Below are 57,671 nucleotides of genomic sequence, written 5' to 3' on the forward strand. Positions count from 1 at the left end.
GCCGTCGCTCTGCAAGCGCGGATCCGAATTCGGCAGCGATACGCGTCCGTCGTAACGACCGATCGTCGTGCCCGGGATCAGTTCGTTACTGAACGGATTCACGTTGAAATAGCCATTGAGCGCCTGCAATGTGAGGCTCGAGGGCCAACGCCACGAATCCAGCGTTTTCTCGGGCGGAAAGACCGGCTTGCCGAGCGCGTCGGGAATGCCGAGTTGACTCAGCACCCACGATTGCGCGTATTTGCGGAAATGCTGGTACTGGCCCGTCGCAAAAATCTCCGACTGCAACGCGAAGAGGCCTTGATCGATCAATGGCGGCGAAACCAGGTTGAAGTAGGCGGCCACCTCGGCATAGCCGGGGTAATAGCCCGCGAGTGTGTCGGTATCGAGCACCAGGCCAGCCGTCGAATTCGTGATGGCCGTCGCCTCGATCGCATCGGCAAAGTAGTTCAGGATGGACGACTGAAGCACGATGCCAGTCAACTGCACGCCCGCCGCTTCGAGCGCAAGCGCAAGCATGTCGGTGCGCGGCGTGCCATACGATTCGCCGTAGAGATAGATCGGCGAACTGCTACGATTATTCACGGCCAGATAGCGCTTGATGAAATCGCGCATCACGTCCACGTCCGTATCGCAGCCCCAGAACTTCTGGTTCGTGTTCGGCAGAATGGCCTCCGAGAGCCCCGTGCCCGGTGGGTCGATGAACACCATGTCCGTCGTATCGATCAGGCTCTCCGCATTGTTGACGAGCGGAAAGTTCGGCCAGTTGGTGAGCAGCGGATCGGGCGTCGCGACACGCGTTGGCGCAAACGAGCCGAGACGCAGCCAGATCGACGAAGAACCCGGCCCGCCGTTATAGATGAACGTCACGGGCCGCGGCGAACCGTTCGTGCTCGGCGCGGTATAGGCGACATACGACATCGTCGCCTCCGGATTGCCGTTTGCGTCCGAAGCCGTCAAATGGCCCGTTGTCGTCGTGTAGTTGATGGTCGTTTTTCCCGAGGTCCACTGGTAATGCATGATCGCGGCCTTTTCGGCGACCTGCGACGCGGCAAGGCCATCGGTAGCGTTCGGCGAATAGGCGACCGGGTCGGTATAAGGCTGGTTGGCATTTGGCGAATTTGAATTTTGCACGGCGGCTTTAGCGCTTGCCGAAACCTGGTTCATGGCGCTCGCGGCCGACGAGGTCGGGCTATCGCCACCGCCGCAAGCCGCTAGCATCAACACGCCGATAGCGATTGCGCCTGCATGGCGCAGCTCGCACCAACTGCGGCTGAACTCCACACTGGGTTTACTGTCCGGATGCATTGTTATACCCCTTCGAATGATGACTTCACACTACGCGGGGGCCGCGTTCGCCGGTAATAACGCCTTGAAAAAGGCACCGAAATTCAAACACAATTACCTGCGCGAGGCGGCTGACATTTAACTTTCCATTCCTGACAAAGTCGATTCAATTTAAGCGACATCTATTTACTATGGATGCCTAAATAATCCATAAAGCATCGGGAGAAACCACTGAGTTTCGCCGACGGAATTTCGCTGGAAATATTTGGTAATGAAAGATAGCAGAGGAAAAATAGGAGGCGCCGCAGTACTTTGTCAAGGGATAGTTCTTTAACCTATGCGCGCTGATTCGTTGCGCACGCAGCAATTGCGTCGAGCACGAAACGGCCGCGTGCATGCGGGTCGGCGATGCGAGATCTCGGTGCCACGCGAGCGCGAACGAAGAGCGAAATGGATGCTCGACAATGCCCACGGATTGTATAAATGAATGCAATCCATCGCTTGCGCGCCTGTCACCCATTCAATTGGGGCCATACTTCCAGGTTAAGTGCGTGACGGTCAAGAAGCCGTCCGCTCATTTAGCTATTCTTATAAATAAAACGCCACCATGGTAAAAAATTCCGCAAGGCAATCCTTACCAGCACGCAGCCAGCACGCATATGTGCGCCGGGCAACAACGGAGATTGACGCGCTGTGCGAAATCAACCATATTTTGACCAGACGGCTGCGCTCGGTCGGGCCCCGTCGCTTTCCTGCGCATGCAGATCGTGAGTTCCGCGACGCCTTGCCGATCGCTTCAACGACGATTCTGAGCATGCCGAAATGGCATCGCCATAACGGTGGGACGACATCATGTCCGCTCAGATTGGTCGCGACCAGAATTTCCCCGCAGCGTGCAAGCATTGCGGCGGACTGCTGTACGAAAACTTCGAATTCTGCCCTTACTGCGGCACAGATCTTCCACTCGACACCGTTTCGCTCGGCACCCATCCGAAGGCCACATTGACACCGCTCGGCGCCACGGCCGCGGCGCCCCCCGCACCCGCTGCCGCGAAGCTCGCGCAGGCGCGCTTACCCGCATCCGACGGGCCGTCGCTGGAGACCGGCTACCCGCATGCCGCGCAGCACGCCTTGGCGCTTCCACACGGGTTGCGGTTTTCGCAGATGGGGCAATGGATCTTCCCCAGGGGTCTATTCGTATTCGCACTGATTCTTGCGTTCGCGTACGGCACGTATCTGCTGCTCGGTGCGAACCGCCAGCGGGAGGCCACCGCCAGCGAAGAGACCCTGCACTCATCGGGCGGATCGGTTTCGACTGATGCGTCCGGGCAACAGGCCAACGAGACGCCCCCTGCCGCCGGCACGCAGACCAGCGAGCATCCGCAATCCCCCCCGCGCAACGCGCCGCAATTCGCCGACACGGCCGAAGCTCTGCGTGCCGCGCGCAACAGCCTTGCGGAAAACAACCTGTTCGACGCGAAGACTGCGGCCAACGCCGTGCTCGCGCGCGGCGGGGACAACGAGGAGGCACGCGCGCTACAAAACGATATCGCCGCGCGCGAGCAACGGCGCGATAGCGCGTTGCAAAACGCAGACCGCTGTGTCGCGCAGCGTGCCTGGGCCTGCGTGCAACATCAGGCTTCGGAAGCGCTCGCGATCGATTCGAGCAGTCAAGTCGCGCAATCGTTGATGGAGCGCGCCATCGTATCGACCGCCTGGAAGCCACTCAGCCCACCTAATGGCGCCCCGCAAACGAACGCGGCAGCGGCGTTGCCGCACGGCGCGAACACCGTACGGCTGCCCTCGTCGCAGGACTGGAATACGGGCGCATCGCCGCCTCCGCTGCCCGGCGCGACGAACACGGCGAACGCGACGAATGCCCCGACCGCGGCGAATGTCGCGACGGCCGCCAGTCCCGCCGGCGGCAACAACAGCGTCGACGCACAGGAGCGGGCGATCCTGCAAAACGGCTGGAAGCACGCCGCGCCATCTGGCGCCGCACATTGAACAGGATTCCATAACATATCGAAGTCTGCCGTAGATCGCAAACAAGGCGGGAGAGAGAGACCATGCTGAAAACGACTCTAGCGGGAGTGGCGGCGCTGATCGCCCTGCTTTTCTCTGTGCTCGCCGTCGCCTCCGAGGTCGACGCGCACTACCGCATCGTGACCGGCCCGGAGCGCGGGACGTACATTCAGATCGGCCAGGACCTGGCGAAATGGGTCGCGCAGCCGGCGGGCATCGACCTCGAAGTGATCCCATCGAAAGGCTCGGCCGAAAACGTGCAGCGCATGCGTTTCGAGCCCGGCGTGAAGCTCGCGCTCGTGCAGTCCGACGTCTACCAGGCCTACGTCGACATGGCCAATTCCGGCAACGAAGAGGCCGGCACGCTGATACGGCCGCTGCGGCTCATCATGCCGCTCTACGACGAAGAGATTTACTTCGTGGTGCGTAACGACTCGCCGATGAAGACGATCAACGAGATCAAGGACAAGGTAATGAGCGTCGGGCTGATCGGCAGCGGCACCGCGCAGTCGGCGACGACGCTGTACCGCCTCATGTTCGGCCAGCCGATTCCGGAGCAGAACGCGCAGCACCTGAGCAACGAGGACGCACTCGCCGCGCTCATCGTCAAGAAGATCGACGTTGCGATCATCGTCGCCGGGCAACCCGCCAAGCTCTTTACCGACATGAACCCCGAACTGCTGCAGCAGATCCGCTTCCTGCGCGTCGATGCGAACGCGCCGGAAACGGCGCGCGCGAAGCAGACCTACTATCCCGCGACGATTCACGTGTCGAGCTACCCGAACTGGCTCAAGGAAGACGTGCCGACATGGACGGTCAAGGCCTTTCTCGTCACCTATGACTACAACCTGCGCGATACGGTCGGCAACCTGAAGCGCTTTGCCGATTCGCTCTGCGCGAACTTCGACAACCTGCAGGAGCACGGCCATCCGAAATGGAAGCAGGTCAAGCTCGATCTACCGGGCCTCGGCAAAGGCTGGCAATACTATCCGCCCGTTGAGCGACGCCTGAAGGCGTGTTTCGCGCATCGCGCCGCGATGCAGGCCGCCACGGGTTCGACCGCGGCGCAAGGCGCTCCCGCCGCACAAAAAGTCGACGGGCGGCCATGCCCGGATCAGGAGCGCCTGCTCCTGCTCTGCAAATAATCCCCCGACGAATCCGCCAGCCGAACGCGGCCCCCGACGCGCGTGAACAGCAAACAAGTGGACCCTTCAAACGCCAGCACGGCGTGGAAAGCGATCCCCTTGTGCCACATGCATTCTCTCCTGGTATCTGCTTTCAGGATGTCCTAATGTCCATGAGTGCCGTGATGCCGGCACGTCGAAACGGTCTTCCCGATGCAGTGCGTCCTAGCCTAACAACAAACAAGGAGACACCCATGAGAGATACCCCGTTCACAGTCCGGCGTAAAACGGCGCACCTGCGTGCCGCGATCGCCATCGCAGGTGCGGCGCTCGTTCCCGGCGCACACGCTGCCGAAAACGACGCCCATCACCCGGAATTCAACCGGCTGCCGTCGTTCGTGGTGGCGAGCAGTCTGCAAACCACGAGCTACGATGGCGTCAGCGACGATCTGTTGACCGCCGGTCTCGGCAAAACCGGCCTCGCCGGGGCGCAGCCTGCCATCGCCGACCACTTGGCGCCGACGGCAGCGGAACTGCGCCGGCTCGCGATCTGGTCGAACTATCGGGCGCTCGTCGATATGAGCGCGAACGGCGGTTATGGCCGCTTCTGGGGGCCCAATGTCGATGTGTACGGCAACGACACACTGGGCGAAGGCAAAATCGCCGGCACCGAATATCTCGCGTTTGCCGACGACGGCAGCGGCCGCCGGAACGTCAGCCTGCTCGTGCAGGTGCCGACCAGCTTCGATCCGGCGAACCCGTGCATCGTGACCGCCACGTCGTCGGGCTCGCGCGGCGTGTACGGCGCGATCTCCGCGGCCGGCGAGTGGGGACTCAAGCGAGGCTGCGCGGTCGCCTATACCGACAAGGGCACGGGCAACGGCGCAGAAGAACTGATGAGCGGCCTCGTGACGTTGATCGATGGCGTCACGGCCAACGCAGCAACGGCTGGGCGCACGAGTATTTTCACCGCGGACGTGCCGGCGGGCGCGCTCGCCGCCTACAACCAGAAGTTTCCGAGCCGTTATGCGTTCAAGCACGCGCATTCGCAGTTGAACCCCGAAGCGAACTGGGGCCGCGACACACTCGAGGCGGTCCAGTTCGCGTACTGGGTGCTCAACCAGCAGTTTGCGCCGCGCGTCGACGCATCGAATCGCGGCGTGCGCTATGCGCCCGGCGACATTACGACGATCGCGGCTTCCGTGAGCAACGGCGGCGGCGCATCGCTCGCGGCAGCCGAAGAGGACACGGGCAAGTGGATCACGGCGGTCGTGGTCGGCGAACCGCAGATCAATGTGCGCATGCCCGGTGACGCGCAAGTCAGGGAAGGTGGGCAGCGCATTGCCGCGGCCGGCAAACCGCTGGCCGACTACATGACGCTCGCGAACCTGCTGCAACCCTGCGCCGCGCTCGCGGACGCCGCCGCCGGCGCGCCCTATCTCACCGCGCTGCCCGTGGCGACCACGACAGCCATTCGCCAGGCGCGCTGCACGTCGCTCGCGGCGGCAGGCTACGTCCACGGCGGCGATACGCAGGCGCAGGCGAACGACGCGCTCCAACGCCTGCATGAAGCCGGCTATGAAGCGGACTCCGATCTGCTGCAGGCGCCGATGTGGGATTCACAGGCCGTGCCGGCTGTTGCGGTGACCTACGCCGATGCCTACACGCGCTCGAGCGTGCTCGACAACCTGTGCGGATTCAGCTTCGGCACGACGAACGCATCGACGGGTGCCGCGGGCGTTGCGCCCGCCGTCTCGCCAATGCTGACCATCTTTGGCGTGGGCAATGGCGTGCCGCCGACCAATGGCGTCAATCTCGTCTACAACGTCACGCCGCCTGGCGGCGCCGACCATCGGCTGGCCACGCCCGACGCCAGCTTCGCGGGCGCGGCATGTCTGCGCGCGTTGTGGACGAACGGTGATCCGCGCATGCGCCAGAGCGTCCAGGCGATCAGCGTACATGCGAACCTGCATGGCAAGCCCGCAATCATCGTACAAGGCCGCAGCGACGCGCTCGTGCCGATCAATCATGCGTCGCGCGCGTATCTCGCGGCAAACAGCGAACGGGAAGGTTCGCACAGCCACCTGTCGCTGTACGAGGTGACGAACGGGCAGCACTTCGATGCATTCCTCGCCGTGCCGGGCTTCGATACGCACTTCGTGCCGGTGCACTACTACAACATCGCGGCGCTCAATCTGATGTGGAATCACCTGAAGAATGGCACGCCGCTGCCGCCTTCCCAGGTCATCCGCACGATCCCGCGCGGCGGCAACCCGGGCGCCGCGCCGCCGTTGGGTCTCGCGAACCTGCCGGCCATCGTGGAGAATCCGGGCAGCAACGCGATTCGCGCGAACGACGGCGTCGTGAACGTGCCGCATTGAGTCGCGAAGCACGCCGGCGCGGCGAGCGCATCACACCAGCAGTTGCCGCGCCAGCACTTCTCTCGCTTGTGTCACGGTGTCCCCTTCGCCGGGATGCGGTGGCAGGAGCGAGAACACGGCGTCGGGCAAGGCCGGCAGCCGGTGCTTCGGGCCGAGCCGCGTGAGACCCTCCCCGATTGCCGAAGCGCACAGGCATCCCACGCCCAGACCGGCTGCCAGCATGGACTGCAGCCCGGCCACGCCCGACGCGCTGTGAACGAGCACGTACGGGATGTCGTTTTCTTCGAGCGAGCGCACCGCGACCTGGTGCATCATGCAGTCGCCCGGCAGCAGCACGAGCGGCAAGGCTTGCGGCAACTGCTCGGCGAGCGTCGGCGACGCAACCCAATAGAGCGGTTCGCGCAGCAACTCCCAGCGCGCGTCCGCGTCGGTGGCGGCGGGTCGGAACGGGCCGCGCGACAGATGCATGACCACGCCGAGATCGATTTGCCGCTTCGCATACGCGAGCTCGATATCGGCGCTCTTCATCGCGCTCACGTGCAAGCTCAGCTGCGGATAGCAGTCGCGCAGCCGCACGAGCAGACCGGCCACCTCGTTCGTGCGGAAGTACTCGGTGATCGCGACGCGCAACTCGCCCTTGATGGCCTGGCCGCGCACGTCGTCGAAAGCGGCTTCGTTGAGCGCCACGAGACGCCGCGCATGGTCGAGCAATCGTGTGCCCGCGGGCGTGAGCTCCACACCGCGCTTGCTACGCACGAAAAGCGGCATGCCCGCGCGCGCTTCGAGCTTGCGCACCTGCTCGCTGATCGTGGATTGCGAAAGGTGCAGCAACGGCGAGGCCGCCGAAAGGCTGCCCACGTTCGCCACAGCCGCGAACGTCTTCAACTGGTCGAATTCGAAGCCACGCATGACATTCAACATCCATCGAATAACTCGATGGATAGTACCACCTATTCCCGCTTTTCCGTCAGATCGAGGTGGATCAGAATGTCGACTGGACGCTCACGCCTGCGCGCGTGCTGAATAGCGCAGCCTGACGAAATCCGGCCCTTTATCGCTGAGCACACTCATGTCTGACAATACGTACGCCGCCTGTGCCGTGGCGCCTCGCGCCGCCGCAGCCGATACCAGCCACGGCCATCACGGCTGGGCGCTGGTCGTTTTGCTGGTGGGCGCGATTCTGCCGCCGCTCGACTATTTCATCGTGAACCTCGCGCTGCCCGCCATCCGCGACGGACTCGGCGCGAACGCGTCCGAACTCCAGCTGGTCGTCTCGGCCTATGCGTGCGCGAATGCCGTCATGCTGATCACGGGCGGGCGCCTCGGCGACCTGTACGGCCGCAAGCGCATCTTCATGGTGGGCATGGCGGGCTTCGTCGTCGCCTCCACATTCTGCGGCCTGGCCACCAGCGGCACGGCACTGGTCGCCGGACGCATCCTGCAAGGCCTGTTCGCCGCGACCCTCGCGCCGCAAGTGCTCGCCACGATCCGCAGCGTTTTCACGCCGCACGAACAGGTGCGCGTGATGGGGCTTTACGCGTTCGTTTTCGGCGTGGCCGCGGTGATCGGCCAGCTTGGCGGCGGCGCGCTCATCAGCCTGCATCCGTTCGGTCTGGGATGGCGCGCGATCTTTCTCGTCAACCTGCCTATCGGCGTGTTCGCGCTCATCGGCAGCTGGCGCTTCATCCCGGAAAGCCGGCCGCCGCGCGGCAAGCGCATCGATGTCCCGGGCACCCTGCTGCTGTCGCTGTTTCTGCTGATGCTCGTCTATCCGCTCACGCGCGGACGCGAGTCGGGCTGGCCGCTGTGGATGCTCGCCTGCCTCGCCGGCTCGCTGCCCATGCTCGGTCTGCTGCTGCGCGTCGAGTGGCGCAGCCTCGTCAACGGCAAGGATCCCCTGCTCGATGTGCGCCTCTTCCGCAATCCGGTCATCGCGCTCGGTCTCGTGCTGGCGTTCCTCTTCTATACGATGAGCGCGTTCTTCCTGACCTACGGTATTTATCTGCAAGGCGGCCTGCATTGGACGCCGCTCGCTTCGGGACTCGCGATCCTGCCGTTCGGCATCGGCTTTCTTTCCAGCCCGCTGCTGATGCCGCGCCTCGTGCACCGGTTCGGCGGCTATCGCGTGCTGACGCTGGGCTTCGTGATGCTCGCGGGCGGACTCGCGATTGCGGCTGCGCTCGCGGGGGCGGTACAGCCCGGCGCCGGTTTCTATCTCGGACTCGCGGCGATCGGCATCGGCCAAGGGCTCGTTTTGCCCTCCGTCGTGCGCATCGTGCTGGCCGAAGTGGAGCCCGAGCGCGCGGGCATCGCCTCGGGCATGGTCACGGCAACGCTGCAGATCGGCGCCGCCGTCGGCGCGGCCACACTAGGCGGCCTGTTCTTCTCGACGCTCGGCGCGGCGCCCGGTATGATCGACTACGCACATGCGTTCAAGACGACGATGTTCGCACTCGTCGCGATCCTGCTGCCCTGCGCGCTGCTCTCCACCGCGCTGGGACCGTTGCATCGGCGCACGCATGCAAACGGTCCCGGCACACAAACCGGCACACAAACCAATACGCAGTGATTTGCTCCGGAGTCCTCGCTATCAGAAGTCGATCTGCGCGGAGCACGGTGCGGAGCGCGCAGATCGTGAGGCAGGTGCCCTGCTGGAGCCAGTAGCAGGCGATGCAGTGAAACGCTTTCGCTTATATTGGATGTCTGATTATATTTTCTTCCTTGCAGCGGCTATTCACCCACGGGAGGAAATACATTCCAGTAACCGTCGTCGTGCTGAAAGAAGAACAGCGCGTGAAAACCCGTTGTCTGGCGCGTCTCCACGCACACATAGCGTGCCCTGCCGGAAGGGGTATGGCCAAACGCGGTGACATGCACCGGCGAAGTCGGTGCGAGCCATTTTTCGACCTGATAACGCAGTGACTGCGTCTTCGTGCGTCTCATCTGGTCCTCCCAGAGATCGGTTGGTTTTGCAGCCTTTTCGCCGGAAACCGCGAAAACGCCCTGCGCAAACCGAACGCTCTTGATGCAAGGCGCAATTCTTACCGCGTCGCATCAAGTGTTTGAGAAAGCACTTTAACTATAGCCAGAAAAGCCTTTCGCAACATCGATTTCAGCAAGATAGCAACAAAACAACAGAAACCCGGAAACCAGCGTCCGGCAGCATGGGACGACCCCGGCTGATGCGCCGCACCAGGCTGTGAAACGAATGAAAACGTATGCGATTGTGAGGCGCGCGGTCCCGGCGTATCCTGACTTCTGGCAGTTGGCCACCGGGACCTTTTGACTGGCCATTGAAACGATGAGAAACGTGTACGTTGCGATTTACATCTTGTTGTTGATAGCCGTTATCGTCGGCGTGGATGTGGTTTTCCTGAAAAATCTCTTCTGGCTACGGCTGGCCGTGAACATCGGCATCGTCTTGGTATTCGCCGCCGTCTACTACGCATTATTAAAGAATCTGTAAGTCAGGGATCGCGCGTAAAGGACGCAAACCCTGCACCGCGCCCCACACACCCGCGGCACACACGACCGCACCCACGAAAACCACAAGCCACAAATAAAGCCCGCGAGGCCGATACCGTTGAGGGAGCGCGGTGAGGCTCAGGGCGACGAGCAACCCCAACACGAGCGGCAACATCAACGTGTTGACCACTTGCGCGGCAACGTTCAGGGAAACGAGGTCGGGTGCGAGCCAGACAGCCCAGGCACTGCCTGCAACGGCTAGCGCATACGCGCCGTAGAACCAGGGCGCGCGGCCGGGACGGTCATCGAGCGAGGCCCGGTACCCGAATACATCGCCGAGCCCCCATGCCAGCGCGAGTGAACTCACGATGGCGGCCACCAGCGCCGCACCGAGCACGCCTGCGCCAAAGAGCAGGCGCCCCGCAAACGGGCCCGTTACCGCAACGAGCGCATTGCTGATTTCGCCGATACTGCCGAGGGAGCGCGGCTCGCCATGCGCCGACAACGTAGCCGCCGCAGCGACGAGCACCGCTGCCGTCAGCAATTGCGTGAGGACGGCGCCAACCGCCGTCTCGACTCTGGCCGACGTGAAGTCCTTCGCCGTGAGGCTGTCCGCGACCGCCGCCTGCTGATAGAACACCATCCACGGATTGAACGTCGCGCCAATGAGCGCCGCCGCCAGGTAGCCGGCTTCGCGGCCGCCCGCTGCCAGATGAGTCATTTGCGGGACCATGACCTGAAGTTTGTGACGCGCACTCCATGCGACGGCAAAGAACGTCAGGTCGAACGCGCCGATGGCAATCGCGATCCGGTCTACGCGCTTGTGCGAGCCCGTAACGACGATACCGGTCAACAGAATGACGGCGAGCGGCAGCGTGACGGCACGCGATACGCCATACATTTCCCCCACGCCGGCAACGCCCGTGAACTCCGTCACGAGCGACCCCAGCACGGCCACGACCAGTCCGGCCGCGGCGAGCGCGGCCCAAACCGGTCCGAAGCGCGAGCGGATGAGTTCGCCATAACCGCGCCCGGTGAAAATGCCCAGGCGCACGGTCAGCTCCTGAACCATGTAGAGCAGCGGGACCAGCGCAAGCAGCACGGGCAAGAGCCGCAGCCCCGTTTGCGCGCCGGCCTGCGCGGCCGTCACGACGTTGCCGGCGTCGCAGTCGGCCAGCATCACGAGCAGACCTGGGCCCCACAGGGCGAGCCCCCGCAGTCCACGCGAAACGGTTTGCTTGAGCGTCGGGAGACGAGTCATGCGTTCTGAAAGGATGCGCCTGTAGTATCTGTCGGGCGATTGTAGCGTGCGAGTCGGGAGCCGCCAGGCCTGACGTTTGTGCTCCGCAGCCTGTCCCGAGGGACGTCGATTTTCATTTACCTTACCCATGGCCTCTATATCCGCGCGTTCATCCAGTCAAACTACTGACGCCCCCGCCGCCCTGATTCTGGGCGCCATAGGGGTGGTTTTCGGCGACATCGGAACCAGCCCGCTCTACACACTGCGCGAATGCCTGAAAGCCGCAGGCGGAATTAGCCAGACCAACGTATTCGGGATCGTTTCGCTGATCCTCTGGTCGATCATCATTGTCGTGACGCTCAAATACGTGAGCTTCGTCATGCGGGCGGACAATGACCGCGAAGGCGGCATTCTGGCGCTCACGGCGCTGGCCGCTCGTGTGGCGCCCGTGCGCCTGCGCACCGTGCTGCTGACGCTCGGCGTATTCGGCGCCGCGATGTTTTACGGCGACTCGATGATCACGCCGGCGATTTCGGTCATCTCGGCAGTGGAAGGCGTCGAACTCGTGGATCCTCATCTGGCCGCGTGGGTCGTGCCGATCTCGCTCGTGATCCTGACCGGCCTGTTCAAGCTTCAAAAACACGGCACGGCCACGGTCGGAAAAGTCTTCGGGCCGGTCATGATCGTCTGGTTCCTGACGCTTGCCGTACTCGGCGTCGCTCATATCGCACACAACCCCGGCATTTTGCGCGGCGCATCGCCGTCTTACGCCCTGAGCTTCATCGCACATGCACCCGGCACGGCATTCGTCGTCCTCGGCTCTGTGTTCCTTGCGTTGACGGGCGGCGAAGCGCTTTACGCGGACATGGGACACTTCGGCAAGACGCCGATCCGGCTCGCGTGGCTGCTGCTCGTGCTGCCGAGCCTCATCCTCAACTACTTTGGCCAGGCCGCGCTCGTGCTGTCGAAGCCTTCGGCGCTCACGCAGCCATTCTTCTCCCAGGCGCCGGACTGGGCATTGCTTCCGCTGGTTCTGCTGGCAACGGCCGCGACGATCATCGCTTCGCAGGCCGTCATTTCCGGCGCGTTTTCCATGACGAAGCAGGCTGTCCAGCTCGGGTTGCTGCCCCGCATCCCCGTCGTCCACACTTCGACACACGAAGTCGGTCAGGTCTACGTGCCGTTCATCAACATCTCGCTCTATGCGGCAGTCGTATTCCTCGTCGTGTTCTTCCGGTCTTCCGACAATCTCGCGGCCGCTTATGGCATTGCCGTCGCCTCGACGATGCTGCTCACGACGCTGCTCATGTACTTCATCACCCACTGCCTGTGGAACTGGAAACCGGTCGCTACGCTGGCAGTGATCGGGCCGCTGGCCGTCGTGGATGCGATATTCGTCGCGAGCAATGCGAGCAAGGTCCTCGATGGCGGATGGTTCCCGCTGCTGGCGGGCGGCGCGCTGTTCACTATCATGACGACATGGCATCGCGGGCGGGAGATGGTCGTCGAGCGCGTGAAAAGCGACAACCTGCCGCTTCCGGCATTCATTCACTCCTTGTGCGATGGATCGCACCCGCCTCCCCGCGTGGGCGGTACGGCAGTGTTTCCAGGCGGCGTGCCCGGCATGACGCCGAGCGCGTTCCTGCACAATCTCAAGCATAACGGCGTGATGCACGAGACCAATATCTTTCTGGCCGGCACGACCGAGAACGTTCCGCACGTGCCCGAAAGCGAAAAAGTCTCGGTGAGCGATCTTGGGCACGGTTGCTATGCGGTCGCCGCGCGTCACGGCTTCATGGAAATGCCCAACGTGCCGGCACTGCTCCTGCTCGTGCAGAAGCAGATACCTACGTGGCAGTACGAACCCGCGGCCACGTCGTTCTTCCTGGCCCGCGACACGATCCTCGCAACGGCACAGAGCAAAGGCATGTCGCTATGGCGCGAGAAGCTGTTCGCGTTCATGGCGCGCAACGCAGCGCAGGCGGCCGAATACTACAGCCTCCCCGCGAACCGGGTTGTCGAGATGGGTGGACAGATCAACCTCTGAGGCACGATCCGGCGTATCACTCGAGAAAAACGACGCATGGTGAACGACGACCGCACCACGATAATTGCCAGACGAACGCCGGAATCCGCGGCCATGACGGCCAACCTCAAACGGGCGATGGCGATCACGGCCAGGATCAACCGGGGATTGCCACCGACGAGCGTAACGAACTGCCCCCTCAGTTTGAAAATCCGCTGTAGCAGCGCAATCGTCGTGAACGCGCTCGCGCTACTATGAATAGCTCAATTGCTTGTTTGTGGTGAGATAACCGATCGGCAAGAATGGCCCTGCCAAACTTTGGTCAGGACCACGATATGTCGAACGCGCCCAGCCTTCAGCTCGATTCCGCCACGCTCGTCGAAGAATACGACCGGCTTGGCATTCGCCAGTTTCATCACGGTCTGCAACTGCTCGACGTGCTCGGCTTGCGTGAAGGCGAACGCGTGCTCGACGTGGGTTGCGGCACGGGCCGTCTCACCGAATCGGCGGCACAGCGCGTGGGCGAACACGGCGAAGTGCTCGGGCTCGATCCGTTGCCGCTGCGCGTGCAGCGCGCGCTCGAACGCGCGCAGGGCCGCTTCGCCGCGCGCGTCGGCCGCGCCGAAGCGCTGGAAACGGTGCCCGATGCGCACTACGACGTGGTGTATTTCAACAGCGTGATTCACTGGATCCCGGATCAGGCGCAAGCGCTGCGCGAAGCGTGGCGCGTGCTCAAGCCAGGCGGCCGGATCGGCTTCACGACCATGCCCGAAGAAGCGCCACACGACCTGCATGTCGTGCTGCGCGCGCTATTTGCTGGCGAGCCCGAATGGCAGCGCGCTGGAATCGGCGCGCCGAACAAACTCACGCGCGAGCGCTCGGCAGCGCTGCTCCAGGGCGCCGGCTTCGACGTGACGCACAACGAGATCCGCACCTTCGGCGACACTTTCGACAACGTCGACGACGTGCTCGCCTTTAGCCGGTCCAGTTCGTTCGGCAATTTCCTCGCCTCGCTCACGCCCGACGACATCGCACGCGTACGCGCACGGCTCGCGGGCGCGCTCGAACCCCATCGCAACGCGCGTGGCTATGCGCTCACGCGGCGCATGATCATCGCCACGGCGCACAAGCCGCTCGCGCATTGAATCTGCCTTCCATTCCGTAGCGAACGCCAACCACAATCGAGGAGCACACATGAGCGCAGCACCGCGACGCGCGGGACAATTGAGCCTCGGCGCCTTCCTGATGGAGACGGGCCACCATATCGCCGCGTGGCGTCACCCCGATGCACATGCAGCCGGCGGCCTCGACTTCGCGCACTACGCCGAGCTGGCGCAAACGGCCGAGCGCGCCAAATTCGACGCCGTCTTTTTCGCCGATAGCGTGAGCGTGCGCGACACCCATGTGCCTTCGCTCTCGCGCACCGCGCGCGCCGATCATTTCGAGCCGATCACGCTGCTCTCCGCACTATCGGTGGTCACGAAGCACATCGGGCTCATCGCCACGGTGTCGACCTCGTTCAACGAGCCCTATAACGTAGCCCGCAAATTCGCTTCGCTCGATTATCTGAGCGGCGGCCGCTCGGGCTGGAATCTCGTGACGTCGAGCACCGAAACCGAAGCGCACAACTTCAGCCTCGACAAGCATCTCGATCACGCCTTGCGCTACGAGCGCGCGAAAGAGTTCTACGACGTGGTTTCCGGGCTTTGGGACAGCTGGGAAGACGACGCCTTCATTCGCGACAAGGCAAGCGGCCTCTACTTCGACCCGCAGAAGCTGCACACGCTGGACTATCGCGGCAAGCACTTCAAGGTGCGCGGCCCGCTCAACGTGGCGCGTTCGCCGCAAGGCTGGCCCGTCGTGGTGCAGGCGGGCGCCTCGGAAGCCGGCAGGGAACTCGCGGCGCAAACCGCCGAAGTGATTTTCGTCGCGCATCAAACGCTCGATGAAGCCAGGCAGTTCTATCGCGACGTGAAAGGGCGGCTCGCGCGTTACGGCCGCCGCCCCGAGCATCTCAAGATCATGCCGGGCATTTTCCCCGTGATCGGCCGCACGCAGGAAGAAGCGCAGGAGAAGTTCGACGCGTTGCAGGCGCTGATCCATCCGAGCGTGGGACTGCAGCTGCTCGCGAACATGTCGGGCGGCCTCGACCTCTCGCAATATCCCGTGGATGGCCCCGTGCCCGACCTGCCGGAAACCAACGGCGGCAAGAGCCGGCAACGCTTGCTGCTCGATCTCGCGCGGCGCGACAACCTCACCATACGCGATCTCTATCTGCGAATTGCGGGCGCGCGCGGGCATCAACAGGTGATCGGCACGCCGCAAAGCATTGCCGACCAGCTTCAGCAATGGTACGAGGAGGAAGGCGCCGACGGCTTCAATATCATGTCGCCCTGGCTGCCTGGCGGCCTCGACGAGTTCGTGCAGTACGTGGTGCCCGAATTGCAGCGTCGCGGACTTTTTCGCACGGAATATACGGGGCGCACATTGCGCGAGCATCTTGGCCTGCCTCGTCCCGCGAACCGCTACGCCACGCAGCGCGAAGACGCATTGCGCGTCGCTTCCTGATTCCGTTCATCGACAATCCACATTTCACCCCAGGCCGAAATATTCGCACCGAAGATGCCCGCATACTGTCGATACGCGCTCTATCCCTGGAGCGTGGCCCGTAATCTCACCGCGTCCGCGTGAAATCGACCGCCCAGCATGCAAACATCGACCGCGAGCAAATCGGCCGGACTCGACCTGCTTTTGCTCCTCGCACTTTCCACGCTGTGGGGCGCGTCCTATACGTTCATTCGAGTCGGCGTGACGACCATCCCGCCGTTGACGCTCATCGCCGCGAGAACGTCGATTGCCGGAACGCTCCTTCTGTTCTGGATGCTGTGGCAGCGCATTCCGGTACCGCGAGACCCGGCCGTGTGGCGTCGCTTCGCCGTGCAGGCGCTGCTCAATAGCGTGATTCCCTTTACCTTGATCGCATGGGCCGAGCGTTCGGTGGAAGCCGGTCTGGCGACCATCCTCAACTCGACCTCGCCTGTCATGGCGTTCCTCGGCACGTGGCTGATTACCCGCCACGAAGAGGTCAACGCGCGCAAGCTGTTCGGCGTCGCCGCGGGTCTCGCTGGCATATGCCTCGTGGTCGGCGTGAGTGCATTCGAAGGACTCGGCCAGCAACTCGTTGCGCAGCTGGCGATCGTCGCCGCGACGGTTTGCTACGCCGGCGCGGCGATCTACGGCCGTTCGTTCAAGGGGCTCTCGCCGGTCGCACCCGCTGCGGGGTCTCTCATCGTCGGTGCGATACTGCTGGTCCCCGTGAGCCTGGCCTTAGACCGCCCGTGGACGCTTCATCCGTCGTTGCAATCGATCGCAGCGCTGATCGCACTCGCCGTCTTTTCCACGGCGATCGCGTTCGTCATCTACTTCCGGCTCGTCCAGACGCTCGGCTCGGTCGGCACGACGGCGCAGGCCTATTTGCGCGTGCCGATCGGCGTGGCGATAGGCATTGCGTGGCTCGGTGAATCGCTTTCGACCTCGGCGTGGCTGGGGCTCGGGTGCGTCGTTGCCGGAGTCATCGCGATGACGCTGCCATCGGCCAGCCAATCCCGCGCGAGCGGCCACAGGCTGCGCTCGAATCGTGAGTGAAAAAACGCGAAATGTCCGATGCTGCGCTCGCCAATTGACGCGGGCGCGATGCGTACATGCGTCGATAGGCTCTGTGTGAAATAACACAGCGCGCGTTCGATCGCGCGAATCGTGCCGAACGGATCGTCGTGGAAGCTCACGGCGAGAATCGGCGCACGCATGTTGCCGAAACGAGCGACGATGTCCGTGCGCTGCTCGGGCGTGCGTGCGAGCACTCCGTCGCCGAGCGTGTCTTCAAAGCGGGCGCGGCCCCGGCTCCATATCCCCGCGACGCCGCGCGGCGTGTCCTCCATCCATCCGAACCACGATGCGGGGAAATAGCCCATCAGGCCGGTCAAAACCGGCATCACGACATGCCATTTCCAGAGCATGAGCGGCATGCTGCGCGGCGCGTAGTCTCGCCAATACGCGTATTGCGTGCCGACGGTGAAGACGCGTCGAATGAGATGATTCGACGGCGCGAGCCCGATCAGGAAGCCGCCAATGCTATGCCCCACGACATCGATCGGCTGCCCAGGGAACAGGCTTCTTGCGTAGCGCAGCACCGCTTCGAAATCGCGCTCTCCCCATTCCAGCCAGCTCGCATCGAGCGTGGCGAGCGCGACGGGCTGCGAGCCGCCAATGCCACGGTAGTCGTAGACCAGCACGTCGAAACCCTGCTGGTGCAGCCATGCGCCGAAGCGGAAATAGTAGTGGCAGCGCACCGACGTCGCCGAATTGACGATGACCACCGGACGCGACGCGTCCGCGTTCGGCAGCGCGTGACGACGCCACACATATGCGCGAAGCGTAAAGCCATCGGCAGCAGTGATGGCGACAGCGATGGGACGTGCCTCGGCTGGATCGGCTGAATGCATGAGCGTGCTCCCTGAAGAATCCGGAGTATCGATTTCACTTGACCTTGCCCGCTGCATCAATCAATCTTTGCGCAGCTTTCGCATGAGGAAAACGCATGTCAGTGCCGCTCGTGAAACTCCCTCCCCTCGACCTCATTCGCGGTTTCGTCGCGGTGGGCCGGCGCATGAGCATCACGCTCGCAGCCGACGACCTGTGCGTGACGCAATCCGCCGTGAGCCGCCAGATCGCCGCGCTCGAAGAAGCGCTAGGCGTGCGCCTCTTTAGCCGCGGCTATCGTTCGATCGCGCTCACAGCGGAGGGCGAGCGCCTGCTGCGCATTGCGGATGGCGCGGTGCAGCAGATGCAGGAAATCGTCGGCGCGCTGGCCGCGCCCCAAACGCGTCAGCCGGTGACGATCACCGCCAGCATCGGCATTGCAGGACTGTGGCTGCTGCCGCGCATCGGCGAGTTGCAACGCCAGCTTCCCGATATCGATCTGCGCCTTGCGACCTCAGAGAAGGTGCTCGATCTGCGCGCAGAAGGCATCGATCTCGCCCTGCGCTACGCGCCGGCCCGCATCGCGCCGGAGGCAGCCAATCGCGCTGTGCATCTGTACGACGAATACGTATTGCCGGTCGCGCATCCTTCGTTGAACGTGAAGAAGCTCGACGCGGCCACGCTCGCGCGCCACGTGCTGCTCGAATTCGAGGGCGTGCGCCGCCCGATGCTGCGCTGGGCGGATCATCTGGGCGCGCGCGGCCTTGACGGCGCTCCGCTTCGCGGCGTGCTGCGTTTTAACCAGTACGACCAGGTCATTCAGGCCGCCACCGCCGGCCGCGGTATCGCGCTCGGGCGCCTTGCCCTCGTGCAACCGCTGCTTGCCGACGGCAGGCTCGCCGCCATCGGCAATGCGCGCGCCGAGGGTCCGACTGGCTATGCCTACTGGCTGCATCAGGCCGACGAAGCGCCGCGCGACGACGTGCGCGCCGTCATCGACTGGATCGTCGATCAGGCTCGCCAAAACCATGTCGCATGAGCTGTACACATGCGAAGCGTGCCGAAAACTCACTTGAGCCAGCCCGCTTTCCCGCGCTCTACTAGGCACCACGCTGCGCAACAGCGAAGCGCCCAGTGCGAGGAGGCGAACGATGACCGGGATGGACGATGCATGGCGCCGCCGCTGGCTGCTCGTGATCGCAGGTGGCGTCGTGATGGGTGCGGCGCTCGGCGTGCGCAACGTGCAAGGGCTTTTTCTGTTGCCTGTCACGCTCGAGCGCGGCTGGTCGCGCGAGACGTTCGGCCTCGCGCTTGCGTTGCAAAACCTGCTGTGGGGCGTTGCACAGCCGCTCACGGGCATGATCTCCGACCGCTTCGGCTCCGCACGTGTGATCTTCGCGGGCGCCCTGCTCTACGCGCTCGGCCTCGCGATGATGGCATTGAGCGCGACGCCTGGCGTCTACACGTTTGGCGTCGGCGTGGTGCTCGGCGTGGCATTGTCCGGAACGGCTTTCGGCGCCGTCTACGGCGCGCTCTCGCGGCTCTTTGCAGCCGACCAGCGCAGCTGGGCGCTGAGCGTGGCGGGTATGTTCGGCGGCGTGGGCCAGTTCTGCATCGTGCCGCTCACTCAAGGGATGATCGGCAGGTTCGGCTGGGTCACGGCCATTCTCGTGCTCGCCGCCATGATGCTCGCCAGCGCGCCGCTCGCGGCATGGCTGCGCGATCGGCCGCTGCAGCGTAGCGGCGCGATCGATACGCACGACACCCTGCGCCGAGCGCTCGGAAAGGCGTTCGCGCATCGCGGCTTCTGGCTGCTCAATCTGGGCTTTTTGTCGTGTGGCTTCCAGCTCGCGTTCATCGGCGCGCACCTGCCGGCGTATTTGCTCGACAAGGGCATGAGCGCGCGCGAAGCGAGCCTGGCGCTCGCGCTGATTGCGCTGGCGAACACGGCAGGCACGTTTCTCTGCGGTTACGCAGGGGGGTTTCTGCGGCGCAAGTATCTGCTCTCGGCGATCTACTTCGCACGGGCGGGCGTAATGGCGCTGTTCCTCGCCTTGCCCCTATCGCCCCTCACGCTTTACGTGTTCGCGTTCGCGATGGGCTTCATGTGGCTCGGCACCGTGCCGCTGACGAGCGGGATCGTTTCGCAGATGTTCGGCGTGCGCTATATCTCGACGCTCTTCGGCTTCGTATTTCTCGGGCATCAGATCGGGAGTTTCTTCGGCGTCTGGCTGGGCGGCGTGGTGTTCGACGCGACGCATAGCTACGGCCTGCTCTGGCAGGGCTCGATTGCGCTTGGCGTCATCGCGGGATTGATGCACTTGCCGATCGACGACGAGCGGGTCGCGCAGCGCACCATGATCACCGGCCAGCCTTCGTGAGCGAGGTCGTGGCCTGGCGCATCATGCAGGTCATGCTGGCCGTTTCGTTCGTAACGCTTATTGTCTGGACGTTCGTCGAGTATCTCGCGCCTTCGACGATGCTTGCCTTGCTCACCGGCGCCGCGTTTTGCAGATGAGCGCGCCGCTGGTAGCCGCTTACTTGATCAACTGCAGTATGTCGCGAAAGCGCGGGTGCTGGCACGAGCGCAGCCATTCGAACGCGACCATCTCGACCGTCGCCACTTCAGCGCCCGCTTTGTTCAGCCGCGCAATGGCCGTCTCTTTGTCGGCGACTTTCCGCGAGCCTGTCGCGTCAGTAACGACAGTGACCGATAGACCGCGCTGCAGCAAACCCATCGCTGTCTGCAATACGCAGACATGGGCCTCGCATCCCGCGACGATGGCACGGGTTCGCCCTTCAGGCAGCGCTTCAAACAGACCATCGGCCGTGGCGTCGAAATGGTGCTTTGCAACAGTTCTCGCGCACAGGTCCTTTATTTCCGGCGAGTTTTCGCCGAGTGTGCCCGGATTCTGTTCTGTCCCGATGACCGGAACATCGAGACCACGAGCAATCCGCCCAAGCCGAATGGCATGAGCGACAACGGATTCGCCGTCGTGAATCGCTGGCATCAGTCTCAATTGCAAGTCGATAAGAACTACGATCGATTCGGAAAGGCTATGCAGCATCACGCATCCTTTTCGGAGATTGCAGTGCGGAAAATGGCACCTGTCAGGGATATTACTAAGTATGCGACAAATGGTCACCGTGCGACTCTATGTCCCAATGCCATTCCCTATGGAGCCAGGCATGCAAGCAGAGACGCTAAAGAAAGCAAAAGCCGCCACCTTTCTCACCCGGTCGGCGCTGTGTCTGATGCTGTTGCCAGTTGCCTGTCTTGTCTGGGCACTCCAGGCGTATCCGCCACAAGAAGCGATTTGGGTTTGCTTCTCGCTGGCAATCTATATCTGGCCTTTCGCCGGAGTCCTGTTTGTGATCTCAGCGGGATTCCACGTCGGTAGCCACGGCCGCCGACTCGAAAAGGACGCCGGTTTCCGCGAGGCGCATGGGCACTAACTAGCCCGCGCGCCGTTCCTGCCAAACGGTCTGCTGTCGTTGCCCGGATAAAAGCCTGCTGGAAGCAACAGGCTTCTGAGGCGCGACTTGCCGTCCGCGTCCGTCCGTTTATCAAGACTGCCGTTATGGTTGGTTAGCAAACCTTATCGGCACACCATCCTGCGCTGTCAGCGCGGAGCACAACAACGCACGCAGCGACGGCGCGGGTGACGCTACGCCTTGCGTGCGTTCGGCTACCGCATGCGCGTCCTGCATGATCAAATCCGTTCGTGATCCTTATAATGCGGGTCGATTTATCAGCGCCAGCTGCTCCGCGCGCCATGGCGAAGTCAGGCGCGCAATGTGCTTCGACCTTTTTCGCCCGGTGAAAGGCGGGGGACCGCTCTTTCGCCAATGGCGTTGTTTGCACTGCACCCAGGCCGAAACCACAAGGAGAAGAACGATGACTCTGCTCATCTATCTGATCGGATGGATCATTTTCATTGGCGGCGTGGCGTGGGCATTGATGGCGCTGCATGTTGCGGTGCACATCATCGAGATCGTAGCGGTGATACTGCTCGGCGTCGCGGTGATCACGGGCGCCACGCGCGCGCGCAATCGCGACCGGTCGACGTAGCCATACACGAGCGAGTCACGGGTGCGTGCAGACGGAATGCGCCTCACACGGCAAAACCAGGACCGGCAAAACTCGTGACCTTCGCTCACAAGCGTGCCCAAGGCGTCGGGGCTTACGATCAAAGTCATTTCAACAGGGCGTTCCGTCACGCGTTTGGCGTGGCCCCGTCTGCATACTGAGCCGATGGGCCTTCGCTCGCCTCACGCGTCAATAATTTACAAGCCAGACTCTCTCTTCCTCTTTAGGATCAGCAGAAGAACGGTTGGTCCGATCGCAATCCTGGAAGCCCATTGCAATGCATCTGCACTTCGAAACCCCGTTGGTGGAGTCGCGCGCCCTGAGCGTCCCTGGTGAACAATCCGTGTGGCTCAAGCTCGACGCTTTGCAGCCATGTGGATCGTTCAAGATCCGGGGCATCGGCCACGCTTGCGCCGTTCACCAAAGCCGTGGCGCGCAGCGTTTCGTATCGTCGTCCGGGGGAAATGCGGGTCTTGCCGTGGCCTATGCGGGCCGGCGCCTGGGCATTCCCGTGCTTGTCGTGGTGCCGGAAACGACGACGGAACGCGCCAGGGAGTTGCTCCGCCTGGAAGCTGCAGAGGTCGTGGTGCACGGCAGTTCCTGGCAAGAGGCCAACCAGTTCGCGCAGACCTTGCTGGGCGCGACGGACGCGTTTCTGCATCCCTTCGACGATCCACTGCTGTGGCACGGCCATGCCTCGATGATCGATGAAGTTGCCCAGGCCCGCTTCAAACCCGATGCCATCGTGCTTTCCGTTGGCGGCGGCGGCCTGCTTTGTGGCGCCGTGGAGGGCCTCCAGCGCAATCATTGGCACGACGTGCCGGTGTTGGCCGTCGAAACCGATGGCGCCGCTTCGCTTCATGCCGCTGTCGAGGCGGGTCATACGGTGGCATTGCCCTGTATCTCCAGCGTCGCCACTTCGCTCGGCGCCAAGCGGGTGTGCGAGCAGGCCTTGCGCTGCGTGCGCGAGCACCCTGTCCACAGTCTCGTCGTATCGGACTCCAGCGCACTCGCTGCCTGCGAGCGCTTTCTTGCGGATCACCGCATTCTGGTTGAGCCGGCCTGCGGCGCAGCGCTGTCCGTCGCCTACGAGAGGCATCCCGCGTTTGCCAAATACCGGAATATTCTGGTTGTCGTATGCGGCGGCGCGACGGCCACCATCGATCAGATACGCGCGTGGGCAAGCGAGGCAGATAGCCGATGACCTGGTGCCGCAGCGGCGGAAACGATAGGATCTTCGCGGCGCCGTGTTCGAAGCGGCAGCCTGCGCAACGCACAGTTACGCGACAGCCGCCTTGATGGCGCGGACCTACGGTCTGTAGACCTAAGCGGCTTTCGACTCTCCAATGTGCTCCAGCATCTCGCGGCCTGCGCGTGTTGTAACCCGGCGAGGGCCAGCGCGAGCTGGCCCTCGCTTGCGATCGCCGCGGCAACGTCAGCCGGGAACTCCCATTGCGCTACGAGGAACGCAACTTACAGGAGCTCGACATGCACTGGCGTCATCTAGCGCTTGGTTTGCTCATAGCCGCGGCATTCTCATTACACATTGCATGGGGTGCAAATGACGACCAGCACATGAATCGGCCGAACGACCTTCCTACTGCCACTCCGATCAAGCACCTGGTCGTGATCTATGGAGAGAATGTCTCGTTTGATCACTACTTTGCCACCTATCCGCATGCGGCAAATCCTTCAGACGAACCGGCGTTCAACGCACTGCCCGGTACGCCCGCGGTGAACGGCCTCTCTGGACCCCTCCTCTCCAGAAATCCGAATGCCACGAATCCGGCCAATGGCGCGGGCGCAGCGAACCCGTTCCGCATCGACCGTACACAAGCGGCGACCGCCGACCAGGATCACGCCTATGCGGCAGAACAGCAAGCCTACGACAACGGCGCCGTCGATCTGTTCCCGAAGTACACGGGCAAAGGTAAGAGCGACCGGGACGGCGGGTCCGGAAACAGTGGCGAGGTCATGGGCTATTACGACGGCAACACGGTCACGGCGCTGTGGAATTACGCGCAGCGATTCGCGATGAGCGACAATGCCTGGTCGTCGACCTATGGCCCGTCGACGCCAGGCGCGCTGGAGGTGGTCTCGGGTCAGACCAACGGCGTGAGGCCCGTGCTCACGACGAAAAAGCCTTCGGTCCCGGGCTCCTACTACGTGAACGACGGACAGGGCGGCTTCACGCTGATCGACGACGTCGATCCCGCCTTCGACCAATGCTCGAGCCAGCGCGACACCGTCATGATGACGGGCCGAAACATCGGCGACCTCCTGAACGCCCGCAATATTTCGTGGGGCGGCTTCATGGGCGGCTTCAACCTCGAGACCGTGAACAGCAATGGCACGACCGCGTGCAGGCGCAGCACGCTATCGGCAGTCGTCGGTGCTGCCAAGGAGGACTACGTTCCACACCACAACTGGTTCCAGTACTACGCCTCGACGTCGAACCCGAAACATTTACGCCCGAGTTCGATCGAGGCGATCGGGCATACCCTGGAACGTGATGGCCGGACCCCGGACCCCGCCAATCATCAGTACGATTCCGACGACTTCTTTGGCGCGGTGAGCGCCGGGAACTTTCCGGCCGTGAGTTTCCTCAAGGCTCCCGCCTTCCAGGACGGTCACGCGGGCTATTCGGATCCACTCGACGAACAGGCGTTCGTCGCGAAGGTCGTCAACTTTCTGCAGCGCCAGCCGGACTGGACCAGCACCGCCATCGTCGTGACGTGGGATGACTCGGATGGCTGGTACGACCACGCGTACGCATCGCCGACGAGCGCGTCATACGATTCGTTCGCCGATCACCTCAACGGTCATGGAAAATGCGGTACCGGCTCCGCGCAGGACGGCGTGAACGGCAAACCCGTGAACGGCCGCTGCGGCCCGGGTGCACGCATTCCGTTTCTCGTCATTTCGCCCTGGGCGAAAGAGAATTACGTCGACCATACGTTGATCGACCAGTCGTCGGTCGTTCGCTTCATCGAAGACAACTGGCTCGACGGAGAACGTATCGGCGGGGGGTCGTTCGACAGCAAGGCCGGCAGCATCATGGGCATGTTCGACTTCGGCCGCCGCTACGAAGACATCGCGCAGCGCAAGCTGTTTCTCGACCCGCCGACGGGGCTGCCAGTCGACCGGCCCGCGAAGGTCTGGCGCCAGACAGCGCGGAGTTCGAAAGCTCTCACCATTCCAGTTTTGATTTCGATTCAATGCAAGGGTAAACGATGCAGTACGCGCCATTTCTACACTGACTTCTTGTAGATATGTCAACGCGTCGCGTCGTTTCGTTCCCTCAGTTTTCAGCCTCTCGATAGTTCATATGGTTGATTTGGAATCCAAATCTGTCTCCCCTTCATTTGCTGGTTACCATGCAAGCGCCCCAGCGCGCCGTCAGCGCTATATCTGATTGTGGCTTCGGTCACAGCCCGAGATAAAAACGTGGCGCTATGTATCGAATGAATAACGCCGCGCCTTTACACAGACCCTTGCAAATTTTCTGATGCTCGGGAAGGTACGGCGATTGCAACACGAGCGAAGCGCGTTGCCGTGTACGCCGATTGCCGGATGGCCCACAGAGACCCTGACGGCGTTTGGAGTTGTGCGACGCGATGCCTGACATTTGCATGAGCGGGGGCTCTTCTATGTCGAACCGACACGAGGCCTCTCCTGCCGAGACGGGGGAGGTCCTGGTACTGGTGGGCGCCGCCTTCGCTGTGCTTGGCGGCTGGCTCGTCGCAATGGGTTCCACGCCCTACTACGTCGTCACCGGCCTCGCGCTGATCGGCTCGGGTACCCTCATGGTGCGAAGCCGCTCGGCGGGCGTCTGGAGCGTCTTCTTCACGCTCGTCGCGGCACTCGTCTGGTCTATCTCCGAAGTCGGGCGCGACGGCTGGAAGCCCATGCCGCGCCTGCTGCTGCTCGCGCTGCTCGGCATCTGGTTCTACCTCAACATCGGCCTCGGCAATTCAGCGATCGCCCGCCCCGTACGCGTTGTGGCGGGCGTCGCGGCGATCGTTTATGCGCTCACGATCGTCGGCATGTTCTCGCCCAAGGTGCCCATGTCGGTGGCGCAACACCTTCGCTACGGACCGTTATCGCCTCCCCACAGCAGCAGCGCGTCGTCCGATCAGGGTAACTAGCATCGTCCGGGATTATTTGCTGTGAACGAACTGAGAATTGATTTCGATTCAAACGGCGAACTCGTGATGCAGGCTTTCAGCGCTTCATCAGACGTGCGAGGAACACCAGTTGCTGAGGGCAGGTCCGGCAGTCAAAGAGGTATGCGACCGTGTTTATACAATTCCCAGATGAAGAAGCCTTCTACCACGCGAGTGGCACGATCCGGTATCGCGCCGTCGTCGACGGCACTTGGGTCATGTGCGAAATATCTCCGGAGGCCCTGGAAGACTATTTTCGTGCGCGCTCGGGCCGCGCCGGCCTGTTAGCGGCCTTCGCAACACATAGGAAGGAGATCGAATCAATCACAAGACAAATTCTTCCCCATCGGATCTCCGCTGGACGCTGCCAGCTTTTCTTGCGAGACTGCTTATACAGGCCAGAAACGACCGAAGCCGACATCAGGCACAACGGCGTATTCCTGGAAGCTGCCCGACGCGACGAGATGGCAATCACGAGCGCATGCCTACCGTCAGACATGGCCCCTCTAGAAGCTGGAAGTGCGTTGACGTGAGGGCGCGCACCGCGATCTGATTTCCTTGAATACGAATGCCGCCGGGTCCTTGACGCACTGCAGTGTGATCCAAGGCACGCTATATGCGCACGTATGAGATTGCATCGCAGCAGCTCGCCGCTGCGAACTGCTTTCACCGTGTGCGCTGGCTTGAAAAGAACATGAAAAATGCCTTGCGTATGTGGCACGGAGGCGGTTGAGGATTCTGTTCGAGACCGCCCTTCTCACGAATTCATCAGCGGGATGGCCACAATAATGAACAGCTTCGATACCGTCATTCTGGGAGCCCTCACTCAACTCCAGCTTCCTCAACAGGTCAATTACGCCATTGGGGTAATTGCCGACTTCTACACGTTCAAGGGCTATCTGTTGATCCCGTTGTTGTGGTGGATCTGGTTCCAGCCACACGAGCGGCGCGGCTGGCGCCGCGAGATCGTACTCGCCACGCTGGCGAGCGGCCTGATTGCACTCGCGGTGGGGCGCCTGCTTGCGCGCATTCTGCCGTACAGGGAGCGGCCGCTATTCACACCGGGGCTGAATCTGCATTTCGCCTCGTCGCCCGTACAGCTTGCCGGGCTGATGCACTGGAGTTCCTTTCCAAGCGATCACGCGATGCTGTGGACGGCAGTGGCAATGGGGATCTTCCTCGTCTGGAGAGGCATCGGCATTCTTGCGTTTCTGTCTGTCGCGGCATTTGTCTGCTTTCCGCGTGCGTACCTGGGTTATCACTACCCGACGGATCTGCTCGTCGGTGCCTTCATCGGCATCGTGATCACCTGGATCATGACGCGCAGAGCCGTGAGACGGCGCACGGTCAAACCCTTCATGCGCTACGTCATGCGCTACCCTGGGCCGGTCGCGGCGGTCGGTTTTCTGCTCTGTTTCGAACTGGTCACACAGTTCGACGATCTTCTGCGCCTGGCCCATTCCGTATGGCACACGGCGACATGACAGATGCCGGCGTCGAGTCCACGCCAATCCTGGCTGCCGGGTTTTCCGCCCACCGCTTTCACGATGGTGATGGCAACAGGCATCGTCTCGATGGCAACGCATCTGCTGGGCGTTCGGTGCGATGAAATCAATCACGGGGGAGTGACGACCCTCGCAGTGCACTAGTTCGCACTACTGTGCATCACTGCGCGCGTGCGTCGTGATCTGCACGAAATCGGCAACGATACGCCCTTCGCCGTAGTGTGCTTCCATCTGTTTCAACTGCTGCCCCACTGCCGCGAGGTAAGCCGAGCGAGACTCCGAAGCCGGACGCAGCCCATCGAACAACGGTGCCGGCGTGATCAGCAGAACGATCATCTCCGTGCCGAACGGCTTGTCCACGAGCCAGTATCCCGATCCCCCGACCGTCGCCGAGAAGCCGGGGGGCGCCTGATTGTCGCGCTCGACATTGCTGGGAACCAGATGGACGACACTGCCGTCGAGCGCGAAATAATCCACGTTGACGTATGACTCGTAATGCGGCGTGGTGATATCGACGATGAGCGGCATGCCCTGCGTCAGACGTGCGTCGAGTGGCCGGGTATGGATCGTCGCGCCGCCGCCAGCCAGATGATTGGCGCGCCAATATGGCGCGAACGCGCTCACGACTTCACAGTTGTGGTTCTCCACCGCGGTCACGTCGAGTTTCGCGGCTAGCCCTCCGGGCGTTTGCGCGAGCGCGTCGTGAACGTACGCCATGTTCTCGCCCGTGTTGGCAAAGCCTCGCACCTGGACCACGTGCTCGGGCAGCGACGCCGCAAGCGCCGAGCACGGAATGCGCGCGAGCGTCGTGTTCAGCGCGGCGATCGACGCCGCGTCGGCCACCGGCGCACTCGATGCGGGAACCACTGCAACCCCGCTCGCGGCAGGCATGCTCGCCACAACCGCGGCTGGCGCTGCGGCAAGCACCGGCGAGGCCGGCGCCTCCGAGGCCGCCTTCGTCGCGCCAGCGGGCGCCATGGCGGCCATCGAGGGCCTCGCGCCCGTTTGCCCATGTCCCGAAAGCACGCGATATCCTACCCATAACCCCGCAGCGACGACGACCGCCCCCACGCCAATGGCGCCAACCCGCGCGCCCGGGAACGCCGGTGCATGCTTGAGCACGCTCATGCCCTGGAGAAACTGATTGACGCTCGCAGTGCGCGAGGCGCGGTCAAACGAAAGCGCCGCGCTCAAGGTGCGCCACTGGCCGCGATCGAGGCCAGGCGCTCGCTCAGCGCGCATCTTGTCGCTGCGTGCCTGCGTGGCCGATTTGCGATTGAACGGGTGCTTGCCAGTCAACAGTTCATAGGTCACACAGGCGAGCGCATAGACATCGTCGCGCGGGTCCGGCTCCCGATGCTCGAACATCTCCGGACTCGCATAGGCGGGCGTGATGCCGCCGAGCGTCGCGGGATCGAACACAGTGACGTCGGGATCTTCTTCGGGCCGCTGGAACACACGCGCAATGCCGAAGTCGATCACTTTCACATCGCCGCCGTCGGTGAGGAAAACATTGGCGGGCTTGAAGTCGCAATGCACGAAGCCGCGCTCGTGCGCGTAGGCCAACGCCTGCCCCATCCCGGCAATGATGGGCCGCGCCTTTTCGAATGGCATGCCCGCGAAACCCGGCGCGCGCAGCAGCTTGCTGAGCGGCTTGCCCGAGAGATATTCCATCGTGAGGTAGACGAGCGGCCCGTCGCGGTCGAAGTCGTACACCGTGACGATATTGCGGTGCGCGAGCGTTTGCGCCTTGCGGGCTTCACGCTGCAATGCGATCAGCGAAGTCGGCTGGCCGCGGAACTGCACGTTCAGCACCTTGATCGCGATATAAGGCTTGCGATCCGAAGCTTCCAGCTTGCGCAAATCGAGCGCCTTGTAGACGGTGCCCATGCCACCCACACCCAGACATTCTTCGAGCACGAAGCGACCATTGAGCGTATCGCCGATTCCCTTCACGTGGTCCGCATCGTCACCTGTGGTGGCGCTACGCGCAGCGGCCAGGGCTTCGTGAATGCGAGTGGAGTCGTCGACGGCCGCCGCGTTGTCCTGGCGATGTTCGATGCGGCGCAGGACCTCGGCATACACGGCATCGGGCAGCGGATGGACCGTTTGCGTCGCGTCCACCGCTTCGCGCAGGCGAGCGCAATTGGCCGCGTCGACCGCGAGCACGTGGTCGATCTCGGCGAAGAACGCCTCGCGTGAGAGCGCCCCGCTCTGGAATGTCTGGATCAGCTGCGCAAGGCTCATCATTCGTATGCCTTCAACTCAGCTTCAGGATGGCCGAGGCGCTTTGCGTCACACGTTCCCGGCGCACGATCGCGCCGCGTGTAGCTGCTGCCGCGATCCCCGTCGAGTCCGCTGCAGCGCGGTCTCGTCATCTTTAAAGCATACAGAGTCGCCGCCGGACCTGCGCGCACCGTGATCTCAGCCGGCGCGCGCCTGCAACCATGCAACAAGGTCTGATGAGAGATTAATCTGCGGCACGGCGCAGTGCAATCGGTGCCTGAACCAGGCCTTTGGCTCGCACGTGTTGCAGCGAATCCAACGAGCGCGCCCAGCGCTGTTGGGCTTCCACCATCAGCGTTTTCGCGCGCAACTGCCGCCACCTATCCCGCACACACCGGCTGGCTTGCCGCAAAGCCCCGTCGCACAAGGCGTCGAGCGGTTCGTGAGGCTGGCGCGAAGCCGCTGGCACAGCCTGTGCATCAGGAGGAGCGAGCCCGCAAGATACTGCAGCTCAATCGCCAACTACACCGTACTGCCCTTCTGGAGAACTGTCATGAGCAAGCTGATGATCGCCGACTTGAGCGTCGCGCAAGAACTCGACCGCAAAGCAATGAGCGCCGTTCGCGGCGGTGGCGGCCTGAGCCTCTGGCCCGGCTACTACCCGGCGCCGTCGTTCAAGTACGACACGACGAACTTCACCGCCCAGCAGTTGATCGGCCAGACGAACACCATCGAGAACAACGTGGGCAACGACGTCGCCTTCGCGCAGAACATTCACGCGACGGTCAACCCGGTGCAGACCGCCCACAACACGATCAACTTCTGATCGTCCCGCCGGCGGCGCGGCCGCACGCTGCGTTCATTCGCGTGCCGCGCCCGCCCGGGTCCACCCGCCCTATTCATCAGCAACTGGAGGCTCATCATGAGTTCCCTCGTTATCCGCGAGCTGGCTCCCGGAACGGCACTCGACCGCCGCGCCATGACAGCCGTACGCGGCGGCAACGGCAGCTCTTACGGTGGCTATGGCTCGATTGCCAACATCACCGTCTCGCCCAACATCGTGCAGAACATCTCGCAGGTTCAGGTGGTCGACGTCGCCGCGCTCAATAACATCGGTTATATCGGCGCTGGCTTCGGGCCGCTGAATCTCAAGGTCAATCCCTCGCAATACGCGAACACCGGCGTGACGTTCTAGCCGCTGCCGCGAAGGGAAAATGCAGACGGCGCCGTGAGGCGCCGCCTGCTTGTTTACGTGCGCCGCGCGCCACCGCCTATACTCGAACGACACCCCTCGAGCCCAATCCGCTATCGTGGAGCAGACCATGAGCGTTATCGTCATCAAGGACCTTCCGGAAAGCGTGGAACTGGACAGGCAGGCAATGGCCGCGATCGCGGGCGGCGCCCGCGTCGCTTCGCAGCGCACGCTACTCGTGCCGCGGCCGTTTATCGGCGTACGTGTGGAGATCGAAGGCTCGCCCGCGCAGCGAGGGCCGGCAACCGTCCCCGCGGCGCGGCCCCGCCCGACGCTGCTGCGTTGAGTTCACGCAGCGCGTGCGGTCATCGCCGGACGCGTGCTGGCAGGCGGAAATACGCACCACGTGCCGTCGTCGTGACGGAAGAAGAAGATTGCAATCGTGCGCGCGGGATGGACTGCCTCGACGCAAACATAGCGCAGCCGTTGCTCGTGCGTGCGGCTGAAACGTACTACACGGGCCGGCACGCGCGCGTTGGGTGCGAGCCACTTGTCGACGAGAGTGCGCAGCGAGGTTTCGGCGGAATTCATGGTGATCTCCGATGCAAGTAGCGGCGATACGTGTCGTATTGGTCTCGACTGGATATGGCGCTTACACCGCGTGCGCGACGTACGTTTCGCGGCTGGCCTGCACGCGGCGCGCGTGAACCAGCGCGCGCACCGCGCGCAAGCCGGCCAGCGGATGGGCAATGCAGGTGCGGACCTGGTCGCTGCGGCCCTTGCCGTCCACGCACCAGGTGCAGAAGTGTTCGCAGTTGTTGCTGAGCAGTCGATAGCGGTCTTCGCCGAGACGCGAGCGCGCCCGCGCGACGGCTTCGCGGCCCACGAAAGCTGCGCACGGATGCGCGACAACGGCGACTTCGTAGCCGGCGGCGAAACGTTCGAGCGTGACCTCTTCGATCGGACCGCGATGCAGCGATACGCACAAGCCGGCGTAATGAACGACCCGCCCACCGCCGACATAGATGCCGTGATGGCTGTAGCCCGCGCGACGCGATACGAGATGCGCGCCGAGCGGCGGTTCGTCTGCGTGCATCGTCGGTTGAAGGTCGGGGCTCATGGCTGCATCTGTCTGGCGGGTTGCCGGCTTCCTGTGCTGCTCGACGTTTGCCGGTTGCCAACTACCCTGCATCAGATATGCCAGGCGGCCGATCACGGTTCTATAAGGCGGAGCGGGATAATGTGCGCGCTGGAGGCGCTCGTGTGTCGGCGTTGCACCAACTCGTGTGCTTCGATTGTGTCGGCGTCGAACCATCGGGTCGCCGCCAATCCGGCTCAGGAAGCGGCACTGTGTATGTGTCGGAGTCCTGATGACGACAGGCACGCAACGTGTTGGCGAGCGCACGACCATCGCACCGCGACCGCACGAGACGCGGGCACGCGCGGACCGCGCTCCGTGAGTGCGATGTCATATGGGGCAAGCCTCACGGGGAGATGGCGCGCGAGCGCCGCGTTTCGCCGAAAAATGGCATGCTGCTTGCAAGGTATGGTCGGAACGCCGCGGACCTGCGGCTATCATCTTGACGGAGACCTGTCATGACCTCGCTCGCCATCACCGACCTTCATCTGCAATGCGATCTCGACCGCAAGGCCATGTCGTTTATCCGGGGCGCGGGCGCGCCGTGGGTATTCGGCTGGATACAGCCTTACGAGCCCGCGCAGCCTTCGCCGCTCGGTCCGATCATCAACCTCTATCAGACCAACAACACGTTCTACGCGAATCAGGTCGTCAATCAGTACCAGACGCTCGATGTGACCAATTCGGCGTCGAACTCGAACGTTGCGGTAAACGTGGGCCAGAACGGCAGGAATAACGGACTCGTCGCGTAGCCTATGGAGGCTCGATCGTGACAGGCGGATTGTTATGGAGTTCGGCATCGCGCACGGACGTAGGCCGTGTGCGGGCGCTCAATGAGGATGCATGTCTCGATCAGCCCCAACGGGGCTTGTGGGCAGTGGCCGACGGCATGGGCGGGCACACGGCGGGCGATCTGGCCAGCGGCATGATCGTGCGCGCGCTTGGGGCGCTTGCCATACCCAACACCCTCACCAGTTTCTCGGCCACGGCGCGCGGCACGCTGCAAACAGTGAACCACCAGCTGCGCGAAGAAGCCGCGCGGCGCGGGGTTCGCATGATAGGCAGCACCGTTGCCGTGCTGATGGCGAAGGGGCGCGAATTTGGCTGGCTATGGGCGGGCGACAGCCGCATCTATCTGTACCGTGATGCACAGTTCGAAGCGCTCACGACAGACCATAGTTACGTGGCGGAGCTACAGGCGCAGGGGCATTTGAGCGCCGAAGCGGCGCGCCACCATCCATCGCAGCATTTGATAACACGGGCCGTCGGTGCGGCAGACTGGCTTGATCTGGACGAAGGCCGCATCGTCGTGCGCGACGGAGACCTCTTTTTGCTGTGTAGCGACGGCCTGAGCAATGAAGTGCAGGTTCCCGAGATGGTGCGGGCGCTCGAGGCTGGGGATTGCCAGCATGCCACTGATTTGCTTGTTGAAATGGCCTTGCAGGCTGGGGGGCGGGATAACATTACCGCTGTCGTTGTGAGGGTGGATGATCCGGCTGCGTCGGATCGGACGCTCGTTAATCCTGCTGTTGGGCGTTAGTTTTTTGTTTTTGTTTTTTTTTTGGTTTTTGGCCTTTCCCTGTTTCCGCTTCGGTACCCCGGCGTCGCCCCTGTGTGGGGCCGCACCTTCCTTTCTTTGCCGCGGTCGTCACGCCCAGAAGCTCTTTGCTCTTTGCACTTTGCAGTTCGCACGCGGCCAGACCTCCGTCCGGCTCGCGCGGATGGCGTGCGAGCCAGCGCGAACACCGGCGAACGGTTCGCACAGCCCCCCTGTACCTGGCAATCCTTGACGATTTATCTGGCTGTTCCTGGGAGCCCGGTCAAAGATCGGGCGATTGAGCATTGCTGGCCAGCTCCGTTCAGTGTACTTCTTGCGTCCCAACGCCTTTTTCGCGACGTATCCGGGAGGTTTTCGATGTCGTGGCTCATGCCGTTACAGGCTTATGAATTGAAGCTGGCGCCCCATCCGGCGCCATTCTCGATAGTGAAGTTCGCGGGCCGTGACCGGATCAGCCAGCTCTACGAGTACGAGATTGAATTCACAAGCCCGATAGCGGGTCTTCCGATGGATCAGGTACTCGGGCGGCCAGCCCGGTTCATCATCGATCCGGTCGACCCGAACATGGGCCACCTGCAACGCATGTTTGGCGAGAACGCTGAAAAGTTCAGCAAGAAGCCGCCCGCACAGGCCGTCCACGGCATCATCACGAAGTTCGATGAGCACGAGACCTCCGCCGACGAGACGCGCTACCGCGTCAGGCTCGAGCCTGCGATGGCGGACCTGAACCGTGGCAGGACAAGCCGGCTGTTCCAGAAGCAGTCGGTCGAAGAGATCATTACCGACACGCTGCGGCACTACGGTTACCGGGCCGGTGTCGATTTCAGGTTCAACCTGCGCGGTACATACAAGCGGCACGAGTACATCACCCAGTACCACGAGACGACGTTCGCGTTTATCCAGCGCATCTGTGCGGAAGAAGGGATCTGGTTTCGGTGGGAGCAGAAAAAGGATTACGCGGTGATGGTGTTCGGCGACGATCTGGATGCGTACGCGCGCAAGCAGCGTACGGTGCCGCATCGTCGTGATTCGGGCCTCGAGAGCGTGGGTGCCGACTCGATCAAGTCGCTGCGGCGGCGTACCCGGCGCGTGCCACAATCCGTGCGCCTGCACGACTACAACCATCGCCAGGCCGACGTCTCGCTGCTGGTCGAGGAGAACACGGCACGCGGGGACAAGACCACTAACGCCGTCGACTATCACTGGGGCGAGCACTACGAGACGCCGGAGGAAGGCCAGCGCATTGCCCGCCTGCGGCACGAGGCTCACCTCGCGGGTCAGGTGACGTTTATCGGCACGGGCAATCCGTTCTGGCTGGAAGCCGGGGAGGTCATGCTGGTCGATCCGGTTCAGGTCGATGCGAAGCACGGGATCTTCATCACGTCGGTACGCTCGCACGGTGGGCGCAACAAGTCGTACCGCGTGACGTTCGAGGGGATTCCTTCGGATCGGGTCTGGCGAACATCCATGGAAACGATCCCGAAACCGGAAATCAAGGGCATTCTGCCGGCCCGGATCACGTCACCCGGAAACTACAAATATGCCTATCTGACGGAAGAAGGCTGGTACGCCATCAAGCTGCCGTTCGATCTCGATGAGTGGAGCCCGGGTGGCACGAGCCGGCCGGTGCGCTTTGCCAAGCCCTACAGCGGCGATAACTACGGTCACCACTTCCCGTTGATCGATTCCGCGGAGGTCGCGCTCGAATTTACGGCCGCGGATCCAAACCGGCCCATCATCATCGGAGCGCTGCATGACAGCCTGCATCCGGATCTCGTCAACAACCTGAACAATACGCGCAATCTCATCCGCACAGCTGCGCAGAATGAGATGCGCATGGAGGACAAGGAAGGCGTCGAGCATATTCACCTGACGACGCCGTTTCAGACTAGCGAGCTCAATCTTGGGCATATGGTCGACGGCAGTCGCAAGGAGCGGGGAAAAGGTGCGGAGTTGCGTACGGACGAGCACGTCGCAGTGCGAGGAGCTAAAGGCGTCCTGATCTCGGCGCACGCGCAACCTGCTGCCCAGGGCACGCTACTGGACATGCAACCCGCTCAGGCATTACTGGAGCAGGCCCTTCAGCAGATGCAGGCACTCGGTCAGGCTGCGATCGCGGCGCAAGCGGTGGCAGCAGACTACGAGCGTCAGCGCGAGCTGCTCAATGGAACGCTCAGGGACCTGAAGAGCGCGGGCGTTCTTGTGAGCGCACCTGACGGGATGGGACTGGCTTCCGGGACGGATCTCCAGCTGAGTGCGGACAACCATCTGATTGCGACCGCTGGTGGGAACGCCGATATCGGCGTCTTGAAGCGCTTTACGGTCGCAGCCGGTGAGCTCGTGTCGATTTTCGCGCGCAAGTTTGGGCTGAAACTCTATGCCGCGCGCGGCAAAGTCGAGGTTCAGGCACAAAGCGATGAGATGCACCTGACGTCGGACAAGGACATGTGGATGACCAGTGCCAATGGTCGGATCACAATTGAAGCGAAAAGCGAGCTTCTCCTCAAATGCGGCGGGTCCTATGTCCGGATTTCGTCCACAGGCATTGAAGATGGCACGCAGGGTAACCGGAAGATCAAATCGGCCGCCTTCAGCCGGCAGGGCCCAGCCAGCCTCGCTGGCGATCTGCCTGTGTTGCCCGTACCCGCTGAGACGGAATGCGCGCAGCGCGCGAGTCGCGCCGGTATGCCTTTCGCACGCATGTAATTCTGTTGCCACCGACTGATCCGGTATGCCACTTACAGAAATTGAACCTGTGCTGGAACGTTTTCGAACCCAGTACGCCGCGTACAAAGCGATTCATCCGCGTCTGCAACTTTATGCGCTGATCGATTTCGCCACGATGTCTGATGACAGGCCGTATGCCTTGTCCGACGTCATTGAGACGATGCCGCGCGTATCGCTGTACGCTAACACCGGTCTCGACAACCTGTCGGAGATGGGGCCCGTATTGATCCCATGTCCCGAGCCGGAAGGTGTTGAACCGTTGCGCCTGCTCCGCGTGCTTCTGGGGCTGGCCAGGCGCGATAGCCGGCTCGTGTCGTGGTTGTGGGTCACGCATGAGGTTGAACCACTCGTCGACCACCTGCAGACGCTGCTGCACGCACGGCTTGAATCGGACGACCAGGAATCGTGGTTCTTCTTTCATCAGCCGTCTTACCTGCCGGTTCTGTATCGGACGCTGCCTGACGACATCCGGCGTTACATGTTTGGCCCGTGCGTCGCATGGTGGTGTCTGGATTTCCATGGCGTACTGGTCGAACTGCCCGGCGAGAATCTGCCGATCCCCACGGCGTGGGACGTTTTCCCCATCTCAGAAAATGTGGAAGAGAAAATTTACCGCGTTGGCGCTCCCGCTCAGGTGCTGGCATGGCTTCAACGCGCCCGTCCCGACGTGCTCGACAACACGCTTGACGCCAATGAGCAATTGCAGCGGATCACGCCCCTCGTTGAACGTGCATTCGAGTATGGCCTGACCGGCAAGGTCGATCAGGGTGTGTACGCCGCATCGGGCCTGTTGTATGGACAACGGTACGATGAGCATCCCGCGTTGCAGGCTGTCCTCACGCGCTTGCAGGAGAGCCGGCAAGCGCTGATCGATGCCTACATGGCAGTGGGCGCCACTGTCTGGCGGGAGGTGGGTGAGGCGGCCCGCCTGCGAGCCGCTGAATCCGCGGCTCAGGAATACCACGCAAGCGTCGTGGAACGCGGTTACACATTCCTGCGCGTCCAAATCTTGAACGACACCGATATCCCCAGGCGGAGGATCGAACTGGTGTCATCCGGTGAAAGCAATCTGGGCAGTGCGATGCTGGGCGACGTTGACGATAGAGGGTTTGAGGCTGCCGCGATCGAGGTCGCGTCCGCGCGGGTGCCGGTTCCGGGCACCCGTGTCACTGTGAAGTGGATCGGGCCAACGGGAGCGTCATCGGATGAGGTTGTCGTGACTGGGGACCTGCAACGTGCCGATGGAGAAGGGACAGCGGTCGTGAGGTTTGCGCGCAACTGGCGAATCTACGTGAGCATGCATGCCGACGAACCGAAGTCGTCTGCTCCGCGGTTGTAACGAATGTCCAACGTCAATTGCTAAGTCGATCGGACGAGACCTGCGACGGTTAAATGGCGACAAGGAGAGGACTTGAAAGGAACAATCAGGCTGCAGGTCTCCGTGCTGATGGCGGTATCACTCACAGGTTGCATGTCTACTGCGTTCACAATCTGGTGCGAGAAGCAGCGCATGTCGGACCCAAGCTTCGATTGTTGGAAGTAGCCGCCAGTTGGTAGCCAATATGCTTTGACGGTACCGTGATCGTAGTCATCGAACATAGGGAAAATGAGTAATGAGACAGCTGATAGGTGGATTTCTCGTAGTGGCGTTGAGCATACTTACCGGCTGTGTAGGCGGACAGTCGAGTGGCTACATCGATGCAACGGCATGAAGTACTAACTACACCGATGACTATATTCCGGAGTTCCATCTTGAAACAACGTCTGGCAGGAATCTGCTACTGAGCGGGGTTCAGGTTTCAGAGTTTTCAAAGAGTGGGAAAGGTGGCTCCGAATGCTGTTCGCCGATTCCAGGAGTCGGGCAAGCGATCAAGGTGGTGTGGAGCGTCGGTGGGCGCCAAGAAGACAGGTCAGAGTGGAAGACATACAGTCGCGACGTCGTGGTGAAAGGAAAAATGCCAACGGATACGCGAGACCACAGCGTACTAGTTGTCCGCTTTTTTCCAAATCATGAAGTCGAGGCGGAGATCCTCCCGGGGGATGGCGATTTCGGTCCCTCAAATTCCCGCATGGACCGACTCCTTTTTTGTCGGACCGAGTGTAATGCGTCACATTGGAGACTAGCGGCAATGCAGGACTGGATAACCGACAATCCGATGCACTTCTTGCAGTCGTTGAAGACCGCAACGCAGCAGCATGCGGAAGAATTCATGAACTGCACGACCTGCGAGCAGCAGCCGTGGGTCAGTTTCTTCTTCGATGGCACGGGAAACAATCGAGATCTTGACCTGCCGCTGAGAAAGTAATCCTTGGAAGTTGTCGCGAGTCAGTAGAGAAGGCGTTACGACGGCGTGGTGGCGGTAGACGATGAACCGAACGAAGGGTGAGCAATGAGACGCGTGATATGTGGGTCCTTCATAGTGTTGTTGAGCACGCTGACCGGGTGCGCCGTCGTTCAGCCAAGTGGCTACGTGGATGCGTCGGCGTGGGGAGCGAACTATACCGAGGACTACATCCACGACTTCTGGATTCAAACGGCTTCAGGGAAAGACACTGGAATGGGGGGTATTCAGATTTCGGAGTTTTCGCGAGGCGGCAAAGGGGGACGTGAATGCTGCGCACTGATCCCAGGAGTCGGTCAGACGATCAGGGTGGTGTGGCGCGTTGGGGGGCGGCAAGAAACCAGGTCAGAGTGGAAGACGTATAGCAGGGACGTCGTGGTCACTGGCGCGATGCCAACGAAGAAAGATTCCTACAACATCTTGATGGTCCGATTCTTTCTGGACCATGACGTAGAAGCAGAGTTAATACCGGACCGAGGCGAACCGGGCGGTTCGGCAAGTCCTCGCGTCGACAAACTGTTTTCGGGGCAGCGCGTGATGCGCCACATAGGAGAATAACGATGCAGGACTGGATAACTGACAATCCGATGCACTTTTTGCAGTCGATGAAAACCGCCACGCAGCTGCATGCGGAAGAACTCATGACCTGCACCACGTGCGAGCAACAGCCGTGGTTCAGTTTTTTCTTCGATGGCACGGGAAATAATCGAGATCTTGTCTCCACGCAGCAGCATGCAGAAGAATCCATGACCTGCACCTCGTGCGAGCTGCTACCGTGGTAACCGAAATCGAAAAAAAACGAGGCAGACAATGAGATGGATGGTAGGCGCGTTCCTGGTGATGGTATTTGGCGCGGGCGGGTGCGCCCTTGGCCAGTCAGGCGGATATGTCGATGCATCGGCATGGAGTGCGAACTACACCGAGGACTATATTCCTGAGTTCCACCTTGAAACAACGTCCGGAAAGAATCTGCTGCTGAATGGTATTCAGGTCAAGGAATTCTCTAGGGGGGGAACGGGATCTTCCGAATGCTGTTCGCGAATTCCAGGCGTCGGGAAAACGATCAGGGTGGTGTGGCGCATTGGGGGGCGGCAAGAAACCAGGTCAGAGTGGAAGACGTACAGCAAAGACGTGGCAGTCGCGGGTGCGACGTCGAGCGCGCCTGACGCGATGAATTTTTTGATTGTACGTTTCTTTCCCGGCCACAATATCGAGGCCGAATTCGTTTCTGAATCAGCAGAGCCCGATGGCAAGCCAAGTCCCCGAGTGGATCAATTGTTTTATGGGCGTCGAGTCATGCGACAAATGGGAGAATGAAAGTGCAGGACTGGATAACCGACAACCCGATGCACTTTTTGCGGTCGATGAAGACTGCCACGCAGCAGCATGCGGAAGAGTTCATGACCTGCACCACGTGCGAGCAGCAGCCGTGGGTCAGTTTCTTCTTCGATGGCACGAGAAACAGTCGAGATCTAGACTTGCCGCTGAAAAAGCTGTCAAATATCTCGCGATTATTTGAAGGTCACATTGCCGAAGCGCCGCTAATTAGGCGACTCTACTACCCCGGCGTCGGCACGCCGCTCGATGCCAGTGATCCGAGTTGCTGGGAGAAAATTCGCGATAGCGAGATTATGGGTGGTGGCGTTGGACTGGGTAGCGACGTTCGCTTAGCAAAAGCCGAGGGTGAGCTAAACCTCGCCCTTCGCCGAAACCACAAAGTTAGTCGCATCGATGTGGCGGTGTTCGGATTCTCGCGCGGTGCCACACTCGCCCGGGCGTTCGTGAACCGGCTGCTGAAGAAGTGCACGCTGAAAGACGGCGTGCCGCACTGGCCGTGTCCGACGGCGGTGGACGGCCAGTCCGCACCGCTGCATTTCCGCTTTCTCGGGGTGTTCGATACGGTGGAGTCGGTGGGGCTACCGGCCCATAACCTTTCCGACATGCGCATGCTGGTGCCCGAGCAGGTGGAGCGGTGCGTGCACTTCGTCGCCGGCCACGAGCTGCGTGCCTGCTTTCCCGTGACGCCCGTGCGCGGCACGCAGGCATTCTACGAAGAAATCGTATTGCCGGGCGTGCATTCCGATGTGGGCGGCGGTTATCGGCCCGAGGAACAGGCCCGCTCCGACCTGCTCGCCCGCATAGCGCTGAACCGCATGCGCCTTGAGGCAGCAATAAGCGGCGTGCCGTTCACCGCACCAAAGCTCGCCGAGAAGGACGTGTTCGCCCTTTTCGAATATGACGACGACGTCAAGGCGCTGTTCGATGAGTACATGGGCACCGTGAACACAAACGGGACTCTGGAGCAGCAGATCTTCGCGCACATGCGCCTCTACTACGGCTGGTTGAAGGTGCGGTTCAGCGAGCGGCCTTGCGACGTCTACAATGGGGTGTGTTCGGCCGATCCGGAGATCCAGGCTCAACTCGAGCGGATTCAGCAGTTCCACGAGCAAATGCAGATCGACGTGGACACGATGAACTGGCGGGCCTACCTGACGCAGCTGTGGAAGACAGATCGAGGCGAATACGATCGCGTGATCGAAGCGGCCGGTGGTAATCGCCCCGCCAACAAGCCGCTGTCCGAAGAGCAACTGGCCTACTGGGACGCGTGGCTGAATCCACCGACCCTGTCGCCCAACATGATCCGCTTCTTCGATCAATACGTGCACGACTCGCGAGCCGGGTTCCTGCGCATCGACGGTAGCGGGTACCTCAAGCCACGGCAGATCATTGACGTTGAGGGGGCAAGCATAGCTACGGCCCAATCAGGGACAACGCAACCGTCCGGTTCGATGGCAGAAACCTCGCCAGAGGCCGTGACTTCTTGATTGCGATTTCTGAAGGAAATCAGGTATGGCTGTTAACTTCTCGAAGCTTCCGCCATTGGAACCGATGCCGGAGAATCCGCCGTCGCGAATCGTCTCGACCATTGTCCTTTTCGTCATTGTGATCGCTGGAATATTCATGGTGTTGCTTCTCTGGCCCAAGGGCGAGCCGACTCAAACACCCTGGTTCTGGACATGCGTTACCGTGTACCCGCTGGGTATCGCAACCTTCGTTGTCCTTCGGCGCTATAGCGTCTACGAAGGGCGCCGGCTGGACGCCATCGCGTGGAACGACGCCCGCGAAAGCTACGTGAACGACGTGTTTGACCGGGCAAGCCGCCCGCTCGGCATTCTTGTCGCGACATGCAGGTTTGCCAGTGAGGCGAAGGACGATGACCTTGGCAGATTGCTGGATGGATCCGTCAAGCTCGAACCGCGGACGGCCCCAGAGTCAGGCGCTCTACCGGTCAATGCGCGCTGGTTCGAGAAGCCGGACAGCGACGAGGGCGGGATGCGTTTCAGGAACGACGACGAGCGCCGACGGTATGTCCTGGCATGGGCATTCAGTGCGGTGATCGACGCGGTTGCCGAAGTGGTACGTTCGCTCCCACCAGATTTGAGGTTGAAGGTCCAGGTGATGCTGCCGGACATTGTAGACACAGACGAAGCGCTGGCGATCTGGAAGAGGCAATGGACGTTGTCGGACCTCCGCCCGGTTCAGGTCAGATTCATGCCAGAGCCGTCCGACCTGATGTACGCCGACGCGTGGCTTGACCGGGTCAACCGCAGGCTCGACGAGGAGGCACGGCTTGTCGTTTGCGTGAGACTGAACGCAATTTGTCAGGCGCTCCCTCCTGACGGAAGTGCAGAAGTCGTTGTTGCCCTTCTCGTCGCGCCCGAAGCGGTATGTCAGAAATTTGCACTCGCGCCGATCGCGATGTTCCATCGGCCAAATGGGACAGATGACTGTGCCATAGACGACGCGCTTGCGCGTACCCTGCGATGGGGATGTAGCAAGCCCGCGGACATCAAACGGATCTGGCAGGGCGGCCTCGATGGAGCCGGCGCCAATGCGGTAACCAAAGCTGTCGTCAAGGCAGGTATTGGCGCAAAGGTGGCAGATATCGACTACATGGTTGGCCATGCCGGGCCGGCGGCGCCGTGGTTTGCCGTGGCGTGCGCGGCCAAGAGCGCTATGCAGGATGGTGCGCCCCAGCTTGTTGCGACTGCTGGAAAAACCGGCGTCTGTTTTTCGGTTATGCGAAGTGTCACTTGACGAAGAGGCACCCCGCGAGCGTTCCGCGTGCTAGTCGATTGCGGTGTGGAACACGAGACGATTTATCTCATCAATCTGGAATCACATCATGGTCAGGCGGTACGACATTCTGAAGGGCGACAGGACGACAGCGGATGGCACCGTAGTGGGTGGCGATCCCCAGGACAGGGTTGGCGAACACGAGCAGGCCTACGAGAGGGACGAAGTATGGTGTCCTGAATGTCAGTCGACAGGTTACATCGTGTGCGACGGGCCGCGTCAGTCAATGACGGGACCCGATGGCAGGCAAGGCGCACTGAGCGATGACCTGTGCGTGTGCAGGTGTGATCCACCTCCACGTCTGCTTTCATCGCAATACTCATCTTACGTGGATATTTGAGCGTAGGCCAAAACTGCCGCGGCAGCTCCACTTCCGGGGGCAGGCCACCGGCTTTGTCATCTGGCATTGCAACTTCACCTTCGACTGTAACGAGATATGCTACGCAAGTTCCGGACCGACATTCTGAGCGTCGTCATACTGGTTGTGCTGCCCGGATTGCTGATCTGGTTCAGGGGCGACTCGTGGTTGGGTCTACATTCAGCCGAACGTCGGGCAGGGTGGATCGTCGCTCTTTGTACCGTGTTCGTCGTGCTGTTCGTGTGGCTCAGCTTCGATGAATCTTCGCGACCAGCCATCGCTGCACGGCGGATCCGGTATTGGGTAGCGAAGCAGTTCAACCCGTCATCCGGGCAGTCCGGCAGCGTGGCATCGGCGGAGGGTTCGCACGCAGCAGACTTGCGTAACAGTCTTCGCGACAGGCACGGATGGCGCTGGCGCTATCACGAGCGTTGGGTGCTCATCACTGGCGACGAACCACTCGTCAAGCGTCTCGCCCCCGGCCTCGTCGCCACCGGCTACCTGATCACCGGCGGCACGGTCCTGCTCTATGCGAAGCAGACCACCGACAAGCTCGACACCGACTGGCTCAACCAGATTCGCCGCCTGCGCTCCCGCCGGCCGATCGACGCGATCGTGGCAGTGACCCGCAACCGCACGTCGGCGAGGTCTGCGTTCGACGCCGACGAGCTTGCCCAGCGCCTGGCGCGCCACGCCCGCGCGCTGCGCTGGGCTGCACCGACCTATCTGGTCAACGTAACGGATTTTGGCACCGTGCCTACGGGCCCGGACGAGGCCATTGGTTTCACGTGGTCGAACGCCCGCGTGAACGCGGACGAGGTCCACACGTCGCTACGCAGCCTCATACGCAATCTCGCCGACACCGGGGTCGAACGCATTGCCCGGGACAATCACGACCGCTACCCGGCCGAACTTTCGCAGCATATCGAGCGGCTAGGTAGCGCCCTGTCGGGACTTGTGGTGCAGACGGCCCGCTCGCGCTACTGGCGCCACGCCGTTCACGGGCTGCTTTTCGCACCGCTATTCAGGGAGCGGGAGCTGCCCCCACCTGCGGCTACGGGTAAAGCCGTCGAAGAGGGGGGAGACGATCCCATCGCTCCACAGCACCGCTCGATCTGGCAGACCGTCGCCGAGCACAGCCGAAAAATCCACGGTCGCCGCGTTGGCTTTTCACCGTCGATTCTCGCCGCGTGGATGGCAACAGGCGTGGCCGCCCTCTGGATCGTGGGCACGATGGTCTCGGGGTTTTCGAATCGCGCCACGATCGCCGCAGCACAGGACACGCTCGCGAAACTGTCTGGAACCCTGAGCCCGGCGCAGGGCATGCAGGCACTCGACAGCCTCGACAGACAGATCGACACGCTAGAGACTCGTCAGCGCGACGGCGCGCCCTGGACCGCGCGCTTCGGTCTGAATCGCGACAGCGCCGTACTCGCTGTGCTGTGGCCCGGCTATGAGGATGCTGCGGGCCGTATCCTCGTTGGTCCGATCCGCCAGAAACTGGAGGATCGCCTGCGCCAGCTTGCGTCGATGTCCGACGCGGAGATCGCAAGCGGCGGCAACGCCCAGGCACAGGCCGCGTACGACACGCTCAAGGCCTACCTGATGCTCGCCAGGCCCGAGCGGGCCGTCGCTTCGTTCCTCACGCCCCAGCTCCTGGCAACGCAGGCGCCAGCCCGCCCGTCAAACTCGCCGCTTCCGGCCGGCACGTGGGAGGACCTGCGCCAGCACGCCATTGCATTCTTCGCGGATCACCTGGGCCGTCGACCTGCTGCGAACGGTTCAACGCTCGCCATCGTGCCGGACAGCAGCCTGGTCGCCGCCACGCGGCAGACCGTCATTGGCGTGCGCGGCATCCAGAACTCGACTGACGCGACCTACCAGCAGATCCTCGACGACGCAAGGCCGAAGTATCCGCCGGTCTCCCTGGCCGGCCTGCTTGGCGACACCACCGGGCGCGGCCTGTTCAACACGAGCCAGACCATTCCGGGCGTCTTCACGCGCGAAGCGTGGGAGCAGCGCATCTCGAAAGCGATCGACGAGGCGAGCAGCCAGGGAGACGTCGCCGGCGACTGGGTGCTCTCCGACACAAAGGCGGCCAGCGCCACATCGTCGACGCTGAAAGCGGAACTGCGACAACGCTACTTCGACGACTATGCGCGCGCATGGGCGCAGTTCCTCAACAGCCTGCGCTGGCAGAGCGCCTCGACACTGTCTGCCACCGCCGACCAGCTCTCGCTGCTGGGCGACCCGCAACGCTCGCCGCTGGTTGCGCTCATGAATGCCATCGTGTATCAGGCCGGCGCGGGTGTCACGGCGCAATCGCTTTCGGATACGCTGGTCAGCAAGGCGCAGCAGCTGGTCGGCGCCGACGAGAAAGATCCGTCGAAGCGGGCACAGCCCCAGCTCGCCCCCCTCGCGAATGCATTCGGTCCGATCCTGCGGCTCAGCGGCAGCGATCCCCTGTCCGGCTTGCCGGCACAGGCCGGCAAGGCCGCCGCGCAGGTGGCGACGACCGGTGACCTGAGCCTCGCGCGCTATCTCGAACGGGTTACGGCGATGCGCCTGAAGCTCGAGCAGATGGTGAATAGCCCGGATACGGAAGCGATGTCGCGCGCCGCCGCGCAGGCGGTGCTGCAGGCGAAGACCTCCGACATCGCGGACAGCCGCGACTACGCCAGCCGGGTGGCGGCGAGCCTCGGCCAGCAATGGGCCGGTTTCGGCCAGCTGTTCCAGGCGCCGCTCGACCAGACCTGGCAGGCGGTGGTGCAGCCCGCGGCAGCCAGCCTGAACGACATCTGGCGCCGCTCGATCGTTGCCGACTGGAACGCCGCCTTCGGTGGCCGCTATCCGTTCGCCGATTCGGACAACGATGCGTCGCTGCCCGAGATGGCCCGGTTCATGCGCCCGGACAACGGCGTGATCACGCAGTTCATCACGACACAGCTGGCCGGCATCGTCGAGCGTCAGGGCGACCGCTGGGCAGCCGCGCAGGGCGCGGGCACGCAACAGGACGCCCTGCGGCTTGATCCGGCGTTTCTGGAAGGGCTGAACCGCTTGATGCGGGTCTCGACCGTGCTGTTTCCGTCCGGCGACGCGCATATCCGGTTTGATCTGCGCGGTGTCGCGACGCCGGGCGTGACAAACATGAAAGTGATGCTGTCCGGGCGTGAGCTCGACTACTTCAACCAGAAGGAAGACTGGGTCCCGTTCGAGTGGCCGGGCCAGTCGCTGGAGAACCTCTCGCACATCGAATGGAAGACCGAACAAGGCGGCCTGCGCACGGCGCTCGATGCGCAGGGCCGGTTCGGACTGATCCGGCTGCTGGAGCGGGCGAAGGTCTCCCGGCAGGACAATGCGCGCTGGCTGCTCACGTGGACGCCGGATGCAAGCCAGGGCATCGCGCTCAGGCTCCAGTTGCGCAGCGAGGCCGGCGCCGGACCGCTTGACGTCCTGCAGCTGCGGCACGTTGCATTGCCCGCGCGCATCTTTCTGACCGGCAGCGCGAAGGCTGGGCCGAAGGCCATGGCGAGCAGTGCGCCGCCGCTGCCACCGGCAGCCATCGCCGCGGCGAAGCACGCTGCAATGCCCCTGCCGCAAGGCATTGTCCCGGAGGCGCAATGATGCTGGGCGAACTGTTCAGGAGCCTCTTTCCGGCTGGAGATCGCACGGTGAACAAACTGCCCGCCGCATCAGCCAGGTTACAGGGCTCCCGGGCATGAACGGCCAAAAGCCCCAAGAGCCACGACAAAAAGCACCGCTCGGCACCCAGATCAAGACCCCTTCTCATGATTCACCTTCTCGGCATGCCGAAAATCCTTGGAATGAATCCCATGCTTCTTGAGCAGCATCTGCAAGTGCGACCGATTCATATCACAGCGCCGCGCCAGCTCCGCGACCGTACCCCCGGTCTCCTGCAAGCCGCGCTCGAGAAACGCCCTTTCGGCCTCATCGCTGGCAGCACGCTTGGCATCGCTCAGTGAAAGAGGCGCGCCTGCCGCCTCGGCCTCCGCCACCCGCAAAGCCAGTGCAGCGGACTTCGGCCGAATATCATCGGGCAGATGCTCGATATCGGCCGTCTCACCCGCAAGACACGAAAGCCGATACACGAGATTACGCAGCTCGCGAATATTCCCCGGATAAGCATACGTAAGCAGAAAATCGCGCAACTTGGGCGTCAGCTTCATAGGCCGCCGCTTGAGCTGCGCAGCAGCCTCGTCGCCGAAATAGGCAATCAACAGCGGAATCTCGTCGCTGCGTTCTCGCAGCGCAGGCAGCGTGACATGAATCACGCTCAGCCGATAAAAGAGGTCCTCGCGAAACTGCCCCTGCGCCGCGAGCTCGCGCAAGTTGCGATTCGTCGCGGCGACGATGCGCGTATCGACCCCGATGGGTTCATCGGAGCCCACCCGCTGAATCTCGTGCGATTCGAGCACACGCAGCAGCTTCACCTGCCCCTGCAGCGGCAACTCACCGATCTCGTCCAGAAAGATCGTCCCCGTATGCGCGCTTTCGAACTTCCCTTTGCGATCGCTCGACGCCCCCGTGAACGCCCCTCTGCGATGCCCAAACAGTTCTGATTCGAGCAGGTTCTCGGGTATCGCGCCGCAGTTTACTGAGATGTACGGTCGGTCGGCGCGTGTACCGTTGGCGTGGATCACCTTCGCCATCAACTCCTTGCCCGTCCCGCTCTCGCCGTCGATCAGCACGGGCAGATCGGTGGGCGCCGCCTTTTCCGCGATCTCCAGCGCTGCGAGCAGCTTCGGGTTGTCGCCGAATATGCCTTCGAAGATGAAGCTGCGCTCGATCAGCGCCTCGCGCCGCCGGTGCGCTGTGGGCGCGAGGGCATCCGGCCTTGCCAGCGCATCGAGCGCTTCGGGCGCCTCTGCCGCCGCTTCGACGAAGCGCTCCTTGCGCGAGAGTTGCATGACTTCGTCGCGCAGCGCGTTCGACTGGTTCAAGAGCTTTTCGATATCGGTGCGTTCGAGCCGCGGCGCCCAGCGCAGCGTCGAGCGCAGGATCTCGATCTTCTCGAGCAGCCCCGCATATGACACAACGGAGCTGCCGAATCCGTGCGGATCGAAGAGTTTCATGACGCCCCCAGCTGCTTTTGCACGAGCTGGTAATACATGCCCTTGCGCTCGACGAGTTCCTCGTGCCGCCCCTGCTCCACGATCGCCCCTTCGTAGAGCACGAGGATCTTGTCCGCCCGCATGATGGTGCTCAGCCGGTGCGCGATAATGAGCGCCGTGCGGCCCTGGAGTATGTCGTGCATGTTCGAGAGGATGTTGCTTTCCGACTGCGTGTCGAGCGACGAGGTGGCTTCGTCGAACACCAGCAGGCGCGGGTCGTGATAGAGCGCCCGCGCAATGCAGAGGCGCTGGATCTGCCCGCCCGAAAGGCCCATGCCGCGCTCGCCCACCACCTGCTCGTAGCCGAGCGGCATCTTGCTGATGAACGCGTGCGCATCGGCCATGCGCGCCACTTCCTCCATGCGCCGCCAGTCCGGCGTTGCATCGCCGCACGCGATATTCTCGGCAATCGTGCCGGAGAACACGAGGTTCGTCTGCATCACGTAGCCCACCTGGGCGCGAAAGTACGCGTGATCGATCGCGCTCATGTCGTAGCCGTCCACGTTGATCTTGCCTTCGGTCGGCGCGTAGAAGCCCACCAGCAGCTTCGCGAGCGTCGTCTTGCCGGAGCCGCTGCGCCCCACGATCGCCACCATCTGGCCGCGCCCCACCGAGAAGCTGATGTTCTCCAGCACATACGGCGTTTCGTTGCCGCCATAGCGGAAATACACGCCGTTGAATTCGATGTCGCCCTGCAGGTCGGGAAGCAGCACGCGCGAACCGAGGTCGGCGGGCTTCTGCTCGGGCTCGATGTCGAGCACATCGCCTAGCCGTTCCATCGCGACCGCCGCGTCGTTCATGAGGCTCCAGAGCCCGACGAGGCCCATGAGCGGCGCGAGCACGCTGCCCATGAACGCATTGAACGCAATGAGCTGGCCAATGCTCAACTCCTGATCGAGCACGAGCGTGGCGCCCGCCCAGAGAATCACGATCGTGGTCGCCGCGTTGAGCAACTGGCTGCCGAGACCCACGAGAATATTGAATGCCTGCGCGCGATACTGCACTTCGAGCGACTTCGCGTACTTGCGCTCCCACTTCAGGCGCACCGCTCTTTCTATGCCCATGCCCTTCACGGTTTCGACGCCGCCAAGCGTCTCCATCAGCATGGAGCGCGCATCGGTGGACACGGCAAAGACCTCGCGCGCGTAGCGCTTGATGCGCGGCGTGGCAATGGCGGTGAGCGCCATGATGGGAATCACGAACGCGATCAGCAGCAGCGTCAGCTTCACGTTGTAGAGGAACATGATCGTGAAGTAGATGAAGATCATCAGCAGGTTGAGCGCCGTGGTCACCGTCGATTCGGTCAGAAACGCGCGTATCGTCTGGTTTTCCTGAAAGCGCGCGAAGATGTCGCCTGTTTTGCGGCGCGCGAAGAACGAGAACGGCAGCGACATGGTGTGCTTGAAGAACTGCGACATCATCGCGAAGTCGAGACTGCGCACCATGAAATTCGACAGATGCGCGCGTATCGTCGTCATCAGCTGCGTAAACAGGTGCGAAATGATGAGTCCCACGATCAGGAGATGCAGCAGGCTCACGTTCTGGTGGACGATCACGCTGTCGAGAATGTTCTGGATGATGAGCGGCGGCACCACGCCGAGCAACTGGATCACGAAGGTCGCGAGAAACAGGTGGGCGAGTATTTTCCGGTAAGGCAGCAGGTAGCCGATGAAGCGCACCCACGGCGAGCGCGTCGCCGCCTGCGCGCCCGTGGTCTCGACCTCGGTGAACAGCAGGCACGTGCCGTTCCAGCCGCGCTCGAACGCTTCGACGCTCAGCTTGCGAAAGCCGAGCGCCGGGTCGGCCACCCTCACCCACTGCTTCGACACGCCGTACACGACGATATAGTGGTAGCCCTCCCAGTGCGCGATGAACGGCAGCTCGAACCCTTGCAGCGCCTCAAACGTGCACTGCACGCCCCGCGTCGTGAAGCCGAGCGCCTCGCCGGTGCGCGCGAGACTGTCCAGCGTCGCGCCCTGCGTCGTCACGTTCGCGAGGTCGCGCAGCTTGCCGAGCGTCATGGGTATGCCGTAATGCCGGCAGATCATGGCGAGGCACGCTGCGCCGCAATCCATCTCCTCGGCCTGCTCGATGAGCACGAAGCGCTTGACCACGCGTTCGCTAAATGCAGCATCCGCCCCGCTGTCCACGGCAACGGGCCGGCTGCGGCGCTCGGCGAGCTTCTTCTGCCGCTGCAATTCGCGCTCGCTGAAGCGCACGCGCTCTTCCAGCACCTCGCGCAGCTTCGGGTTGCGCTCCAGCATGAAATGCACAGTCTTCTCGGGAATCACCAGGAGCCGTACATCGGTGAGTGCCGTGACGGTCGCGGGCTGATTCTGGCGCAGCAAGCAAGCGCGTTCGCCGAAGATCTCTCCCGCGCCGAGCGTCGCAATCTGATAGACGCTGCCGTCTTCCTCGCGCGCAATACTGACCTCGCCCTGCCGCACGACATATAGGCGCATGTCACCGCCGGCACCCTGATGGATGATCTCCTTGCCCGCGCTCACGCGCTTGACGCCCACGCTCGACACATACTCTTCGAGCTCGGCACGCGAAAGCTTGCCGCGCAGGTCGAAAAGCCGCGTGACGAAGCCGCCCGCGGAGCTGATCGCGACATAGCTCGTCACGAACGACTGCGCGGCCGGATTCGCAGCCAGCAACGGCTCGAGCGCCGCGCGGGGGATGCAAACCACCTCGGTTTTCGCGGAAGCGCGCACCGACACTTCGTGCCAGTAGTCGCGCAGCATGGCGATTTCGCCGAATACTTCGCGTTCCTTGCGCACGCCTAGACTCATTTCCTTGCCGCGCTCTTCGGCGATGATCCGCACGGAGCCCGAGCGGATCACATAGAGTCCGGCTGCGGGCTCGCCGCGCTTGCACAGCGTGTCGCCAAATGCGTAGTTGTGCGTTTCGACCTGCGCGGCAAGACGGTCGAGTTCCTCGCGCGAGAAGAGCGAGAGCGGTTCGACCGATGCGAGAAAATCCACCAGCGACGGCGCGCTGGCAGGTAGGGGCGCCTGGGTGTCCATCTGCGTGGCTCAGCGCGCTCAGTGCGCGTCGATGATATGTTCTTGTGCGCGCTCCGCGAGCCATTCTTCGCGCAATAGCCGCCGCACCTCGGACGAGACGTCCGCTTCGAGCGACGCCGGATGCTTTGCCGTCACGCAAAAGATTTCGAAGAACGAGCCGTCCGGCGCGGGAAACGGGCCGAGCAGGTCGCCGACCTGCGCGTTGAACACCTTCGCCTCGATGTCCGTCTTCAACGACCCACGCAATACCTTGCCGATCACGCCGCCGCGCTCGCTGGTATCGGCGATCGAATGCTCACGCGCCATTTCGCCGAACGCCTGCGGCTCGTCCTCGAGAATCGACATGACCTCGCGCGCCTTGCCTTCCGAGTCCACCACGATGTGGCTCACTTCGATGCTGTCGAATTTCGGCGAATTGAGCTTGAAGTAGCTTTCGACCGCCTCGTCGTTGCAGATCAGGTTGAAGGTCTTCTCCTGATAGAGCGTGTCGGTAATGAAGTGCTCGAATTCGTCGAGGCTGATACCGAACACGTCCAGGTAGCGATTCATGTCCGCCGCGCGGTGCAGCCCCCGCACGCGGCGAAACTGGTCGGCGCGTTGCTGGATTTCGTCGGGCTCCACCTTTACGCCCATTTTCTTCGCGGCGATGACCGTGAGCCGGTCGCGCACCTGCTGCTCGACCAGGCTCTCGAACTGCCCCGTGAGTTTCAGCACGCGGATGAAATCTTCCGTGTCGATCGCTTCGTCGTCGATCCGTACGATTGTCGTCATTGCGTTCCCCTGATTGCTGATTCCCGAAATCTGAACTGGTGAATATCTTCAGCCAGCGACCTGCCGGAACGGGTCCAGCGCGAAATCGATCAGGCGCCGCTCGCGCACTACGATTTCGGCGGTTGCCGTCATACCGTAGCGCAACGGATACGTCGCGCCGCCAATCGAAAAATGATCGCGCGCGAGACGCACGCGACCCTCGTAAACCGGTTCCTTCGTCTGCACCTGCGGCTTCGTGGTCGGCGAAATATATTCGAGCGTGCCGTCCACCACGCCATAGCGCTGGTACGGAAACGCGTTGAACTTCAGCTTCACGGGCAAGCCTTCGTGCAGGAACGCGCGGTCCTGCTCCGCAATCGCCACCTTCACGACCGGGCGCGCGTTGGCCGGCGCAATGCCGCCTAGCGGCGTGTTCGCCTGGATCTTGTCGCCGGGCTGCGTCGTCGTCACGTCCGTGATCACGCCCGAGACCGGCGCGAGCACGAGCAGGAAGTTGTCCTTGTCGATGTTCTCGAAGCGGATGCGCGCCGCTGCGTCGGCGGCAAGGCGCGCGGTTTGCACCTGCAGGCGCAACTTGTCCTCGGTATTGGCGATTTCGCGCTCCGTCGCGTCGTATTCGATGCGCAGTGACGTGAGCTGCCCGGCACTGCCTTCGAGCTGCGCCTTCGCCTGAGCGAAGTCGTGGCTCGTTTGCGCCTGCAATTCGCTGAGCCGCGCCTGCGCGATCCGGTAGTTGTTATCGGCCTGCAGGAACGCGCTGCGCTTTTCCTCGACCTGGCTTTGCGAGACCCCGCCGCCGCCGGGCAGCGCGAACAGCCGCTCGTACTTGTCCTGGTCTTCCTTCGCGAGGTCACGCACGTGGCGCGCGTTGTCGATATTGCCGCGCGCTTCGTCGAGCTGGGCGTTCTCGGCCTGCTGGAGCTTGCTCGTGCCTTCCGCCACGCGCGTTTCATGCAGATGCGTTTCCACGTCCATCTGCGCCTTGAGTGCCTCGGCCTTGCGCTCCATGAGCGCCTTCTTCTCGGGGAACGCCTTCCAGTCGCGCTCGGCGTCGTCGAGTTTCAGGCGCGCGTCGAGCGCGTTGGTCGCCGCCTGGATCGCGCCGCGTGCATTGATGCGGCCAATGACGTCGTCCTTCTCCACGGGCTGACCTTCGGCGATGTAGATATCCACGAGTTCCCCATCCACGGGCGCGTAGATGCGGCGCACCTCGGACTCCGGGGCAAGCGCGCCCTGCGCGCTCACGATGACGTCGGCGCGGCCGACGAACGACCACAGGAGGCCGCACACCACGAGCGCCACCATCGTGATGATCGTCGCTTCGATGAGGCGCCACGGACGCGCGGTGAGGATCGCCACCCCTTCCTCGCTGTGGTCGCCCAGCGCCTCGCCGAGCGGCCGCGGCGGTTCGGGCGCGGCATGCCCATCATGCATGCCGAGCGCCTTGCGCAGGCGCTCAATGAGCTGGCGCGGATTCACCATGCCCTCCCGCTAGCGCAAGCTTTTCGAGCGCGCCCGCATGGGCCGCGAACGGCGGCGTGGCGAAGTGAGCGGCGGCCAGGCGGTCGTGCACGGCCTGCACATGGCCCGCGTGCGCCTCGCTGTCGATCTGCTGATACTGGTCGACGTCGGTGCGCACGGCATCGAGCCCCGCGAGGCGCGGATAGCGCTGCGCATAGTCGCTCAGCATCGCGGTGAGCGCGTCGAAGCGGTCGCTCGCGAGTGCGCTGTCGATTGTCTGCTGGATGCGCTCGAGCGCGGCTACATACACCGAGTCGTCGCTCTGCAGCTTGCGCAGGTGGCTGAGCGAATCGGCATACACGGCGGCAAACGCCGGCACGTAGGCCGAAATCCGGTCGAATGCACGCTGATGCTCGCCGGGGTCGTCGTTCCAGCGGCTCGTCAGCGCATGGATCGGCGCCTCGTCGCGATAGATGCGGATCGGCGCCTGCGGGCCGCCCCGTCCCTGCACGAACGATTGCAGTGCGCCGATCCAGCCGATGTTTTCCACGAGCGACGCGGCGTCCGGGTTGTGGCGCGCGAGCGTACGCATGTCCTCCACGATGGCACGCGCACGGTCGAACGCGCGAGCGTTGATCGCGGCGACCCAGTCGGGCACGTCGGCCTTGATGAGCGCTTCCGTCCCCATCGCGCGCCACGTGCTGTCGTTCGGGTGGCGCGTGAGATATTGATCGGCCATGCGCGCCGCGCTTTCGAACTGTCCGCTCGTGAGCAACGCCTGCATGTCGCGCTGCGGCGCACCCTGGAAATACGTGAGCGCAACGAGCGCGACGATCACGGCAATCGCGCCGCCGCCCCAGCGCGCGAACGCGCCCATGTTGATCTTTCCGCTGCCGCCCAGCGCTTCGCTCAACTCACTCAGGAAGACCTCGATCCTGCCGCGCCGGCGTCGCGCGTCGTGGCCCGGCTCCGGCGCGGGTTGCGGCGCATCGGGATTGATTTCGTCGTCCTGGGCAGGCGCGGGCGGCGTGCAGAAAATATCGAGAAACGAGTGCGCGCTGCCAATGAACGTCGTGCGGTCTGCATCTTCGGCGAGCACCGCGGCGTGGCGCTCGCGCGTCGCCGTCACGGTGGCATCGCTTCCACTCGTGCTTTCGAGGCCAACCCGGTAGACGAAGTGCTCGCCGCCAAAGGCGATCCGCTGGCCGTCTTCGAGCTTGACCGCATGATCGTCGAGTCGCTGTCCGTCAAGGAACGTGCCGTTGGTGCTGCCCAGGTCTTCGACGTACATCGCATCGTCTTCGGCGTAGATGTGCGCATGACGGCGCGACAAATAGTTCACCTGGTGCGGATACGCGTCGTGATACTGCGAAAAGGTCTCGTCGGCCTTGCTGACGAGGAACGGAAAGCTCGTCACGACGATCTGCTGCAAACCCAGATCGGCGCGCACCGGCGTGAGCGTCACCACGGTCGCCCGCGCGGGCGCCCGCACCGTACGCGGCGCGAAGCTCACGCGAAACGCGAGCGCGCCGGCAAAGCTGAGTTCGTCGCCGTCTTTGAGAACGTGAGGCTTCTGGGTGACTTCGATGCCATTGACCGCCGTGCCGTTCTTGCTGCCCAGGTCGGCCACGTAGGCCGCCGCGCCCTCGCGGAAGATGCGCGCATGACGGCGCGAGACATCGACGACTACCTCGGGCTTCGCCTCGGCAAAAGGCGGCTGGGTCCGCCCGACTGCGAAAAGATCCTTGTCGATGCGGATCTCGCCCAGCTCTGCATGCGATATCGGCCGCAGCACGATATCGAACGTTCGGTCGAGCGATGTCTGGCTCTCGGCAATGGAAGCGGCGTCAGGCACCATGATTCCGCCAGCGATCAGCAGTTGTGAGCCGAGACGCGCGTGGCGCAGGCGCCGCGTGCGCACTGACTCTCCGTGTGGAGCCGCGCGCCTTGCACATGGCGATCGGGGTGTGAGAAAAGTGTAGGCGACTGTTGGCTGGAGTCAAACAACTGACGCGGCCCGCTGCGACCAGCGCGCTCACTTGACGGGCGCTGCCGGCACAGCGGAATTCGAGGCCACGCTGGCGACATCGACGTCGGGCCAGCCGCCGCCGATTGCCTTGTAGAGGGTGACGGTGTCGCTCAGGATCAGTTCATGGTTGGACAAAAGCGACTGTTCTGCGTTTGCGAGCGAACGTTCGGACTCCAATACTTCGAGCTGCGACACCAGCCCTTCCTTCAACTGCGCCTCGACCTGCGCCGCGACGGTGCGCAGCCGCTCGTTCTGCTGCAGCAGTTCGATGCGCTGCTTCTTATGCGCGTCGAGGTTCACCAGCGCATTTTCGACTTCTTCGAACGCCGTGAACACCACCTGGCGATACTGCTCTTCGGCAACCTTGCTCTGGGCCTCGGTCGTCTTGATGTGGGCATGCACGCTGGGGTCGAACATCGGAAAGTCGATGCTCGGCATGAAGCTCAGCGTGAACACCTTGAAGAGGTCGGAGAGCGAAAACGCGGCTGTGCCGGCGCGGCCCGTGAGACTGATGGTCGGCAATTGCGCGAGCCGCGCGGAACCGACTTCGTCATATGATTCGAGAATGCGGTACTGCGCGGCCACCACATCGGGACGGCGCCCCAGCAGCTGCGCGGGCAGGCCCATGGGCACATCCGGCAACTTCACGCGCTCGCGCAACTGGCCCGACGGCATCTTGAACTCGCCGGCGGGCACGCCGACCAGCGTGGAAAGCGCGTTTTCGGCGGTATCGCGCTCGCGGTGCAGTTCGAGCAGTTCGTTCGTGACGCCATTGACTTCCGCGCTCTGGCGCAGCACCTCGGTCTTGGGCGCGACACCGTTTGCGTACATCTGCTGGTAGATGGTGAGAATCCGCTTGTTCCGCCTGAGCGTGTCTTCCTCGTCGCGGATCTGATCGTCGAACTGGAGGATCTGGAAATAAGTGCTCGCCACTTTCGTAACGAGCGTCAAATAGCCTGCGCGCCAATCCGCTTCGCTAGCGTGATACTCGGCCTTTTGAGCCTGCACGCTTTTTTGGACTTTGCCCCAGATATCGATGTCCCAGTTGACCTGAGTGGCGACGTTATAGGTCTTCGAGAGCGCTAGCCCCGTGCTCTTCTCATAGTCGATACCCGCGCCCGCGTCGACCGTGGGAAGTGCACCGGCCTGCACTTCCCCGATCTGCGCGCCGGCTACGCCAATGCGCGCCGCCAGCACCCGGATATCGATATTGCCCGCAATCGCCTTTTCGATGAGTGTATTCAGGTAGGGATCGTCGAACTCTGTCCACCACTGCGGATTGACCGTATCGGCCGCGGAAAACGTGCGGCTCGTATGCGCCCAGGCGTCCTTCTCAGGCATGTTCGGGCGCCGATACGCAGGCGTGCCCAGATCCGTGCAGCCGCACAGCGCCACGGCACACAACCCGGCCGCTCCGACGACGCAGGTCAGCCAGCGCGACGCGCCGCGACATACGTGCGCGGCGGACGGCGAGAGCAGTGTGTTCACGATCGACTCCTTAAGGGAAAGGCGGCGAAGGACGCGACGAAGAAGCGGTGTGCAGCGGATGCGGTGGAGGGCGGCGCCGTGGAGGCGGGTAAGCCTCCACGGCTGGCAGCACGATCAGAAGTTGATCGTGTTGTGAGCCGTTTGCACGGGGTTGGTCGAAGCGTGGAGGTTGTTCACGAACGCCACGTCGTTGCCCGTGTTGGACAGGATGGTGTTCGTCTGGCCGATCAACTGCGATGCGGAGAAGTTGGTGGAGTCGACCTTCACGCTCGGCATCGTCGGGTAGCAGACGGGC

Annotated in this window: 50 protein-coding genes and 5 pseudogenes (2 of these 55 only partly in view); 39 read left to right on the top strand and 16 right to left on the bottom strand. The window is 62.7% G+C overall.

Annotated elements, in window-relative coordinates; all coding sequences use genetic code 11:
- Positions 1–1,221, bottom strand: partial view of a peptidase S10 gene (locus AB3X98_RS01235; protein ID WP_368603264.1) — the 5' portion only. It extends 513 nt beyond the left edge of the window; only the first 1,221 of its 1,734 coding nucleotides appear in the window; it begins with the start codon at positions 1,219–1,221; its stop codon lies off the left edge, out of view.
- Here AB3X98_RS01235 and AB3X98_RS01240 point away from each other — a divergent pair.
- The 4 genes from AB3X98_RS01240 to AB3X98_RS01255 all read left to right on the top strand — a co-directional run bounded on the left by AB3X98_RS01240 (position 1,166) and on the right by AB3X98_RS01255 (position 6,817).
- Complete coding sequence (locus tag AB3X98_RS01240) at positions 1,166–1,429, top strand: hypothetical protein (RefSeq protein WP_368603266.1); 264 nt, start codon at positions 1,166–1,168, stop codon at positions 1,427–1,429. The genes AB3X98_RS01235 and AB3X98_RS01240 overlap by 56 nt on opposite strands.
- Positions 1,430–2,139: 710 nt before the next feature.
- Positions 2,140–3,294 carry a hypothetical protein gene (locus AB3X98_RS01245; RefSeq protein WP_368603239.1) on the top strand — a complete coding sequence of 385 codons (1,155 nt, stop codon included), beginning with the start codon at positions 2,140–2,142 and terminating at the stop codon, positions 3,292–3,294.
- 62 nt (positions 3,295–3,356) lie between these two features.
- Complete coding sequence (locus AB3X98_RS01250; protein ID WP_368610200.1) at positions 3,357–4,457, top strand: TAXI family TRAP transporter solute-binding subunit; 1,101 nt, start codon at positions 3,357–3,359, stop codon at positions 4,455–4,457.
- Between the two features lie 233 nt (positions 4,458–4,690).
- Complete coding sequence (locus tag AB3X98_RS01255) at positions 4,691–6,817, top strand: D-(-)-3-hydroxybutyrate oligomer hydrolase (protein ID WP_368603241.1); 2,127 nt, start codon at positions 4,691–4,693, stop codon at positions 6,815–6,817.
- A gap of 30 nt (positions 6,818–6,847) precedes the next feature.
- Here AB3X98_RS01255 and AB3X98_RS01260 read toward each other — a convergent pair whose 3' ends face one another.
- Positions 6,848–7,726: a LysR family transcriptional regulator gene (locus AB3X98_RS01260; RefSeq protein WP_069262431.1), complete on the bottom strand. Its 879-nt coding sequence runs from the start codon at positions 7,724–7,726 to the stop codon at positions 6,848–6,850.
- A 160-nt stretch (positions 7,727–7,886) separates the two neighbouring features.
- Between AB3X98_RS01260 and AB3X98_RS01265 the strand changes: the two genes are divergently transcribed.
- The gene (locus AB3X98_RS01265; protein WP_368603242.1) at positions 7,887–9,386 is read left to right on the top strand and encodes an MFS transporter; all 1,500 of its coding nucleotides are present in this window, start codon (positions 7,887–7,889) and stop codon (positions 9,384–9,386) included.
- 161 nt (positions 9,387–9,547) lie between these two features.
- Here the strand turns inward: AB3X98_RS01265 and AB3X98_RS01270 are convergent, their stop codons facing one another.
- Complete coding sequence (locus AB3X98_RS01270; RefSeq protein WP_069262228.1) at positions 9,548–9,760, bottom strand: hypothetical protein; 213 nt, start codon at positions 9,758–9,760, stop codon at positions 9,548–9,550.
- Between the two features lie 367 nt (positions 9,761–10,127).
- Here AB3X98_RS01270 and AB3X98_RS01275 point away from each other — a divergent pair, with 367 nt between their 5' ends.
- Entirely contained in the window at positions 10,128–10,283 is a 156-nt protein-coding gene (locus AB3X98_RS01275) for a hypothetical protein (protein WP_368603243.1), read from the top strand.
- On the opposite strand, the gene AB3X98_RS01280 is transcribed toward AB3X98_RS01275, so the two are convergent.
- On the bottom strand, positions 10,269–11,543 hold the full coding sequence (locus AB3X98_RS01280) for a divalent metal cation transporter (protein WP_342948239.1): 1,275 nt from the start codon (positions 11,541–11,543) through the stop codon (positions 10,269–10,271). The two genes, AB3X98_RS01275 and AB3X98_RS01280, sit on opposite strands and share 15 nt — an antisense overlap.
- A gap of 127 nt (positions 11,544–11,670) precedes the next feature.
- On the opposite strand from AB3X98_RS01280, the gene AB3X98_RS01285 reads away from it, so the two are divergent.
- The 5 genes and pseudogenes from AB3X98_RS01285 (at position 11,671) to AB3X98_RS01305 (ending at position 17,193) form a co-directional block, all read left to right on the top strand.
- Positions 11,671–13,569, top strand: a complete 1,899-nt coding sequence (locus AB3X98_RS01285; RefSeq protein WP_342948240.1) for a potassium transporter Kup — start codon at positions 11,671–11,673, stop codon at positions 13,567–13,569.
- A 36-nt stretch (positions 13,570–13,605) separates the two neighbouring features.
- Positions 13,606–13,713: pseudogene (locus AB3X98_RS01290) on the top strand (sugar O-acetyltransferase); the annotation flags it as partial.
- A gap of 170 nt (positions 13,714–13,883) precedes the next feature.
- On the top strand, positions 13,884–14,693 hold the full coding sequence (locus AB3X98_RS01295; protein ID WP_342948241.1) for a methyltransferase domain-containing protein: 810 nt from the start codon (positions 13,884–13,886) through the stop codon (positions 14,691–14,693).
- 49 nt (positions 14,694–14,742) lie between these two features.
- On the top strand, positions 14,743–16,116 hold the full coding sequence (locus AB3X98_RS01300; RefSeq protein WP_342948242.1) for an LLM class flavin-dependent oxidoreductase: 1,374 nt from the start codon (positions 14,743–14,745) through the stop codon (positions 16,114–16,116).
- Between the two features lie 138 nt (positions 16,117–16,254).
- Positions 16,255–17,193 carry a DMT family transporter gene (locus AB3X98_RS01305; protein ID WP_368603244.1) on the top strand — a complete coding sequence of 313 codons (939 nt, stop codon included), beginning with the start codon at positions 16,255–16,257 and terminating at the stop codon, positions 17,191–17,193.
- Here the strand turns inward: AB3X98_RS01305 and AB3X98_RS01310 are convergent.
- Positions 17,145–18,050, bottom strand: a pseudogene (locus AB3X98_RS01310) (alpha/beta fold hydrolase); the annotation flags it as partial. The gene AB3X98_RS01305 and the pseudogene AB3X98_RS01310 sit on opposite strands and share 49 nt — an antisense overlap.
- Before the next feature lie 95 nt (positions 18,051–18,145).
- On the opposite strand from AB3X98_RS01310, the gene AB3X98_RS01315 reads away from it, so the two are divergent.
- The 3 genes from AB3X98_RS01315 (at position 18,146) to AB3X98_RS01325 (ending at position 20,545) form a co-directional block, all read left to right on the top strand.
- Positions 18,146–19,066: a LysR substrate-binding domain-containing protein gene (locus AB3X98_RS01315; RefSeq protein WP_368603245.1), complete on the top strand. Its 921-nt coding sequence runs from the start codon at positions 18,146–18,148 to the stop codon at positions 19,064–19,066.
- A gap of 112 nt (positions 19,067–19,178) precedes the next feature.
- A complete protein-coding gene (locus tag AB3X98_RS01320; RefSeq protein ID WP_069262237.1) occupies positions 19,179–20,408 on the top strand; it encodes an MFS transporter in 1,230 nt (409 codons plus the stop codon).
- Positions 20,405–20,545: a hypothetical protein gene (locus tag AB3X98_RS01325; protein WP_176732828.1), complete on the top strand. Its 141-nt coding sequence runs from the start codon at positions 20,405–20,407 to the stop codon at positions 20,543–20,545. Before AB3X98_RS01320 ends, AB3X98_RS01325 begins: the two co-directional genes overlap by 4 nt.
- Before the next feature lie 19 nt (positions 20,546–20,564).
- Here the strand turns inward: AB3X98_RS01325 and AB3X98_RS01330 are convergent, their stop codons facing one another.
- Positions 20,565–21,095, bottom strand: a complete 531-nt coding sequence (locus AB3X98_RS01330; protein WP_368603246.1) for an isochorismatase family protein — start codon at positions 21,093–21,095, stop codon at positions 20,565–20,567.
- A gap of 121 nt (positions 21,096–21,216) precedes the next feature.
- Between AB3X98_RS01330 and AB3X98_RS01335 the strand changes: the two genes are divergently transcribed.
- The 9 genes and pseudogenes from AB3X98_RS01335 to AB3X98_RS01375 all read left to right on the top strand — a co-directional run bounded on the left by AB3X98_RS01335 (position 21,217) and on the right by AB3X98_RS01375 (position 27,767).
- Entirely contained in the window at positions 21,217–21,483 is a 267-nt protein-coding gene (locus AB3X98_RS01335; RefSeq protein ID WP_133187158.1) for a hypothetical protein, read from the top strand.
- Positions 21,484–21,925: 442 nt separating this feature from the next.
- Complete coding sequence (locus AB3X98_RS01340) at positions 21,926–22,099, top strand: hypothetical protein (protein ID WP_176732829.1); 174 nt, start codon at positions 21,926–21,928, stop codon at positions 22,097–22,099.
- A gap of 89 nt (positions 22,100–22,188) precedes the next feature.
- Positions 22,189–22,278, top strand: a pseudogene (locus tag AB3X98_RS01345) (AraC family transcriptional regulator); the annotation flags it as partial.
- Positions 22,279–22,394: 116 nt separating this feature from the next.
- Entirely contained in the window at positions 22,395–23,321 is a 927-nt protein-coding gene (locus AB3X98_RS01350; protein WP_368603247.1) for a serine/threonine dehydratase family protein, read from the top strand.
- A gap of 60 nt (positions 23,322–23,381) precedes the next feature.
- Entirely contained in the window at positions 23,382–23,624 is a 243-nt protein-coding gene (locus tag AB3X98_RS01355; RefSeq protein WP_368603265.1) for a pentapeptide repeat-containing protein, read from the top strand.
- A gap of 68 nt (positions 23,625–23,692) precedes the next feature.
- A pseudogene (locus tag AB3X98_RS01360) lies at positions 23,693–25,192 on the top strand (phospholipase C); the annotation flags it as partial.
- A gap of 575 nt (positions 25,193–25,767) precedes the next feature.
- Positions 25,768–26,265 carry a hypothetical protein gene (locus AB3X98_RS01365; protein ID WP_141710577.1) on the top strand — a complete coding sequence of 166 codons (498 nt, stop codon included), beginning with the start codon at positions 25,768–25,770 and terminating at the stop codon, positions 26,263–26,265.
- A gap of 149 nt (positions 26,266–26,414) precedes the next feature.
- Positions 26,415–26,816 (top strand): DUF1488 family protein, encoded by a 402-nt coding sequence (locus tag AB3X98_RS01370; RefSeq protein ID WP_368603248.1) that lies wholly within the window; start codon positions 26,415–26,417, stop codon positions 26,814–26,816.
- Between the two features lie 255 nt (positions 26,817–27,071).
- Entirely contained in the window at positions 27,072–27,767 is a 696-nt protein-coding gene (locus AB3X98_RS01375) for a phosphatase PAP2 family protein (RefSeq protein ID WP_069262242.1), read from the top strand.
- 171 nt (positions 27,768–27,938) lie between these two features.
- Here the strand turns inward: AB3X98_RS01375 and AB3X98_RS01380 are convergent, their stop codons facing one another.
- Positions 27,939–30,038 carry a protein kinase gene (locus tag AB3X98_RS01380; RefSeq protein WP_368603249.1) on the bottom strand — a complete coding sequence of 700 codons (2,100 nt, stop codon included), beginning with the start codon at positions 30,036–30,038 and terminating at the stop codon, positions 27,939–27,941.
- 529 nt (positions 30,039–30,567) lie between these two features.
- Here AB3X98_RS01380 and AB3X98_RS01385 point away from each other — a divergent pair.
- From AB3X98_RS01385 to AB3X98_RS01395, 3 genes are all read left to right on the top strand, one after another.
- The gene (locus AB3X98_RS01385) at positions 30,568–30,840 is read left to right on the top strand and encodes a hypothetical protein (RefSeq protein WP_069262244.1); all 273 of its coding nucleotides are present in this window, start codon (positions 30,568–30,570) and stop codon (positions 30,838–30,840) included.
- A gap of 96 nt (positions 30,841–30,936) precedes the next feature.
- Positions 30,937–31,209 carry a hypothetical protein gene (locus AB3X98_RS01390; RefSeq protein ID WP_042267637.1) on the top strand — a complete coding sequence of 91 codons (273 nt, stop codon included), beginning with the start codon at positions 30,937–30,939 and terminating at the stop codon, positions 31,207–31,209.
- Positions 31,210–31,336: 127 nt separating this feature from the next.
- Positions 31,337–31,552, top strand: a complete 216-nt coding sequence (locus AB3X98_RS01395; protein ID WP_342948250.1) for a hypothetical protein — start codon at positions 31,337–31,339, stop codon at positions 31,550–31,552.
- A gap of 2 nt (positions 31,553–31,554) precedes the next feature.
- On the opposite strand, the gene AB3X98_RS01400 is transcribed toward AB3X98_RS01395, so the two are convergent.
- Positions 31,555–31,797 (bottom strand): hypothetical protein, encoded by a 243-nt coding sequence (locus AB3X98_RS01400; protein ID WP_069262246.1) that lies wholly within the window; start codon positions 31,795–31,797, stop codon positions 31,555–31,557.
- A gap of 61 nt (positions 31,798–31,858) precedes the next feature.
- Complete coding sequence (locus AB3X98_RS01405) at positions 31,859–32,326, bottom strand: lecithin retinol acyltransferase family protein (protein ID WP_069262247.1); 468 nt, start codon at positions 32,324–32,326, stop codon at positions 31,859–31,861.
- A 476-nt stretch (positions 32,327–32,802) separates the two neighbouring features.
- Between AB3X98_RS01405 and AB3X98_RS01410 the strand changes: the two genes are divergently transcribed.
- The 13 genes and pseudogenes from AB3X98_RS01410 to AB3X98_RS01470 all read left to right on the top strand — a co-directional run bounded on the left by AB3X98_RS01410 (position 32,803) and on the right by AB3X98_RS01470 (position 47,090).
- Entirely contained in the window at positions 32,803–33,096 is a 294-nt protein-coding gene (locus AB3X98_RS01410; RefSeq protein ID WP_069262248.1) for a hypothetical protein, read from the top strand.
- Positions 33,097–33,113: 17 nt separating this feature from the next.
- Entirely contained in the window at positions 33,114–33,884 is a 771-nt protein-coding gene (locus AB3X98_RS01415) for a PP2C family serine/threonine-protein phosphatase (protein ID WP_368603250.1), read from the top strand.
- 375 nt (positions 33,885–34,259) lie between these two features.
- The gene (locus AB3X98_RS01420; protein ID WP_368603251.1) at positions 34,260–36,608 is read left to right on the top strand and encodes a type VI secretion system Vgr family protein; all 2,349 of its coding nucleotides are present in this window, start codon (positions 34,260–34,262) and stop codon (positions 36,606–36,608) included.
- 25 nt (positions 36,609–36,633) lie between these two features.
- Positions 36,634–37,968 (top strand): DUF4123 domain-containing protein, encoded by a 1,335-nt coding sequence (locus AB3X98_RS01425; RefSeq protein ID WP_368603252.1) that lies wholly within the window; start codon positions 36,634–36,636, stop codon positions 37,966–37,968.
- Between the two features lie 436 nt (positions 37,969–38,404).
- A pseudogene (locus AB3X98_RS01430) lies at positions 38,405–38,587 on the top strand (hypothetical protein); the annotation flags it as partial.
- A 171-nt stretch (positions 38,588–38,758) separates the two neighbouring features.
- The gene (locus tag AB3X98_RS01435) at positions 38,759–38,935 is read left to right on the top strand and encodes a hypothetical protein (RefSeq protein ID WP_368603253.1); all 177 of its coding nucleotides are present in this window, start codon (positions 38,759–38,761) and stop codon (positions 38,933–38,935) included.
- Between the two features lie 84 nt (positions 38,936–39,019).
- A complete protein-coding gene (locus tag AB3X98_RS01440) occupies positions 39,020–39,529 on the top strand; it encodes a DUF3304 domain-containing protein (RefSeq protein ID WP_368603254.1) in 510 nt (169 codons plus the stop codon).
- A 2-nt stretch (positions 39,530–39,531) separates the two neighbouring features.
- On the top strand, positions 39,532–39,753 hold the full coding sequence (locus tag AB3X98_RS01445; protein ID WP_368603255.1) for a hypothetical protein: 222 nt from the start codon (positions 39,532–39,534) through the stop codon (positions 39,751–39,753).
- A gap of 28 nt (positions 39,754–39,781) precedes the next feature.
- Positions 39,782–40,288 (top strand): hypothetical protein, encoded by a 507-nt coding sequence (locus AB3X98_RS01450; protein ID WP_368603256.1) that lies wholly within the window; start codon positions 39,782–39,784, stop codon positions 40,286–40,288.
- Positions 40,285–41,796 carry a DUF2235 domain-containing protein gene (locus tag AB3X98_RS01455; protein ID WP_368603257.1) on the top strand — a complete coding sequence of 504 codons (1,512 nt, stop codon included), beginning with the start codon at positions 40,285–40,287 and terminating at the stop codon, positions 41,794–41,796. The genes AB3X98_RS01450 and AB3X98_RS01455 overlap by 4 nt, the downstream gene beginning before the upstream one ends.
- Before the next feature lie 25 nt (positions 41,797–41,821).
- Positions 41,822–43,069, top strand: a complete 1,248-nt coding sequence (locus AB3X98_RS01460) for a hypothetical protein (RefSeq protein WP_368603258.1) — start codon at positions 41,822–41,824, stop codon at positions 43,067–43,069.
- 88 nt (positions 43,070–43,157) lie between these two features.
- The gene (locus AB3X98_RS01465) at positions 43,158–43,448 is read left to right on the top strand and encodes a PAAR domain-containing protein (RefSeq protein WP_368603259.1); all 291 of its coding nucleotides are present in this window, start codon (positions 43,158–43,160) and stop codon (positions 43,446–43,448) included.
- Between the two features lie 96 nt (positions 43,449–43,544).
- Positions 43,545–47,090 (top strand): ImcF-related family protein, encoded by a 3,546-nt coding sequence (locus AB3X98_RS01470; protein ID WP_368610201.1) that lies wholly within the window; start codon positions 43,545–43,547, stop codon positions 47,088–47,090.
- Between the two features lie 149 nt (positions 47,091–47,239).
- Here AB3X98_RS01470 and AB3X98_RS01475 read toward each other — a convergent pair whose 3' ends face one another.
- The 7 genes from AB3X98_RS01475 to AB3X98_RS01505 form a co-directional block, all read right to left on the bottom strand.
- On the bottom strand, positions 47,240–48,559 hold the full coding sequence (locus AB3X98_RS01475; RefSeq protein ID WP_368604646.1) for a sigma-54 interaction domain-containing protein: 1,320 nt from the start codon (positions 48,557–48,559) through the stop codon (positions 47,240–47,242).
- The gene (locus AB3X98_RS01480; RefSeq protein WP_368604647.1) at positions 48,556–51,627 is read right to left on the bottom strand and encodes a peptidase domain-containing ABC transporter; all 3,072 of its coding nucleotides are present in this window, start codon (positions 51,625–51,627) and stop codon (positions 48,556–48,558) included. The genes AB3X98_RS01475 and AB3X98_RS01480 overlap by 4 nt, the downstream gene beginning before the upstream one ends.
- An 18-nt stretch (positions 51,628–51,645) precedes the next feature.
- Positions 51,646–52,398, bottom strand: coding sequence for a peptidylprolyl isomerase (locus AB3X98_RS01485; protein ID WP_069262259.1), 753 nt, complete (start codon positions 52,396–52,398; stop codon positions 51,646–51,648).
- A 48-nt stretch (positions 52,399–52,446) separates the two neighbouring features.
- A complete protein-coding gene (locus tag AB3X98_RS01490) occupies positions 52,447–53,832 on the bottom strand; it encodes an HlyD family efflux transporter periplasmic adaptor subunit (RefSeq protein WP_342948363.1) in 1,386 nt (461 codons plus the stop codon).
- Positions 53,833–53,854: 22 nt separating this feature from the next.
- The gene (locus AB3X98_RS01495) at positions 53,855–55,780 is read right to left on the bottom strand and encodes an FHA domain-containing protein (protein WP_368604648.1); all 1,926 of its coding nucleotides are present in this window, start codon (positions 55,778–55,780) and stop codon (positions 53,855–53,857) included.
- Positions 55,781–55,894: 114 nt separating this feature from the next.
- Positions 55,895–57,292, bottom strand: a complete 1,398-nt coding sequence (locus AB3X98_RS01500; RefSeq protein WP_368604739.1) for an efflux transporter outer membrane subunit — start codon at positions 57,290–57,292, stop codon at positions 55,895–55,897.
- Positions 57,293–57,490: 198 nt separating this feature from the next.
- A protein-coding gene (locus tag AB3X98_RS01505) for a hypothetical protein (protein WP_069262261.1) crosses the window boundary here: on the bottom strand, positions 57,491–57,671 show its 3' portion. It continues 89 nt past the right edge of the window; 181 of the gene's 270 nt are visible here — the last part of the coding sequence; the start codon falls outside the window, past its right edge; its stop codon occupies positions 57,491–57,493.

This window comes from Paraburkholderia sp. BR14312 (genome assembly GCF_040948675.1).
Classification (GTDB): Bacteria; Pseudomonadota; Gammaproteobacteria; order Burkholderiales; family Burkholderiaceae; genus Paraburkholderia; species Paraburkholderia nodosa_A.

Coding starts and splice junctions, on each gene's coding strand:
- AB3X98_RS01240 (WP_368603266.1), top strand. CDS start 1,166: ATGGCGCTCGCGGCCGACGAGGTCGGGCTATCGCCACCGCCGCAAGCC.
- AB3X98_RS01245 (WP_368603239.1), top strand. CDS start 2,140: ATGTCCGCTCAGATTGGTCGCGACCAGAATTTCCCCGCAGCGTGCAAG.
- AB3X98_RS01250 (WP_368610200.1), top strand. CDS start 3,357: ATGCTGAAAACGACTCTAGCGGGAGTGGCGGCGCTGATCGCCCTGCTT.
- AB3X98_RS01255 (WP_368603241.1), top strand. CDS start 4,691: ATGAGAGATACCCCGTTCACAGTCCGGCGTAAAACGGCGCACCTGCGT.
- AB3X98_RS01260 (WP_069262431.1), bottom strand. CDS start 7,726: ATGCGTGGCTTCGAATTCGACCAGTTGAAGACGTTCGCGGCTGTGGCG.
- AB3X98_RS01265 (WP_368603242.1), top strand. CDS start 7,887: ATGTCTGACAATACGTACGCCGCCTGTGCCGTGGCGCCTCGCGCCGCC.
- AB3X98_RS01270 (WP_069262228.1), bottom strand. CDS start 9,760: ATGAGACGCACGAAGACGCAGTCACTGCGTTATCAGGTCGAAAAATGG.
- AB3X98_RS01280 (WP_342948239.1), bottom strand. CDS start 11,543: ATGACTCGTCTCCCGACGCTCAAGCAAACCGTTTCGCGTGGACTGCGG.
- AB3X98_RS01285 (WP_342948240.1), top strand. CDS start 11,671: ATGGCCTCTATATCCGCGCGTTCATCCAGTCAAACTACTGACGCCCCC.
- AB3X98_RS01295 (WP_342948241.1), top strand. CDS start 13,884: ATGTCGAACGCGCCCAGCCTTCAGCTCGATTCCGCCACGCTCGTCGAA.
- AB3X98_RS01300 (WP_342948242.1), top strand. CDS start 14,743: ATGAGCGCAGCACCGCGACGCGCGGGACAATTGAGCCTCGGCGCCTTC.
- AB3X98_RS01305 (WP_368603244.1), top strand. CDS start 16,255: ATGCAAACATCGACCGCGAGCAAATCGGCCGGACTCGACCTGCTTTTG.
- AB3X98_RS01315 (WP_368603245.1), top strand. CDS start 18,146: ATGTCAGTGCCGCTCGTGAAACTCCCTCCCCTCGACCTCATTCGCGGT.
- AB3X98_RS01320 (WP_069262237.1), top strand. CDS start 19,179: ATGACCGGGATGGACGATGCATGGCGCCGCCGCTGGCTGCTCGTGATC.
- AB3X98_RS01330 (WP_368603246.1), bottom strand. CDS start 21,095: ATGCTGCATAGCCTTTCCGAATCGATCGTAGTTCTTATCGACTTGCAA.
- AB3X98_RS01335 (WP_133187158.1), top strand. CDS start 21,217: ATGCAAGCAGAGACGCTAAAGAAAGCAAAAGCCGCCACCTTTCTCACC.
- AB3X98_RS01340 (WP_176732829.1), top strand. CDS start 21,926: ATGACTCTGCTCATCTATCTGATCGGATGGATCATTTTCATTGGCGGC.
- AB3X98_RS01350 (WP_368603247.1), top strand. CDS start 22,395: ATGCATCTGCACTTCGAAACCCCGTTGGTGGAGTCGCGCGCCCTGAGC.
- AB3X98_RS01365 (WP_141710577.1), top strand. CDS start 25,768: ATGTCGAACCGACACGAGGCCTCTCCTGCCGAGACGGGGGAGGTCCTG.
- AB3X98_RS01375 (WP_069262242.1), top strand. CDS start 27,072: ATGAACAGCTTCGATACCGTCATTCTGGGAGCCCTCACTCAACTCCAG.
- AB3X98_RS01380 (WP_368603249.1), bottom strand. CDS start 30,038: ATGATGAGCCTTGCGCAGCTGATCCAGACATTCCAGAGCGGGGCGCTC.
- AB3X98_RS01385 (WP_069262244.1), top strand. CDS start 30,568: ATGAGCAAGCTGATGATCGCCGACTTGAGCGTCGCGCAAGAACTCGAC.
- AB3X98_RS01390 (WP_042267637.1), top strand. CDS start 30,937: ATGAGTTCCCTCGTTATCCGCGAGCTGGCTCCCGGAACGGCACTCGAC.
- AB3X98_RS01395 (WP_342948250.1), top strand. CDS start 31,337: ATGAGCGTTATCGTCATCAAGGACCTTCCGGAAAGCGTGGAACTGGAC.
- AB3X98_RS01400 (WP_069262246.1), bottom strand. CDS start 31,797: ATGAATTCCGCCGAAACCTCGCTGCGCACTCTCGTCGACAAGTGGCTC.
- AB3X98_RS01405 (WP_069262247.1), bottom strand. CDS start 32,326: ATGAGCCCCGACCTTCAACCGACGATGCACGCAGACGAACCGCCGCTC.
- AB3X98_RS01410 (WP_069262248.1), top strand. CDS start 32,803: ATGACCTCGCTCGCCATCACCGACCTTCATCTGCAATGCGATCTCGAC.
- AB3X98_RS01420 (WP_368603251.1), top strand. CDS start 34,260: ATGTCGTGGCTCATGCCGTTACAGGCTTATGAATTGAAGCTGGCGCCC.
- AB3X98_RS01425 (WP_368603252.1), top strand. CDS start 36,634: ATGCCACTTACAGAAATTGAACCTGTGCTGGAACGTTTTCGAACCCAG.
- AB3X98_RS01435 (WP_368603253.1), top strand. CDS start 38,759: ATGCAGGACTGGATAACCGACAATCCGATGCACTTCTTGCAGTCGTTG.
- AB3X98_RS01440 (WP_368603254.1), top strand. CDS start 39,020: ATGAGACGCGTGATATGTGGGTCCTTCATAGTGTTGTTGAGCACGCTG.
- AB3X98_RS01445 (WP_368603255.1), top strand. CDS start 39,532: ATGCAGGACTGGATAACTGACAATCCGATGCACTTTTTGCAGTCGATG.
- AB3X98_RS01450 (WP_368603256.1), top strand. CDS start 39,782: ATGAGATGGATGGTAGGCGCGTTCCTGGTGATGGTATTTGGCGCGGGC.
- AB3X98_RS01455 (WP_368603257.1), top strand. CDS start 40,285: ATGAAAGTGCAGGACTGGATAACCGACAACCCGATGCACTTTTTGCGG.
- AB3X98_RS01460 (WP_368603258.1), top strand. CDS start 41,822: ATGGCTGTTAACTTCTCGAAGCTTCCGCCATTGGAACCGATGCCGGAG.
- AB3X98_RS01465 (WP_368603259.1), top strand. CDS start 43,158: ATGGTCAGGCGGTACGACATTCTGAAGGGCGACAGGACGACAGCGGAT.
- AB3X98_RS01470 (WP_368610201.1), top strand. CDS start 43,545: ATGCTACGCAAGTTCCGGACCGACATTCTGAGCGTCGTCATACTGGTT.
- AB3X98_RS01475 (WP_368604646.1), bottom strand. CDS start 48,559: ATGAAACTCTTCGATCCGCACGGATTCGGCAGCTCCGTTGTGTCATAT.
- AB3X98_RS01480 (WP_368604647.1), bottom strand. CDS start 51,627: ATGGACACCCAGGCGCCCCTACCTGCCAGCGCGCCGTCGCTGGTGGAT.
- AB3X98_RS01485 (WP_069262259.1), bottom strand. CDS start 52,398: ATGACGACAATCGTACGGATCGACGACGAAGCGATCGACACGGAAGAT.
- AB3X98_RS01490 (WP_342948363.1), bottom strand. CDS start 53,832: ATGCATGATGGGCATGCCGCGCCCGAACCGCCGCGGCCGCTCGGCGAG.